The organism is Pseudoalteromonas sp. SG43-1, assembly GCF_014164415.1.
Taxonomy (GTDB): Bacteria; Pseudomonadota; Gammaproteobacteria; order Enterobacterales; family Alteromonadaceae; genus Pseudoalteromonas; species Pseudoalteromonas distincta.
The window spans coordinates 1-57,671 of record NZ_JACJFD010000030.1; the positions used below are offsets into that span (position 1 = coordinate 1).

Consider the following 57,671-nt stretch of genomic DNA (forward strand, 5'->3'; position numbering starts at 1 on the left):
GTTCAGGGAGTCGGACATCAAGAGAGCGGTAGCCTTTTTTAATATATCCTTTTCTAATTCGATGCGTTGGATTTGCTTTTTAAGTTCGCGGATTTCAATTTGTTCGGGCGTCATTGGCGAAGCAGATGGTGTCTGGCCACTCCGCTCTTGCTTTAATTGAGTAACCCACTTATTGACGGTTGATTTACCCACCCCCATCGCTTTGGCTGCTTCTTCTTGAGTATAACTTTGGTCAACTACAAGCTGAGCTGTTTCTAATTTGATTGCTGCAGAATACGTTGCACGTTTTAATTTCGTCATTTTTTTACCCAAATTTGTATGCTTATCAGCATAACATTTCTTTCTTAATGGGTGGCCAAATTAACTATGCCACTACACTGTGCCATCAATTTAGAATGTGTATATACTTTCCTATACAATCAGTGTCATTATCATTTATATAAAATCTTATTTTTTTACCAGCAACCAGGCTAGTCATTAACATTGAATAGACTATCTTATTGTTTTCAGTATTATTTTGCCAAGTAAGCCATCCTCCTTCTGGACATGAAGTACTTCCAACATCCAACTTAAACTTAATAATATCTGGCATATAGGTTGCCTCTAGTGTTACTACTTGACCTGTCAAAAATTCTAAAGAGAGCGCTTTGCTACTAAAAAATACAACTATAGTAAAAAATAATACTTTCATGAACCCTACCTTGGCTTATTAAAATTTTTAGTTATGGTGTATATTACTTCTCTCACAACTACCTGTTTATTAAATTATATTAACTTAAAACCTTATCAAACACAGGTAATAAATAGATAAACTTAGCTAAGATATTTAGCTGGTAACACAAAAAAAATTTAAAATACAGAGTGGGTGGCGTGGTTATCTTTTTATAACTAAAAACTAATACAGTTCGCTAGGACCAGACATATTTTCCCTTAATGATAATCATAATAGGCAAAAAGAAAGACCTGACCTTTCTTACTAATACAAAAATGGTTTTAAGTATTTTACTTGCAGCAAAAGTAGCTAAGAACAAAGTAAGGATAGTCCTCATAGATGAAAAATCTTATGATACGGCATATAGGGTTTACTTAGAGTAAACCCATTTTTAAAATGTTTAATGTAAAACTACGTAACCAATTTTACAGTACCCTTTTGAGTCCTTCGTTGTAAATATAGTCACATCATTTTTTGCCATTTTAGCCGCAAGTAAAAGTGAAACATAAGTGGAATAGTTACTGTCAGACTCATTAATATATGACCAAGTAACTGTTTGAGAACACGACTTTTTGGAAACACCGGAACTATCTTGCAGCGTTACCCTAAAGTCGTAATTATTGTTATCGGTAACATCTATTGACTTAACTATCCCTCTAATATTGCCATCCCATGCATATACAGAAAAGCTCATACTAAAAAGTGTCACAAATAGTATTTTATACATTGTTTAAGTTCCTTACTTAGTTTTAATGTATTGAATATATACATAATTAATCAGTTAATAAACTTAAGAAATAATCCAAACACTAACAATATGCGGATAAGAGTTATTTTGACCTTTACAACCACTGACCCAAAATTTAACTTTCTTACCAGCCATTTGAGCTGCCATCAACGTAGCATGAATTGTTGAGTAGTTTTGATCTGTAGGCATAATCGCAAAATAATAATTACTCGCACAATTATCAGGGTTATTTTTTGACCCCATTTCAGTACTGATCAAATCAGGAATATGAACCATAGTCCAGCCATTGTTAACATACATTGAAGTAATAACACCAGATCCAGTTCCGCCACTTGCATTAACAAAAGAAGAAAACAGCAGTGCACTTACAATTAAATATTTATTCATAATCATCCTTAAGTAAAAAACAAAAACGTATATTAAACTTTTTTTACTTTTGTAATATAAGTTTTAATTAATATTTGGGCTTATCTTCATATACGCCGTGAGTATCTAAATTTACTCTATTGCTAATTGTGCACCACCAACTTTGGTGGACACTGCACTACGGGGGTACAATCCCTTACCTACCAGATAAAAGGAAGGTAAAAAGAAAGACCTGACCCTACTTTTCCCTAGCTATGCTTAAACCTTTAATGAACCCAGATATTGTTTACTACAGGAACATCTTGCGTGCCTCCCCAAAATGGGGTGGTGCTATAACCTGAACCATGAAAACCAACGCGTTTTCCTGACGCATATGCAAATAAAGCCAGAGATAACATTTCATCTTTTGCCTTTGCTGTGGGTGGAATGTATACCCAGAAGGTAGACGTACATTGGTCAAGGTTGACTATGCCACCATTGATATAAATAGAGACCGCACCACTTTCATGCACAAACACTCTTTCTATGGATACTCCCCCATCGTTTAGTGCGGTAATGTATTTAGCATGAACTGAGTTTGCTACTAAAAACAGCATTAAACATATTAATATCTTTTTTATTAAAGTATCCTTATCAAAAATAAATTATCACCTAACACTTCTTTAGAGTAAAAATAGTACTAGATTATTGCGGTACCTCTTACCTTTATTTTTAAAAAGCAAAAAGAAAGACCTGACCCTAATCGTTTTTCTTTCTCCCTGAGGGCGAGGCTTTGGATTCAAATTATTGAATTACAGACTTAACAATCATTCAAAACCAATTTGTTCCTAATTGACTTTAACGAATTAGCAAGTGATTTAGCTGTCATCCTTGACGATTCAAAGTTACCCGCTGCTTTACTCTTTTCGCCGTCATGCTCCTGACCAAGAACAGATTCATGCCAAACTCTACTAGCAACAGAGAATGTGCCGTTGAGTTCATGAGCATAATCACTAATATTCTTGTTAAAGGTCAGCTCCGGTTTAGAGCAATCATTAATCAGTGCTTCTAAGCCGCCCTTCAGAACACTCACTTTTTCGTCGTATTTTTCGATACCGAAACCACTTAGCCCATATTTAGTGTATTCATCCCAGCTACAAAACCTCTCTATCGCAAGGATATTCATGATGTGTTTGTCAATTTGTTCTAGCGTAGTTTTTGCACTAAGCTTTTCTTCTTCTTTGCGCTTTATATCCGAATCCAGTTTTTGTTTGAATTTAAGTTCATCTTTTTTAAAAAAGTGTTTTAGCAACGTGTTCGCTATCTTCATTACCATAATATTCTTCCTCCCTGATATTACTTAAGTAACATATCACAATTGCGTTAGCATCGACCAAAAAAAGCCTCGCGAGTGCGAGGCTTTGGATTCAAAATGTACTCTACTCTAAAATTTGTATTTCTGGCTCAAACTCAGACAATATATCAATACAATCTGCATCAGTTATTACCGAATAGTGAATAATATCCTCACCCTGATAATAACCTTGGCTCTCTGCATGCATCCATTCTAACCAAGAAGAGCTGGTAACTGTATTTAAACTATTTTCAAAACCGCCATGTTCTGAGAAAGTCCTAGCGCGATAGCTTTCATCCATATTTCTATAAGCAACATATGAGTCGAATAATATCTTGAACTTTTTCTCAGTCTTACTTTGACGGATATAAATAGCTAAACCTTCATCAGTATCTTCAACTTTATCGACGATAACTCTTCCAGTAAGGTCTGATGTCGGTTGCCATGTAGAATAAATGTTTGAACTCATATACTAGCTTTTCTCTTCGTCGTATCTAATTTTAGTTTTGTTTTTACCATCTTGAACTTCAACGGTAGGTCTTCCATCAGTACTATTAGGTCTAACATTAACTTTGCGACCGCTACCATCATTTACAGTACCCCTTCTTCCTTCTCCACCTTTGCCGTCTGTTATGGTTTCAACACTATCAGGATCAACAACATCATCAAAGTCGCTATTTGCTTGATCCATGCCTCCCTGTTTATCAAAGTTCTTCGTTCTTCCCTTAGTTTTTTCACCCTCAGTAGCACCATCTAGAATCCCTTCTACAGGATCTGCGGACTCATTGTAGGCATTAATTGCTTCTGAACCAGCCCAAGCGGCTGCGGCAGCACTACCCACAAATGCAGCAGCTTTCCCCATAGCCGCGAGTGCGGGTGGAGTAAAAAGTAATGGTATCGCAAACTTGCCATCAGGGTCTGTATATTTATACGGATTATTGTTTGCATACGCATATCGATTAAACCCGTGAATATTGCCTTGACTGAAATGACCAATCGTATTTACAGGATCATTAGAATAGAAACGCCCGATAACTGGATCATAGTATCGTGCCTGCATATAACTCAACCCTAAGTCGGTGTCGAATTTATGCCCTGTGTACCCTACATCATCTTTGGGGGCTTCTATCGATTCACCAAATGGACGAGCATGCTGACGGCTTTCATTCACTGTTTGCGGTGTTACATCACCATATTTGGCAATCAGTTTTTTACCTAAGTAAATATAGTTAGTGCCGCTGCCGGTTATGGTGTCGCCTTTTTCTCTGTACAGCAATGTACCATCTTGGCTGTACATTGAATAACTTATACCGTTAGCATCTGTCTGTTTTACGCGGCGGTTATGCCCATCGTATAAATAGCTGTTGCCTTTGGCTGAAGTAAGCTGATTAGCGCGGTTAAAGCTCAGTGAGTATGCGCCATTATTAGTGATGTTACCTCGGGTATCGTAACCTATTGAGCCATATCGACCACTTACGCCGGTTACTTTAGATAAACGATTTTTAGCGTAATCATAGGTATAATTGAGAGTTTTACCCTTATTTTTATAGTACGTAATGTTACCGAGCCCATCGTAGTGCATTTCACTCGACCCAATACCTGCTGCCCCAGTGGTACTGGTTAAGCGGTCAAGGTCGTCATACTGTAAATTAGTTAAACTATAGGCGCTGTTTTGGCTATCAATAATCGACGTTACATTTGCATTATTGTCGTAATCATAGGTTAAAGCCATAACAGTACTAGGTATATTACTGCCAGCTGGGCCTGTGTCTTTAAGTTGTTTTGGTAGTAGGCTGTCTGCATATAGTGTTGTTTGATGCTTAACACCATTACCATACGTAAACGAACTCAGTGTACCATTAGCATAGTAGCTTGCACTTTTCGCAAAACTTAAATCAACACTTCCACTTTTATACACCTGTGCTTCTGTTGGCTCACCAAAGCCATTGGGTTTGAAGTTTACAATAGTTCCATCTGGGTAACCTAACTGTTCATGCTGTTGCAACGCATTGTATTCATAATTAAGGATTAGAGGTAACTCATTACCCACAAATAGCTGTTCTTCTTCGAGTAGATTTTGGTTATTGTACTCATAACGATGAATCACATTACCAGCCGTAAGTGTTTTAACATTCCCGTTATTATCGCGCTCGTAGCTAACATCGCCTGAAGCATCTGGGTAGTTAACATGTTTAAGACTGCCTAAGTTATCATATGTATAAAAATTACTGCCACTCGGGGCTGTACTTGTACACTGCGTATTAGCAACGCCACTTTGACTCCAGATGAGTTCACCTAGTGCGTTATACTTATAAAAGGTATTACCTACATCAGGTCGTGTAGTTAAACATAACTGTTTACTATTGTCGTAATAACGACGTTCAGTAACACTCGTTGAATTTCCATACTGGTTGGCACCAGATTGTGTTATAGCATGTGTTAAACCAAATATATCAATATCTAATGTGGTGGTTACATTCTCAGGCGATTCTATTTTTATTGCGCGCGAGTAATTTGGTGAACCAAAGGCTTGATAGGTTGTGGTTGTTACGTGACCTTTTGCATTTGTTAATTCTATGCGGTTACCTGATAAATAGGCGTAATTAACGGTACCTAATCCACTTGTCGTAATACTTTGCTGTCGACCTAGTGAATCATAGACGGTTGTAGTTCCTTTATTCTCACTTATATTTGCGCTTGCATAAGATTGAAACGTTCGCTGATTCAAATAATTATATTCGAAACGCTGATAACGGGTACTATTTGCTGCTGAGCTATTGGCTAAATCTTGGCTTTTTGTTTTCGTCAGTCGCAATAAATTGTCATAGTACTCTGTAGTTTTAAATACAGCGTTACCTGTACATGCAGTCCGTGAACTATCTAACGTACACGTTGATACAGTACGGGTATTAGTATCGTTGTCCCAAGTATATAACGTGTCGTACCAGTTGCCATTAACTGCATCATTTGTTAAATCTACGGATTTAAGACGACCCAGTACACCATAGGTGTAATTAGTTGATACGCCATTATAATCGGTTATACGGGTTACCCGACCTTTATTGTCGACAACACGATTAATAGTTACAGAACCAATAGCATCGTAACGGTTTGATGTAGATATAACTTGAGGTTGACCTCGGTGGTAATCTGCAAACTCTTGGAAACGATAGTTTTTGTTATCAGTCAATTTTGTATTAAAATTAATTCTAGAAATTTTTCCTTCATCTGTATAAGCGGTATTCCTTATAACCCAGTTTCCAAATGATTTTTTACTGTAGGGATAAAAAGGATAGCTACTATGTGTTTTATTGTAATAGGTTTGTTCATGTAAAACTTCCCAAATACCGTCGTCATTTTTTACTTCGATTGTTGTCGGTTGATTTAGAACCCATTGCGTTAAATCATGATCATATGACTTCCGAACTTCTTTTCTTCTAGCTGAAAAAGAATTGAATTCAGTAGTTAGCTTAGCGGCATCATAAATATTAAAGTCATCATATTGAGTAGTGTAAGTACTTGCTAAATTTGCTGAAAATAAAGTTGTTTTTGTTTCTGTTAAATTTTGCTGCTGAGATGATGAATGATCAAGTTTGACATCATCTAAAGTCCAACTATTAAGAGCAGCACTGATATGTGTATACTGCTTAGAAGTACCGTGGTAAATACCGTCTTCATAATGCATTTCATCGCGTTGCAACAAAGTACCATCAACGTCATAAACCTCTTTAAAAAGTAAATTATTTAATCCATTACCTACTTTTCGACTGTAATAGTAACGGAGCTTAGAATTATCTGGGTTGACTATTTCTGTATAGTTCATATTACCGGTTTCAACGCCATCCAAATCAAAGCTAAAACGATTAGTAGAAGAGAATTCATCGCCTCTGTATTGACCAACTCTAGAAGTGTAATTATATTCCCATAGATAGTCTTCTCCACTAGGAAGAGATAAATTTTTACTCTTAAGCGTCCAGAGATTTGAACCTAACGGAATCCAATAGCGCTCTCCAGGCCAACGATTCGGGTTAGGTCTTACAATTTTTGGCACATTAGATTTATTTAAGCAACGCTCGTGTAATTTAAAGCTGCCAGTAGCCCCCTCAGGATGAGTAATGGATAAAAATTCAACTTCAAAACCATTTGCTACACACTGATCAATACCCCCTGTATTTAGCTGGCTATGATGAGCGATATTCATATAACGCCAAAGGCTATTGTATGAATCCTCATCATATTCAAATAACCAAAATAGGTTGTCTGGCCTAGTTACTTTTTCCAGTGTAGCAATTATACCTCCTGATGCATTATTATAGGTATAGAGCCATGTTTCCCCGTCTGCAGAAATACTTGAAATTCGGTTATTAGTATAAGATATGTTTATTTCTCTTCCATCACTAGAAATTATAGAGCTTAAGCTGCCGTTACTTTCATAATTATACTTTACCCAATTACCAAAGCGATCTTTAACCTCTGTTGCAAGCATAAAAATAAAATACTGGGGATATTGAACAGGTGAATCCTCAGGGTACCCAATAGTCAGAGGAGCACAAGGAATATAAACACCATCACACACTTGTGTATTTGCTGCTGGAGACAAATTGAAAGGCTTGATGCCTTCAAGGATTTTTTGCTGTTTAAAATAATACTCAGTTCCATCGCCTGTAGTAACTTTGAAACCTTCATACCCATTATCAGTACTAATACAATCTACTTTCCAATTCCTATTGTTGTAACGAGTAGAAGTATCATCATTCTCTTTCTCTGTTAATTTTACGCTCCCCTTTTCTGGAATATAAACTGTATCTCCATTCCAATAACTTATTGAATGGGCATAGTAAGTTGTACCTCCAAAGTTTTTTCTTAGCGTAGGATTAGAATTTAAAGGGGCGCTACATGCATTACCACTTGGCCAATAAGAAGAATAAAAGTTACCTTCATCATCAGTTAAATAGGTAGAACGAACATGTGGAATGTCTAAACTCCAATTTTCAAACTCTCTTGTTTCTCTGTACCAAGAATCAGGTCCTGATAGTTTCCGCTTAATGCGAACGGGGATTTTAAAATTACCTGGGATATCTATATCTACTTGCTCAATAGCAACCGTACCGGTATTAGGGTCTATTTTATCTCCAAGCAAATCTGTAGTGTGTGAAGAAACATTTTGTGAAACCGAATTCTCTTCTAAGTAGTTATATCCATAATTCTTGATTTCAGGTTGAGCAGGCTCCCCTGAACCAAAATCAATTGCGACACTAAGTGCCGGATAACATACAAGCACAGGGATAAATAGTAGGTTAGAAAATATATTTAATTTCATTATAATACATTGCTTAATTTAAATAAAAAGGTTTATAAAAGACAACTCAATTAACTAATCATATATCAGTAATTTATACTTTTACAAAGCATTTGTATTTCCTCCTTGATTATAGCTAACATAGTAATATTTGTATTACTATGATTTGAGTCCATTCAATTTAGTAGCTAGAACTCTCAAAAATATAGTTTTAAACTTTAGTTAGCTAGTGTGATTATTAGATTTTATTAAAAAGCTATAGTTTATGTTTTTAAATTAAAATTAGCGACAATGAATTATAAGCTATGAACTAATAAAAGGCTTTTATAGTCTCAATTAATAAACAACATAGGCTTTAGCTTTGGACTAAGCATTTTTGAGTATCCTTGTCCTTGGATAGAGGTGCTATAAACTGAGCACCAACTCTAATAAACAATTGCAACTTTAAAATGGCCAACGGAGTGAATAAAAATTGATAAGCGATAAATAAAGTTTTCCATTATTGCTCTCCCTGAGATTCAGCCACTGGGCTACCAAGTATATCCGTATGTATAAATATTATTCGCTTCCCTAAAGCCACACTTAAGCTCCAAGTCCCCGTGTTACTGCACGTGGTATAAGTACATGCCATAATTCTTATGTTTGAAATATTGCTAGGGAGTGGTGAAAACACTGTTTTATTAGCACTTATTTCTCTGAGTAAAATCCAATTACCGTGGTCGTCATAACCTTCAATACGATATTTACTTGCATGTAAAATATCATCCCAACTTACGATTACATCTGAGCCAGACTTTAATAAACTGACATTATTCGGTCGACTAAATTTATCGGAAGGTATATACGGAATTATTATAAAATTGGCCCCATTGCCAATTGGTATCCAAGTTGTTTCTGCTTTTAATGTGCCTGAAATAAGTAACATTAATATTATTAGTTTTTTCATAAAAACTCGCTATTGTATTTTGGGGAATTCTTTATATTATCAAAAGGGTATACGCGTTATTTTTCTATACACATTAGGGCTAGAGCCCCAAGCATCACAATTACCGACATCATTATATAAAAGTGTAATTTCTTGCATTGAAATCTTTGCAGTTAGCATTGTGCTATACATTCTATTTCTAGATTCTGCTGCATACGAAGTAGGGACAATGAAGTATTCTTTGTTACTACAAGAAGTGACTGAGGCACCATTATTATTTTTTAGTTTTACTAAAACTTGGTTATGAGAATATAAAGTTAAGGTCTCTACCTGCCCGCCTGAACTTACCCAAGCGGCATTTGCTTTATATGTAGTAGTCAACAAAAGAAGGGAACTAAGAATTAGTATGCGCATTATTTACTTACTATCACCCAGTTGAAATTCGTGGCCCAGCTCCAAGACTTAATTTGCGAGCAAAATGAATCAGCGAAGCTTTTAAACGATAGTATAATTAAAAAAATATATACTGTTGTACTATTAATAACATTCTCCTTTTTCAAAATATTCCCTTCACTAATATTATATATTTAATGGAAAACTTTATATTTGACACATTCGCCTACTTTTAATAATTGCAGTCACTTTATTGATTACAATTTCATTAGCATAATTTTTTTTGTTTTTTAGCTTTGTAAACTCGTAATTTTCATCACTTTTAGCATTAATAATGCATTGTTTACCTGTAGAAAAAGTGATAACACCATTTATAAGTAAAATAACAAACTCGTCGCTACCTTTTTGTTTAAATTTAATTTCCTCCAAGTCAATATTTTTAATAATATTAACTTCTGAGGAATTATAAACGTTAACAGCTTTTTTTATTTCGGCTCGCAATATGTGTTTATCATTTTTAGATTGAATACCTTTTCCAATACCTATATCAATTGCAGCACCAATAGCAATACCTGATGGCCCTATAGCCCCCATTAAAGCAGCACTCGCAGCTAACCCTTTACCAGAATAAATTATATTTTCTGGTAACTTTACAGTTACATTACTATTTAAATCAGTATTGGCACAACCAAAAAGGTTAATGATGATAAGTAAAAATATTATAAGCCTATATTTCATAAAATTCCCATTTTATATACGAAAAATATCACTTTATTCATGCATGGTATAATGAATTCTACAGCGATTTTCAATCTTAGAATTAACATCATATACTTGAAAACAAATACGCTGATTAGATGCTTTGGCTGCAAGAATTAAACTGTAGATAAACTGTTTATTAGTGGCATTATGATTTAAATAAAACCCCCCAGGGCATTGGCTTGGGTTGTTTTTGAGTTCAGCCCAAACACCGTAAGTATCTGATCCATTAGCCCATACACGTATTCGCTTTACCTCATCACAAAAATTTTTCGCCGCAGCAAAAGAATCAGCTGAAAGCAAAGCTAAAATAAAAAGTAATGTTTTCATAGTTATCCTGCAATTTTTATTGTTACGATCCTAGCCTAAAATGATATAGCCCATGATCTTTATATAAATCTACCCAAGATCCCTTCGAACAGGATGGGTTTGTGTCTATGTTGAACCATAAAGTAACTGTATTGTCGCTTGCTTTAGCAACTAATAAAGAACTATAAAGTGCTTTACAAAACTCAGCGTCATTAGCTCCTTCTGCCGGAGATAAATCACACAACTTTGCACTTGAAGCTAAACCTGAAAAAGTTGAATATAAAACCCCATGCTTATTAATTTGTATATCCTTTACCTTTCCGCTGCAAGAATGATTAGCCTTTGCATTAAAGACCATAAAGACTGTGAGTAAAAAAACTAATTTTTTTAACATTTCGATTCCAGGATAAAAACCACATCTTAATTACTTATAAATATTAACATATGTTACCAGTTAAATAAATTACCTTTATAAAAATATACATTTAAAAAATCACTCTATCAGAGTTCAATACTAGGGTAGTAAATCGATTCTCGTTATTTTGGTTTTAGACTTACTCCAAACATCAATACAACCATTAACATAACCATTTACTGGTGATTCTGAATGCATTGCAGCTAACAAGCCAGAGTATATTTGTGAAAAAAATTGATGCTCTTTTGGTAGTATGTATTCCGCTTTACTATCACAATTCTCAGAGTGAGATGGCACACCTGAAAAATAAACATACAAATTACCAGAGTCATGAAAAATCATTTTAACTACTTTTCTTTCTCCAATTGAGGAGTTACATAAAGCAGCTGATGTATAAAAAAAACAAATTAATAGAAAAAATTTTAACATTAAAAAACCTTAAAAATATTTATTTTGATTAGACTATCAACTAATAGTTAATCAATTATATATAAATGCTTAAAAATACGAGTTGAATTATAGGTCCGCCATCATAAGCACCTTGCACAGATTTACCGGCGACATAAGCCATCAACTGTAGAGAATAAGTTTTCTCATAATTAACATCGCTTGACTTAAGGACAATTTAATCGGTGCGAAAACAGTCATTAGCATTATTTTTCAGCCCCTCTGAATAAAGATAAGACCCAGCAGTTTCAGATAAAACACCAGTGAGTTTTTTATTTACAAGCCAATCACCAGCAAGAAATGCTGCTAAAGCGGTACTATAAACAGATGCGTTTTTATCATTAACAGCATCAATCCAAAAACCACCAGGGCAATGCTCTATCGTTTTTTGACTAGGTGTTTTCAAAGATATTTTAATTACACCTCCCGCATAGTCTCCCCAAACAAATATTTGAGATATTTGGTGATAACTACCAGTGTCCATAGCTTTTGCATAAAAACTACTAAATAAGAGAAATACTAATGAAAGCATTAGCTTCATTATTTTCACTTCCTATTTTTATAATAAATTTAGCCAACCCTATGAACACGAATATAGCTATGTGCGCAATCACCTTTAGAGTCATATCCGATATTAATATTTTCTTTAGACGCTTTAGCTAACAATAAGCGAGAGAGCAATTGATTGCGACGGTTTTCAGGAATATTTGAACTTATTACAAAATAAGTAGGTTTACAGCTTTCATGTGTTGTGGGGTGATTTTTAAACCTAAAATAAATTGCATCATGGTCTGCATAAACATAAACACTTTCTATCTCACCTCTAATATTATTATTATAAGCTGCAATTGTTTTAAAAGAGCATAATATTAATAGTATAATTATTATTTTTAACTTCATTTTTAATACCTTTTATTTTTGTTATCTTGACACTTCTTGCAAACCGCTAATAATGCAGGTTGAATGAGTCCTATCTATTACGTATCTTAGTTTTTTATCTCTAGCCTTAGCCGATAAAACATAGGCATACATAGCTTTATTAAACTCTGTACCATCCATGTTTATTTGCGCACGAGAGTAAGTGCAGTGCTTAGGAAACTGTTTCGACGTTATATATGCTTTATTATTATTTAAAGAAAGTTGCCAGCTGATTAGCTCTTCTGGCCAATACCTCTCAGCATTTACGAATGGAGTTACAATTAGCAAAATAAGACACAACTTAACTTTCATTTATCTTCCCTTTTTAAACTAAATTTCATATGAGTTAAAACTTAAAACTCAACTTTAAGTATAAGCTTTAAATAATAAATGTCTTATTCAAAACTCATAGTTTATTTATTAACTTTTAAATTCAAAGCCAATAAATTAATATTTTCTAATAGATAGATTACTGATTAGCACTAAAATTCATTAAATTTACCTAAAGAACTAACTTTCTTCATGAAAATTAAATATCATAACAAACGGAATAGTTAATATAATTTAAAATTTTTATGACTATCTAGATAGCCGGAACTTTATTTATTGCTTCACCTCAACCCTGCACTTTCATTTCGTAAACTCTGCATTCCTCAGAAAAATCTACAACACGCCCTCTTATTTTCTTACCCTGTGCCTTTGACATAAATAGCATGGTAAGTTGTATTTGCTTATCTTCTTTAATCCAGCACTTTTCACTACCCTGCCTACCAGGATCTATAGGACAAGATTTACATAAATTAACCTCTTGGGAATTTACTACTTGAAACATGACCCAACCACTTTTGTAAGTAAGAGATTTTATTTCCCCCTATCCTGATGCTTCTGTTGCTTCTGTTGCTTCTGTTGTAGTGGTCAACTAATTTTGGCCACAGTTTTAGAATCTTGGTATCTAACCTCAGATTCATTTGGTGCTAAACCTGCATTATAATGATGTGGTCTAACATTGTTGTAATATCCGTTGATATAATCACTCACACTATATTTAGCTTCTTCAAAGTTTTCATATCCAACTTTTGGCATCCACCCCGTTTTAAAGCTTCTAAAAAATCGTTCCATTGGCGCATTATCCCAACAATTTCCGCGCCGACTCATGCTTTGTGTGATTTTATAGCGCCATAAACGTTGGCGATACTTCAAGCTTGTATAGTGGCTTCCTTGGTCTGAGTGAAACATCAGTCCTGTCGGTTTTCCTCTGCTTTCATACGCGAGTTCAAGCGCTTTTAGCGTTAAGTTAGTATCTGGCGACAATGACATTGCCCAACCAACGACTTTGCGTGCAAATAAATCAACAACGACCGCTAAATAAGCCCAGCGATTACCTGTCCAAATATATGTCACATCACCGCACCACACCGTATCCGGCTCAACAACATCAAACTGCCTATCTAGAAAATTCGGGATTTCAAGGTGCTCATTACCACCGCGTTTATATTGATGTTGTGGTACTTGGCAGCTCTCTAGTTTTAGTTTAACCATCAGCTTAGCGGCGCGATAACGGCTTAATTCAAAACCGTTATTCGTTGCAATTGCTGCGATTGTCCGTGCCCCAGCCGAACCGCCACTCATTGCATGTATAACTTTAACTTCCGCTTCTAACCTTACTTGCTCTGGTGTCGATGTTGTATCCCGTATGGCCCAATATTTATAGCTGCTGCGATGCACATTGAATACGCTACACAACACGCTGATTGGGTAACGCTCTCGTTGATTTAATTTCTCAATTAACGAGAATTGCTCAGGGAGTCGGACATCAAGAGAGCGGTAGCCTTTTTTAATATATCCTTTTCTAATTCAATGCGTTGGATTTGCTTTTTAAGTTCGCGGATTTCAATTTGTTCAGGCGTCATTGGTGAAGCCAATGGGGACTGGCCATTCCGTTCTTGCTTTAATTGAGTTACCCACTTACTTACAGTTGATTTACCAACCCCCATAGCTTTAGCTGCATCTTCTTGCGTATAGCCTTGATCAACTACAAGCTGAGCTGTTTCTAATTTGATTGCAGTAGAATACGTGGCCCGTTTTAATTTCGTCATTTTTTCACCCAAATTTGTATGCTTATTAGCATAACATTTCTTTCTTAATGGGTGGCCAAATTAACTATGCCACTACACTGCGTAACTTCTACATAGGGCGAACTTTTCCAAGCTGCAAATAAATTAAATGAACATATTAATGCACCTAAAATAAAAACTTTTTTCAAAACTATACCTCTAGTTTAATACAAACAAATTTTCTTTTTTTAGCTCTCGTTGGAGTAATTTGGTAGCCATGATTTAGTAATTATCACTAGTAAGCAAAGTATCTAACATTTGCCTTCTTCCAACTACTCCAGCCGCTGCAGCTACTTGGTACATCAGAGCCATCAAACCAGACATTACCCATATCTGCTTGAGTAGACTTTGCATGCATTAACATTGAGATCATTACCTTACAAGTTTCAGCACTGGTTGTATAACTAGTACCAGGCACGGTCCATTTATACTCAGGGCTACATATAAATACAGGTTGATTCATTGAAGTAAGCTTTAGCATTAATTTATCGGGGGCATGTAAAGCAACTTTTTCGACTTTGCCTGCACAAGTTAACGTGCCGGCAACACTGATAGTTGATAGAAATAATAGAGGGAGCAATGCTGTGAGTAGTGAAACGTATTTCAATTCAATGTCCTTATAAAGTTTGTACCTAATTAATTTTTTAATTTTACAATAAAAAACCAGTTAATGAAATGTAAAAAATAGATTTGTATACTTTTAAGTAACTAATTGCATATAAGTTAATTATATTTTTAACACGATGCCTGAGAGAATAAATCATTAAGTAAGGTGTTTTTCTGATTTGAAGGCATGTACAGTTGTGATGTGGTCGTTCGTCTTGACACCACTCTACATATGCTATAATAGTTACACTAAAAAAAGTCACTTATGTGTCTAAAGGAACAGCTAGCCGATGTATACGCGGATTTAATTACACTATTGCAGTTGTTGCACTGTACAGCATAATTATTTAATGTAAGAGCTAAAGTCCCTCTTTTTTATGGCTCTTCTAATAAATTACCTTCCATAAATATAAATGCTGAGTCTCTTTATAATGCCACCTCCCCTAAAGCACTGGAGTCGACATATTCCCCTAAGGGTTAATCTTTTTACTACATACCAAATTGTGAGATCTTACGCCTAACAATGGTTTTATATTTACTAGATTCATAACGTTTTTAATTGCTAATAAAGGTGCGCTTATATTTATTCCATTACAATAAACAGCAGCTACAATAGCATTCAGAAAAATTATCAACCATGTACTCTCTATTTGGATTTAAGATAATAAATAACATGTTTTATTTTAATCCTTCCAATTAATCGATTATAAAACCCCAATTCCAACTCTCAACAACACCATATATATCACAGTTGTTTGTTCCATAAGCTTGTATTTTTTTGCCTGTTGTATATGCAGTAAGAACTATGCTGAAAATTGCTTTACCACCTTCAGTATTTGTATTGAATGCTAAATCGCTATTATGCGAAGACCCACAAGATGAAGGGGTACCTGCTAACGGTTGTAGAAATTTGACAATGCCTTTACCGTTTTTATCAACCCTTACATATTTAACTTTAAAATGATTAGCCTTGCCTTCAGCTAGTACGTTACAGCTTAATATTATTATCAAAAAATATAGTATTTTCACTTTTAAAACCTAAACTAAAGTTATATTTTGGAGTAAACATGATTAATTATTAGCTCCGCGTATAGCACCTTCTATCTTTATAAAACCTTTCAACACGGTACTTTTGCTGTAAAGGCTAAGCTCAATATCTTTGTCTCTTTTATAAATGCAAATTGCAGTAGAAACTAGAGAAAAATAGGGTCAGCCCTTTCTTTTTGACACTATTTTACTTACACGAGAATAGTGCAACTGAAAATAGTAACCAATCTCTTTCAAAGTATAGCCGCCTGTTGCATATGCAGTTCTTATTGCGTCATCGCGGTTATTACTCTGCTTCTCATATTCTTCTAAAGGTAAAGCTCGCGCCCTTCTTTGTTTTTTCGGAACCTCGGATAAGTCACCTTCCTGCAACTTCAATAACTCTAGGTGCTCTTTTACAAAATCATCACTCCCTAAAAACACCTGGTTTGATATATTCTTCCAAGGGTTAACTCCCTTTCCCTGCTCTACAAAATGCGCAAATTTACGTCTTGCAATGGCTCTATACTTACTAAATTGAAGCAACATTGTATCTATGGCTAACCAAGCTGGGGCTTCTGTTTCTCCCATTACAATGGGCCAACTACTCCATGGCCATTCCGATAAATTATCAACCATGTGTGCTCTAATTGGGTTTAATATAATATATCGGCTTAACTCTAATAGGTAGGCGTCTTTATCGACCAAAATCGCTTTATAGCGTCCTTGAAATAAGTGCCCCACACGTCTATGCTTTCTATTAAACCATTGCGTGTATACCCCATTTAATTGTCGCATTCCTTTACTTAAATTAGCATCTGGCGTTTCAACCAATAAGTGATAATGATTGGTCATTAAGCAATATGAATGAATTACCCAGTTATACCGTTCGCATACTTCACTTAATATTTGTAAAAAACCGTCAAAGTCTGCCTCATCTAAAAAAATAGACTTTCGTTCATTTCCTCGCGAGGTGACATGATACAAAGCACCAGCAAACTCCAACCTTAACGGCCTAGCCATTTTTAGCCCAGTCAAAAAATAATTGATGACTTAAAGCTTAGTCCTACTAAGTGAAAAGGCAAAAAGAAAGACCTAACCCGATTGTGGATTGTGTGGATTGTGAGCCCATTGTTTTATTTTTTTTAATAACTTCTAACCCATCCATGGCTCCATCGCTCTACAACACCATAACCCCTACAATTACCAGTTCCCCTAGCGATTACTTTTTTCCAGATGCTTGGGCCGCTAAAGCTAAACTCATAATACTCTTCCCAGCCTCGGTGTTAACATCAAAAGACAAATGATGTGTATGACCACCACTTATGCATGCAGCTGGAGACCCTGCAAGTGGTTTATCAAACCGAATAAATCCAAGGCCACTATCATCAACTCTAACATCAACAACATTAAAACCCTCAACGATTCCATTCGAATATCCATTAAAAGACGAAAATAAAAGAGTAGTAATCAAGATTGGCTTAAACATAGCCTTTGGTATAACTTTCATATCTAGTTTCCTTTCCATAATTCTAAATAAACTGAGGGCATTGACATAACCCCGAACTCAGTTAATTAACTTTCCACTCGCGTTTCAAACAAAGGGTTTGAACAAACCAATTCCTTACTTAAAGCTTAGTCCTACTAAGTAAAAAGGCATGACCCCGTTTTGTTATATGCATTGTTTTATTGTGACCCTGCAAATAATAAATTGATACCTCAACTTAATTCAACAAAGTAAGGCAAAAAGAAAGACCTGACCCCATTAATTCTAATTCTAATTCCGAAAATAATTGATGACTTAAAGCTTAGTCCTACTAAGTAAAAAAGCAAAAAGAAAGACCTGACCCCGTTTTGTTCTGGTGACCCCTTAGTTCTCTTTTTGTTCTGGTCAAAAAATAATTGATGACTTAAAGCTTAGTCCTACTAAGTAAAAAGGCAAAAAGAAAGACCTGACCCCCTTTAATTTAGACCCCCTTTAATTTCATAATTTCATGGGATTAATCTTTTCCCACGTTGGCCTAGCCAAATTCCAGCATAAAAAAACAATCCCCAAAATAGGCTTTGCCATAAGCTACTTGCAAGAAAAGCTGTTACCAAAACAGTTATTGTAACTATTAGAGTACTCCCTATCATTAAGAGAGTTTTACTTAAGAAAAAACTAAGTAAAAACAAAATAATCATTCCAAAAAGCAATGTTCCGTAAAATTTATTTTGTCGTTCCGCTCTAGCCTTTGAATCATTAATATAGGCTTGTTCAAGTCCTTTCAATTCTCCAACTTCTTTTTCTGTCAAATACCCTTTTTCGAATTTGGATTCATAGACTTGTTTATACTCGCTATTCGAGTTCATATATTCCAACGTAACGAAGTTAACTCCCTTAACGAAGACGAAAGTTGTTAGAGCCAAAAGCAATAGTAAAATTGATTGACTCCTAATTTTCATATTATCCACCATTTCCGAATACTCCTGCTCCATATCCTTCACATGAGAATATACACCCTCTTATGTCAATAGGTGAAAAGCCTGTTGATTGTCCTGTAAACATCCAGCTCGTTTCTCCTGTTGGTATTTCTGGGCCAATATGCAGTATTTCACTACTGTAGTCATATGTACCATCACGCGAAACCTTATAGGTGTATTCGACTTCAAATACTTCTACTAATTCATACATACCATATTCTTGCTCTAAAATCTCTAAATTCACGGCAAGTGTTAAATAGTTTGGCAATTTAGCTAGTTTATCAACTAAAGGACCAACAGCCTGAATCCCAACCCATTTAGGTTTGCCTAACTCTCGTTCTGACGTAACCCCTTTACCATCCCTAAATGCTCGTCTGGTAATTCTCTCTTTTGTCTTTCCAAATGTACTTTTAGCAGCTTGGTTAAACAAATACTGCATCGCTGCTGTATTAGCACCATTTGCAAACTTACCACCAGAGATGACTGACGCAGTTCCACCAATAACAGCAGAAACAACAGTTCCGTATGCAACTTCACTCGCACTCAAATCCGAACCTCCCGGTAGGTACGCACCACCTAGCCCTTTTGTTATACCCGCACTAAAGAAACCATGTCCAAATTTACCACCATTTAGCTCAGCAGAAATACCACCGACCAGAGCATGGGCTGCTATTTGCTGAGCAACTTGGCTCCCTGTCAACATATTACCACCAAAACTAATGTTGGCTCCCGGACCTCCGCTCACACTCTTGAAATGCCCCCCTATTTGTTGAAAAGCATAAACTGTCGCAGCAGCAGTAAATGCTCCTCTCAATGCACCACTAGATGAAACGCCCATTGCTCTGCTAAATTCATAATTCCATGCCCCAGCACACGCTGGTGCATAAGGGCCGCAAAATAATGATGCTATATTTCCTACTATACCAACAACCTTTGCACCAAATATTTTGGCGGCTCCTCGAATAATATTTCTTCCAATTTTTTTGAGAGGATTCAAAAAATAACCACTCGGATCGGTATAACTTAACGGATTATTCAACACATAACTATAACGATTATAACTTTGACTATTAGTAGGCGCTTGAATAAAAGGATCAGCCTGCAAAAACCTGCCCAATGTAGCATCATAAATACGGCCACCCATATGAATAATACCTAAATCACTCAGCTCTTTATGCCCAGTATACCCTTTACTTTCAGCAGGGCTTTGTTGCGATAGTAGCGTTTGTAAACTGCTTGAAGTGCTAAAACGGTTTTGTTTGCCCCATGCATCGTAATTTATATGCTGCACTACCGCGCCACTGGCATTGGTAATTGACGTGGTTGAACCTAAATGGTCTTTATGTAAGTAAAAAGTATCGTTATTACCGTTAGAGCGGTCTGTTACAACAACATTACCAACGTAATATTTATGCTCAGTTATACCATTACTGCCTTTAATACGTTCGTATAGCCCTTTTACATAAAGTGTATGAGTTGTACCATTGCTGCGTTTATCTGTGCGGCTGTATAAATTACGATTATGGTCGTATGCCATGTCGGTATAAATACCGCCTTTAGTAATACGCGTTGGTTTATCGTACGCGCTATAGGTAAAGGTACGCGAGCCATCTGAAAGTACATTGCCTCGGTTATCGTAGCTGTTGGAATTGCTAAAGTCGTATATCACTGTTCCTGTGCCATTAGCGCCGCTTGTTACTTTTAATACACGGTTTTTAATGCTGCTGTGATATGTGTAATGCCCTGCACCTTGTTTATATTCAAAATTACCCAATGCATCGTAATCATAATTTTTATATATACCGCCACTACTTTCGTTACACGTAGTGGTACTTGCTTGGGTACGACTCCAATCAAGTCTATTTAAGCTATCGTATCCGAAGCTTTCGCAGTAATCATGCGCTGAGCCACCTAAAGCGAAGTTATGTTTACGCTCTGTTAGGTTACCAACTTCATCAAACTTAAAACTTTGGTTGTGTAGCATGCTACTGCCTTTGGTAAGCGACATGCTATCAATATAACCACTGGTTGCTTTATAGCCTTTAGTTTGCTTTACACCATTGGCATAACGCACGTCAGTTATATTACCGCGTGCATCCATTGCTTTTACTTCTTGGTATACTTTTCCAAAATCGCGATGGTTGGGGGTTACATTAGTCAGCTTTGTTGCCATGCCATAGTCGTTATAACCATGTTCAACAGTAAAGCCATTTGCTGGGTATTGCGTGTATTTAACGCGATTATATTCGTCGTACATTAATTGGCTGTAAAAAATTTCACCGTCAATAAGGGTTTCTGTTTCAGCTAATTTATTATTATCACCGTAGGTGTATGTTTCTTGGTAATTAGGTTGCGTTGGCCAATTACTGCTACACATGTTGGTGTTTTGATTCGCACCTTTTTTATAGGCAACGCGACTTAATGCGCCTTTTAATTGCGAGTCATATTCCCAACAGGTTAAACCGTCTACGTCAAGTCTCGCAATTTTTCGGCCTAATTCATCATAGCGCATAGCAAGCGTTTGGTTACTGCTGTTAGTTTGCGTAATTAGCTCGCCAAAGCCGTTATATGTATAGCGCCATGTACCTTTATCAAGGTCGGTCATACTTGTTTTGCGACCATATTTATCTACTACTAGCGTTACTTGTGTATGGCTAAACGTATTACCTTTGTATACTTTAGTTGTAAGTAAATCGTTGTTAGCACTATAGGTATAGGCTAATTTAGTGAGCGTTTCGCCCTCTGCGCTTAAGCTTTGCACTAATACTTTTTGGCCTACAAAGTTAGTTGTTACTTTTTGTTTGTTGCCTTTTTCGTCGGTAGTTGTGGTTGTTAGTCCATCGTATTCACGGGTAACGGTGTCACCCGTTGGCTTTAACTCGTTATCAACTCGGCCTAGTTTATCGTAGCTAAACGTCGTTTTATAAGTTGATGCACTGCCGCTACCAGGCTCCGAGACCCATTTAGCTCGGCCTTGTTCATCGTAATCTTTTTCTACAACCTGCCAATTGCCGCTCAGTAAACGTTTTTTAGTTACAAGCTCACGCCCCCATGCATCAAGGTATGTGTGCGTTTCTGGCATGCCAGATGCCGCACTAATTATTCGTTGAAATGCCCCTGCAACACCACAAGAGACATTACTACACAAACGTGTGTATGTTGCCGACTGCAATGTAGGTGATTGACTACCCGTACTTGATAGTGTTTTAGTTGGCGTACCAAAGTAATTATACTCTTTTGTAACTTTACCGCCGTTCTCGCCCTCAACCTGAGTGGCTAATATTATACCTTTAGGTAATTGGGTGAAACTTGTGCCTGAAGTAGTCGTTTTATATCTACTTGTTGTTGTAAACCCTTTTGAATTAGTCGAGCTAACCACAAAACGGCCTCGACTATCGTATTGCATTGATGTTGAGCGAGAACTAGACACATTCCCTGTTGAATTATTTGTAACAAACGTACTACTGTTTTTATTACCCCATTCATCGTAGCCATGCGTTGTTGTTCCAAAGGCCGTAGTTTCTGTTTTTAATAGTTTATCGCTATTATAGGTAAAACTCGCATTGTTAACTATGCTTCCAGCAGTACCGTTAACCGGAGCCGTGACCCCACCTATTTTCAGTATTTTACTTACTCGAGAGGTTGCCAATCGGCCCATTTTTTTATCAACACTCGAACTGCCGTATGTGTTTTCTGTAATAACAGACAATACATTTGATGTTGATACTGCGCCAGACGCTTTGTTATCTGTTGTGTTTGTAATTGTTTCTACGTTACCGTAAAAATCATATTCGTTTTCGGTAATACTTCTTGTGGCTACGCTACTGGCAGTTAGCTCTTTGTTTAGTGCATAGCTAACTTCAGTCGATTTTTCAATGTAAGCTTGGATACCGCCATTTACTGTTGCTTTATTACCTACACTATTAATTGCTTCACTTACTATTACTGCGTCAGAGCCAACCCCAAATGTTTGAACAGTTGACTTAGGAATACCTGTATAAGGCGCAAGTTGGTTATACACCGTTGTTGTAGCCATACAGGTATCATAATTTGTATAGGAATAGGGACGTTTACCCCAAAACGGTGTACCGTCATCATCGTAACCTATTACTTCATTTTTATATGCAGTTTCGGTTGTACACGTTTGCAAATCTAAAGTACGGAGCAATTCAAACCCAAGGTTTCCATAGCCTTTTTTGTGCATTAATAGACCACCGTATTGGTATATTACCGATTGAGTAGTACCATAGTTACTTAAAGAGTCAACTCGCGACACCATAAACATGCCTGTTTTAGGTGATATATAATCAGGGTCTAACGACCCATCTTCTGTTAGCCCATTTGAGGAATGATTTTGTATATAGGTCGCAGTATTGTGCTCAGCAAAGTTATTAAAGGTATTAGTAATACTTGAATAAGTAATATTGTTTGTAATACCGTGGCCATTATCGACATTTGATATTACATTCATTAATTTCCCAGCATCTTTATTAAGGTATACTTTCCACTCAGAATTAGTTCCTTGCAGCCAGTCTAACTTACCGTCACCGTCTATATCGGCAAACTGGGTCATTTTGTTTTCGTCGAATGTCCAACTACCCCGTTGCTGAAAATATATTTTATCTGGGTGACCCTTAACTGGCATTGAAAAGTATGTACTACGCCCTGTTTTTGCGGTGTTAGAAATAAGAAGGTCGGTTCTACCATCACCAGAAACGTCCATGAAGTAGCTTAAATCTTCCTGTTCTTTAGTAACTTGTAAGATTCGGCTTCCTGTAGTTGTAGCAACTTTAACAGTGTCAGTATCAAGTAACTTAGTCCCATCACTTAGGCGATACCTTAATTCTTCGCTTGTTCTCCATAATATGTCAGTTAAACCATCTCCATTAAGATCGACTGCTTTCGGCGATGAAAATCCATTGCCGCTAGTAAATATTTGAGCTGGTTTGGTCCAATCACTGCCTGAATATAAATACCAAACGGTTGTAAGGTATTGATTACAAATATATTCTCTATCCTCTTGCTCGCACTCTGTTTCATAGGTGTATCTGCCAAGTAAAATATCTGTTATGCCATCGCCATCAAAATCTAAAATTGTTGCATTTTTTCTACCGGCTGTTTTTGAATATATACTATTACCAAATACAATAGAGTTAGTAACACTATTACCTGGTGTATTAGCTTGACCTGCAGGCACAGTTAATAAGGGTTTAGCTGAAGAAAATAAACCTAAGCCCTGATTATGGTAATACTTTAAGTTCAGGCCATCAGAAATGACTATATCCTGAAGACTGTCTCCATCAACATCTACAATTTGAGTTAATGTTTTAAGGCCTGATGCTAGTATACCTGTATCTCTTACATTCAAATTTCTGTTTACTTTATAGCAATTGCCTCCCGCATATCTGGCACATTGTGTTGTGGTTACAACAGTCTGTTTATTAGAAATTACCTTCCAATTAGAAGTATTGTTTTGAGCAACTATAAAATCTAGAACGCCGTCACCATCAAAATCAATAATGCGAGCTCGTTCTGCATTCGATGTAAGGCTGTCAGTCCCTACTAAAGTCGTGGCTGATGATAAACTTGGTCCATATTTAACTTTCCAAGCACCATCGGGATAGATGATATCTGAGTAGCCGTCACCGTTAAAATCGAATATCAATGCTTTATTATTGTTTTTTGTTGTTACAGTTTTAGATGACGATGACGAAAACGGTTTGAATGAATCAGATACAGGTACCTGCCTGCAGATACGTGATAAGGGCGTTGTATCTTCTGTGTGGCACTCCTCTCGTGTTTGTGTAGTAATTGGTGCCGGTTTTTGCCAATTGAAGATCATTGTTTCATTACATACACTATTCCCTGCACATTCTTTTAATGATTCTAAATAGTTTTTTTCATCTTGAAAGTCTGATTCATAGTACGAGAGTGTATAAGACCTAAATAGTTTTTTATCTATTTGTACTTGAACGCTTTCTAATAGTTGACTTTGGTAAATTGGTGAACCCGCAGAGTAACCTGATTTCTGTTTTTTACTTTCTTTATAAGTAAAAATAATTGAAGCGTATGGCACTTTATTTAAAACTGCATTACCAGAGTAATCAATACTCTTTAAATAGCTTTCACCATGATGGGTAGAATACTTACCGTAAAAATCATTATAGTTATATACAAAGTAATTACTTTTAACATCTTGCACAGCCTTAACGAGCCACATTCTTGCTAAATCAGTGTTATTTTCACTGTGAATATAGGCATCATTTTTGCCCTGAGTTTCTGAGCCACCAACCGTTTTAAATGTTCTTGTTAAGCTTTTACCTAATAATGATTTTTTATTTGAATCTATTGCGCTCACATCACCAAAATAGTGAATTTCACCTGCTTTATTCTCTACTGTAAATGCTCTTAATGTGCCTGCAACATAATGAGGCTTAATAATGTTAAAGCTATCTACCGCTGTATGGTAAACGCTCGATTCGCTCCAATAAGATGTGTCTGTAATCCCAATATCAGAGGTGTGCTTTGTATTTGCAGTTCTATTTTTTAGTAATCGTTGACCGTTAAAACAAAGTCTGTCACTTTTTGTTAAACTAACTCCCCCTTGTTTACCGTCGTAAACAGGGGTTTTACCACAACGAGTCACTGCAGAAGAAGCGCTTAAAGACCAACCTTGCCCAACTATTCCATCGCCAGCTTGAGAGCTATAATTAAGCGAAACCTGCGGTGCAACACCAGCAGTTCCCTTCGGGATTGAAATTGGAACGTTATAAGTTGCGGCCCCACTTTCAGATACCCTAAACTGCGCGGCTATGGTACCAACATGTTCTGTTGCACTATCAGATACACTGATTGCTCTTGTTCCTGCTACGCTTTTATATTCAAACTGATTTGTAGCGCCAGGTATTGAACAAGCTAGACTTCCTGATTCAAACGCATTTATGTCGCAGCCACTACCGGTCATACAGGCTGAAACTTGATACGTATATTTGCCTGTGTTTATGCCTGGATCGGCTAATATGCTATTTCCATCATTTTTGACTTGCTCGGCAGTTTTACATTGCAGTGGCCCTAAAGCACCGCTGTTGACATCTTTAGTACGGAAGTAATAAGCTGTTGATGCGCCTATATCGCCTATGGATATACGAGTACTGTCACCAGTGGTGTAAACACCAACTCCATTGACTGTAACTTGCGGAACAGGAATAAAAGTGGTGATCCCATCATTAGCAATTGGCACCCAACTGGATGAGGCATTTGATTCAAATGATAAAATAGTTAGAAAAGACAAACCTATTAGTTTTGAGCAAGATGCGAACACTATTTAATATCCCTATTCTTTATTGATTTAATTATTATATTTTTATCAGATCAATAATAATAAACAAAACGTAAAAAATAAACATTTTTTTTACATCTTTGCCTTTTTTGGGTTCAAAAAGTATTCTTAAGAGGATGTTCGCTGCAGAGACAAGCTTTCAATAACATTATGCATACATTTGTTAATTGGATTAATTTAGAAATATCAACAGAATCAAAATTAGAGTGTATACAGAAATAAAAGACTGCATTGTGCAGCCTTTTGCGTAATTGTTAACGGATCTATTAAGTACGATAAAGTACTTTAATCACATGCCAGCCGAATTTTGTTTTAACTAGGTGTGGCTCTAAAATTGCGCCTTTAAATGCAATTTTGTCAAACTGTGGAACCATTTGTCCGCGTCTAAATTCACCTAAGTCACCGCCTTTTTTACCCGATGGGCATGACGAATACTTTTTAGCTAAGGTCTGAAACTTTGCACCTTTACCTAATTGCTTAATAATATCTTCTGCAATTTCTTTGTGCTTAACCAAAATGTGAAGTGCATGTGCTGTGTTTGCCATGAAAAAAGCCTTTTATACCGTTAGCTAAAATTAAACGCGGCGATTTTAGCACAACCTCATAAACCTATCATCTACTTATACTGCAGTGTATTAACGCCTAATTTATAAATAATGTTTAGCATCCTCTGGGTTGGGTACTCTGCAATACTGATATTTTCCAAATAACGAATACCTATTTAAAGCAACCCTATCGTATAACCAATTATTAAACCTATTTGGCAAAATACTAAATACGTTTGCTAGTTTGTATGGGTAACCTAGCTGCTTAACAACATTAAAAAAAGCATGGCTTTGTGTAAATGCTTTACCATTTTCAACAAGCACCATTGAAGCGTATTCACTGGTTGAAAAACCAAAGTGTGTTAACAACAGTTCTCCTTTTGGAGATTGCACGCTGCATAATTTAAAAATAGTAGTTTTATCGTGAGCAATAATAAAGTTACACCACGCGCTGCAAAGCTTACATTGCGCATCAAATAAAATAATTTTTTGGTTTTGCATTAATATAGCTGCATCATCGCTCATAACACTTTCCTTAAATTAAGTAATAAATTACTGCTGCACCGGCTTTTTTTGTAACTTGCGCTGCAAAGTACGTCTATGCATATTAAGTTGCCGCGCGGTAACCGACACATTGCCATTATTACTGTGTAATACTTGTTGAATATGCTCCCACTCTAAGCGCTCCGGCGACATAACCGCATCATCAATAACATTCGATGCCGATGACACAGGCTCGGTGTTAAGCGCTTTTAATAATGTTGCCATATCAACCGGCTTAGTAAGGTAATCGTTTGCGCCTAAACGCATTGCCTCTACTGCGGTTGCTATACTTGCAAAACCGGTTAGTAAAACAATATGAGCTTGGGGGAGCAAACTACGCAGCGGCTTTATGAGTGTAAGTCCGTTATCGTCGCCTAGTTTCATGTCTAATAAAACAAAGTCGGGCAATAATTTACGCGCAGCAAGTAACGCATCACTTTGGTTATGCGCCACCTCGCAGGCAAAGCTTTGTTTAGTTAAGCGCCTTGCCAGTGTGCTGGCTAAATTAATGTCGTCTTCAATTATAAGTAACTTCATGAGGCTGTTTTCTCAATGTTTACAATAGCGAGTTTAACTTTGGCGACAGCGCCGCCATCTGCATGGTTAAACAAGGTAAGTGAGCCATTTAAACGCTCAAAAGTAACATTTGATAAAAGCACAGCAAGCCCCATTCCCTGATCGCTTGGCATAAGTTGCCCGCCAAGCTCTACTAATTGCGATGATGAAAAGCCACGGCCAAAATCACGAATTAACAAGTAAACGCATTCGCTATGTAAGTTATCTTGCTGCCAACTCAGCTCTAATTGAGTTTTACCTTGTTTTTGATTAGCGAGCGCGGCGTTTTGCAATAAATTTAAAATAGCAGGCAATAACATCGCATCACTCAATAGCGTTGCCGCAATAGGTGGCGTAATCCATTTAATGTACTGATCAGGGTATTGCAGTAAAAGCGTATCTGTAATTTGCGTTTGCAGTTGCTTTACGGTGGTATGCTCTTGTGAATTTTTAAGGCGTAACTGCTCTGAGAGTTTTCTAAAGTCGTTAAGCTGCGTACTACACTGAGTAAGCGGCGCTTGCATGTGCTTAACAATTGGGTTGTTTGGTTGCTCTTCTAATAACTCTTCAAACAGTAACTGTAAGTTTGCAATTGGGGTCGCTAGTTGATGGGTGATTTGTGCAGCAGCCCCATCAAGGGTAACAAGCTGTTCATTACGCAATTGTTTTTCACGCACGTTTGCAATAATTCGCTCTCGCTCTTTAAGTGCCCTGCTCATTGCGCCAATAACAAGTGCAATTACGCTGGCACTTAAAACAAAATTAACCCACATGCCAATAAAATGACCACTCATATTCATTTGATGCATACTGTGATCGGGCATCTTTATAAGTAGCAAACTGTATGCGGCAATGGCTAATACCGCAATATAAGCTAATCCTTTTTCTCGCAGCGTAACAGCAGCTATCATTATCGGGAGCAATAACAGCGAAACAAATGCATTAGTTGCACCGCCGCTTAGCGATAGTAAAACCGTTAAAAATAATACGTCTGCAGTTAACTGCATCAACATACCCAAAGGTTTAGCACGGCTTACATTTCGATAAGCAAATAGGCTAATAAGCTGAAACACAGCCTCAACGGCAATAACAATAAGTAAAGGCAGTAATGCAATTTGATGTTCTAGTAAAAAATAAACGCTAAGTACCGCAATTAATTGCACGGCAATAGCGCCGCTTCGCAGCATTAATAATCGACTAATGGTGGGGTCGGTACGCATTAACAACAGGTTATTGCCCAATCAAATGTTTAATAAGGTTATTTTAACGGTTATATGATTTTTAATCATCATCCATCGAAATTGAAAACGGCGCACAAGGCGTTCCTTGGTGAAACACCATTTTCCATTGTTCATTACTTTTACGCCAAAGCGACATACGCAATGAATAATTAAACTCAGCGCGAGCAGAGCGCCTAAAAGCAGCTTGGTAACTAAGTTGCACTACATCATCGCTCAGCATTCGGCCCTTAAAATGCTGATTATAAAACTGTGGCACAACCTCGGTAGGTAAGCGGGTAAGTACTTGGTATTTATTAAATGTAGTGCCATTGGCAGCAATTTCGATAAATTCATCATCGAGTAAAGCATCTAATGCGCGCTCAGATTGGCGAACTTCTGGGTCTAGTAACTGGCGCTCAGCGTCAATCAAATGATTAAACAACGACACTTTTATTTTGCTGCTCATAACCTTCCCTATTGTTTATAAACTTGCCCAGCTTTCATAACAAATTGCACGTTTTTAAGTACGTCAATATTTTTAAGCGGTGAGCCATTCACACTGATAATATCTGCTTGTTTACCAACACTCAAGTCGCCAATGAGTGCGCTTTGCCCCAGCAGTTTAGCTGCATGTATGGTTGCTGATTTAATAGCTTGGGCTTCGCTCATTCCATTGTTTACCATTAAACTAAATTCGTTAGCATTAAGCCCATGACGCGATACCCCAGAGTCTGTTCCAAAGGCTATATTAACCTTATTTTTCAGTGCAAGTTTAAACGAAGCCTGCATTTTTGGAGTTACTTCACGCACTTTGTCGGCTATTGCCGGTGGCATATTTGGATTTGTAAGCACCTCTTCACTTACCGTTGCCCCCGCTAAAAGCGTCGGTACTAAATAAGCTCCCGTTTTTTTAAATAACTTTATTGCCTCTTTATCTAAATAAGAGCCATGCTCAATAGAATCTACACCGGCTTTTAAGGCCGCTTTTATACCTTGTGTACCGTGTGCATGCGCTGTAACTTTACGCCCTAAGTGGTGAGCCGTATCAACAATTGCAATCAGCTCTGCATCTGTAAGTTGTTGGTTAACCCCAGCAGCGGTATTACTTAGTACTCCACCCGTGGCAGTAATTTTAATTACATCAGCACCACTTTTAATTACCTCGCGTACCGCACGGCTACAATCATCCGCGCCATTACATATACCAATCCCGCCTGTAACCGCATCTGTAATATCTTTTCGATAACCGTGCATATCTGCGTGTCCACCGGTAGGCGATATCGTATTGCCCGCTGCAAAAATGCGAGGGCCGTTAATATCATTTCGCTCAATAGCGCGTTTTAGCGGAAATATTACTTTGTGATCGCTACCTAAATCTCGCACTGATGTAAAACCCGCATCGAGCGTACGTTGTAAATATTTAATTGAACGCAAAGCATAATCGGCATCATATTCTGTAGCCCAGCGATGAGGGTTTGCTTTAGCATCTCGTTCAAACGTAACGTGAACATGCATATCGATAAGACCTGGCATTACAAATTGATTTTTAAGATTGATAATATCGGCATCAGGTAGGTTGAGTTCTGCTTTTGTGAGGTAGCCGTTTTTAATGGCTGTTATTGTATTATCTGTGATGACTAACGTTTGCTCTGTTTTTACTTTTTGATCTTCGGATGCAAGTAAACTGCCCGCATAAATAATTTTATGCTGCTGAGCAAAAGCCCCATTTGTTATTAATGCCAGCGTTATTGAAGTGAATGTTGTTATTAGTGTTGTTTTCATACTTGCTCCTTTTTTATACTAGCATTACCTTAAATAATCTGTAATTGCGAATATTTACGATACAAAGCATGCTATAAACTAGTCTTGAAAGCCGTTTTTTGGTATAACTCCCCCATTAGTAACACATGTCAGACCACCTTAAGAGAACATACTATGCCTTACGCACATATCACTGGTTGGGGTAAATGCATTCCACCAGCAAGCATTAGCAACGATGAAATTAGTGAAATAGTTGATACCACCGACGAGTGGATAACCACGCGTACTGGCATTAAATCTCGCCGAGTGAGTCATGTAAGTACCGCTGAGCTGGCAACCGTTGCAGCTAAGCATGCTATTGCGTGCGCAGGCATTGATCCTAAAGATATTGATTTAGTGATATTAGCAACCTGTACACCTTCTACTGTTGTGGCAAATACCGCCTCACAAGTGCAAAAAAATATTGGTGCAACAGGCGCTGCCGCAATGGATACAAACGCGGCATGTTCGGGCTTTTTATATGCGTTGCAAGCTGCTACAGCACAAATTCAAGCGGGTATGATTAAAAAAGCAGTCGTTATTGCCGCTGAACGTATGACCTGGTATGTAAACTGGGCACGTCGCGACAGCGCTGTTTTATTTGGTGATGGTGCAGGTGCAGTAATACTTGAAGCTGCCGATACCCCAGCGGGTTTACTTGGTACCAAAACCGGTTGTGACAGCGAAGACCGCGATATTTTACACATCACCAACTTTGGTAGCGATTTAAATAAGTATGAGCCAATTGGTCCTTCTGATTTATTATTTGAAGGCCGTGAAATTTTTAAACGTGCTGTAAAAGGTATGAGTGAAGCCTGCGACGACGTACTACAACAGGCCAACTTAAGCCTTGACGACATTAATGTACTCGTTCCACACCAAGCTAACTTACGTATTATTCAGGCTATTCAGCATCGCTTAAAAGTACCTGACGAAAAAGTAATGGTTAACATTGGTGACTATGGTAATACCTCTGCTGCGACTATTGCTATTGCGTTATGTGAAGCGGTTGAGCAAGGGTTAATTAAACCGCATTCAAACATTATGTCTGCAGCATTTGGTGCAGGCCTTACGTGGGCTGCAAGTTACATAAAATGGGGCGAACGTGTAACGCCTATTAGTGTAAGCGATGCTGCTTTACCACCATGTGATAAAACTGGTTTAGAGCTTGTAGCACCGGCCGTTAAAGCATGTAAAGAAGCCGAGCAAAGCTAGCACAACATGTAATAAGCCACATTTAAAACGCACTTATTTAAGTGCGTTTTTGCTTTTTAAGGAATTAAATTTGAAACTTTTAGGTATTCATCACGCTGCGATTATTTGTAGTGACTATGCACGTTCTAAACACTTTTATAGCAATGTACTTAAACTTAACGTTATTAATGAGCACTTTAGAGCTGATCGTAATTCATATAAATTAGATTTAGCCATGCCCGATGGTAGCCAAATAGAGCTATTTTCGTTTGATGGTTCGCCCGAAAGACCCAGCTATCCCGAAGCACAAGGCTTAAGACATTTAGCTTTTAAGGTAGCGGATGTACAGATTGCAAAAACGTATTTAGAGTCGTGCGATGTAAACGTTGAGGATATTAGAGTGGATGAAATAACCGGCAAAAAGTTTACCTTTTTTGCCGATCCAGATAACTTGCCACTTGAGCTTTATGAGGTTTAAAGCTCATAAAGCTCAAGTTCTTACTATTGAATCAAAAACTTACTTATTAAAACGATTTTGTAAGTAGTTAAATACAGCACGAATACCTAATGCTTCACCACCCGTTGGACGACCTGGTAATGCACGTAAGTTCCATGCCATTACATCAAAGTGTACCCACGGTGTTGTTGGTTCAACAAATTCTTTTAAGTAAAGCGCTGCAGTAATAGCACCACCAAACGGTGTACTTGCGCAGTTTGCCATATCGGCTACATCACTTTTTAGTAAGCTTTTATATTGCTCAAACAACGGAAGTTGCCAAACAGGGTCATGTACACTTAAACCGGCATCAATAATCCCATTTGCTACATCGCGCTCTGTTGAGAAAAAGCCCGGAAGCTCCGTGCCCAGTGCAACACGGCATGCACCCGTGAGAGTAGCAAAATCAATAATTAGCTCAGGATTATCGTTTTGCGCTTCGCTTAATGCATCACATAATACTAAGCGACCTTCAGCGTCGGTATTATCAATTTCGACCATAATACCTTTGCGCGTTTTAATAACATCGCCTGGGCGAAATGCATTGCGCGATACTGCATTTTCAACCGCTGGTACAAGTACACGTAATCTAATTGGTAAGTTAGCTGCCATAATAAGCTGCGCTAGTGCAATTACGTGCGCCGCGCCGCCCATGTCTTTTTTCATGTTACGCATGCCAGAGCTTGGTTTTAAATCAAGTCCGCCTGAGTCAAAACATACGCCCTTACCGACTAGTGTAATTAATGGAGCATCTGTCGCGCCCCATTTTAAATCAAGTAAACGCGGTTTATTTTCGCTTGCACGACCCACCATATGAATAGTCGGGTAGTTTTGCTCTAGTAACTCATCGCCAACCCACTGTGAAAATTCGCCATTGTAAGTTGCAGCTAAATCTTCCATAACTTGCGATAAATGTTGCGGCATCATATCTACCGCTGGAGTATTAACTAAATCACGTGCAAGTGTAATGGCATCAGCTTGTTGGCTAATGCGTTCATATAACGCTTTATCGCTAATGGCTAATTGCGCCTTTGCTGTTGGTTTTTCTTTGTATTCACTAAATTCGTAACCACCAAGTACAAACCCTAAAGCAACCTGCTCTACAAAAGCGCTGTCGCCTTGAATTTGATAAGTACCTGTAGGAAGTGTATTTGCTAAATTACCCGCAGCCCAAAAATCATCGCTGCTTTGCATTAAACAAAATACCTGGCTTAACTCGCCCGTTTTAGCATCAGGAATTAAAGCAACACCTTGCTTTTCAAAACCTGTATTAGTTAACCAATTTTGTATAAATGCAGGCTGCTGTGCTTGCCAGTCAGATAATTCGTTTTTAAGAATAAAAGATAAAGGAATACCAGAAGATGTATGACGTAGTAATGCACTCATTAAAAAGCTCATATAATATAAAAATGGTACTTAAGAGCATATCAATAAGCGCACCTAAAAGGTATCGCTAATTTGAAGGGATTTTAGCTACTTTTTTAAGCTATTTTTAGATTCTTGCTTTTGATTTTCTTGATCTATTTTAGCATCTAGTTCTTTAATAGATTTGTTCATATTAAACGAACTTGGCAGTACATCAACTCCCACCAAACTCCCTAATTTAACAACTAAAGGAATTGTAAGCGGAGCAAAAGGTAATACAGCAAATACACCGAGCCCTAACCCTTTTAAAATATCAACAAATTGCTCATTTGCGCGTTTTAACTCTTCTTTACTTGTGTGGCCTTGAGTGTAACGCCTATAAATAGAGAGCATTTCTTTAGTTTCTTGTTTTTCTTGGGCGAGTGCGATTTTAAGCGCCACCATAGCACGGCGAAAACGCAGCTGTTGGCGTTTTTTACTAATTTTAACTACCCGCCAAGGTGCACGGTGAATAACTTTATATAATCGCATAACTTTTATTTTCACACAGCAGCACAGGTTCACAAAGAATAATTTACTTTCAACACCCTTTAACTTACCCTTTGCACCAAATTAGTATTAAATACATACAACAATGCAGAATATAACAAATCAATTACCGCAAAAACCTGAAAAACCAAAATCGGATGAATGTTGCGGTGGTGGCAGTTGCTGTCCCTGCGTATGGGATGAATACAAAGAAAAATTAGCAGCTTGGCGGTACGCACAAAACATTGAAAACCCCACAAAAAAAGATACAAATAAATAACATTTAAATGCAGTTAGCGCATTAATATTCCCCTCAACAGCCTTATTTGCACTTATTTAGTTCATTTTAGTTTTACTTTGCACCACTGTTGCATTTTTTCTTAAATTGAATCTTTTTGTTATCAAACGGTTAATTAGTAATTGCCCTTCCTGTTTTTTATCTATAGTCTGTAGATAGGACTTCACAAAAAGTAAGCTTAATTGATTAGGCTTTTGAGCTAAAACCTCAAACTTATGTGAAACAAAAAATTAAGTTAAAAACAAATGATGTGAAATTCACATCAAAAATAAGAATTATTCTAACTGGGGAAAATTAGAATGAAATTAAAAAGTAATGCGCTAAACCAAGCAATCAAATTTGCTTTAGCTACAACCACTGCAGGGTTATTTATTTCTGGATCTGCTATTGCGGCAGACGAGCAGGAACAAACTAAAGTAAATAAAAACGTTGAGAAAATTGCCGTAGTAGGTACGCGTTCAGCTCCTCGTTCAATAGGTGACTCACCGGTTCCAATCGACATTATTGGCGGCGAAGAGCTTGAAAAGTCAGGTAACACTGACATGCTTGAACTTTTAAAAGGTGCAGTACCATCGTTTAACGTACACCAAAACCCTATCAGTGATGCGGCTTCTCTTGTTCGTCCAGCTAACTTACGTGGTTTACCGTCAGACAGCACATTGGTTCTTTTAAACGGCAAACGTCGTCACCGTGCTTCTGTAATCGCATTTTTAGGCGGTGGTATTAACGATGGCGCGCAAGGCGCAGATATTTCAGTTATTCCAAGCATTGCGATTAAACAAGTAGAAGTACTTCGCGATGGCGCGGCTGCGCAGTATGGTTCTGATGCAATCGCCGGTGTAATGAATTTCCAACTAAAAGACGCTTCAGAAGGTGGTAAATTAGAAATCCGCCATGGTCAATTTTATGAAGGTGATGGCGATACAACACAAGTGTCGGGTAACGTAGGTTTACCGTTTACCGACAATGGTTTTGCTAATTTAAGCTTTCAATATAAAACAGCTGATGCAACAAGCCGTTCAGTTCAACGTGCCGATGCTGCAGCACTTTCAGCTGCCGGTGTGCCTGATGTATCCTCTCTTGCACAAGTATGGGGTGCACCAGAAGTAGATGACGATATTACTATTTTTGGTAATGTGGGTTTAGAGCTAACAAACGACTCTGAATTTTACATGTTTGGTAACTACTCTGAACGTGATGTACGTGGCGGTTTTTATTACCGTAATCCGCAAACTCGTTCTGGTGTTTACTCAAATGATGGTGGCGAAACATTACTTGTTGCCGACACAACACCTGATATGAGTGCTAACTGTCCAACTATCACAATAACAGACGGCAATGTACTAGATGATCCTGCTTACATAAATGGTGTAGCAAACAACCCAGATTGTTTTGCCTTTAATGAGATGCTTCCAGGTGGCTTTACACCTAACTTTGGCGGCAACATTACTGATACTTCTTTAACTATTGGTACTAAAGGTCGATTCACTGGTGGCTTCTTAAAAGATACTTACTATGACTTAAGCGGTACTGTTGGCTTAAATGAATCACGTTACTTTATTTACGACACGGTTAATGCCTCTTTAGGTGCAGATACACCACGAGACTTCAGCCCGGGTAAATACGAACAGCTAGAGAAAAACTTTAACTTTGATTTATCAAAAGGTATCGACTTTGGTTTAGCTTATGATGTAAACATTGCCGGTGGTTTTGAGTGGCATGAAGAAACATTTACTATCGTCTCTGGTGATGAAGCATCTTACACAGCAGGCCCTTTAACAGAACAAGGCTTTGGTATTGGCTCTAACGGCTTTCCTGGTTTTAAACCATCACAAGCGGGTGAATTTTCTCGCCGTAACTATGCAGCATATGTTGATGTTGAAGCACCGTTTACTGAAGACTTTTTAATGGGCGTAGCACTTCGATTTGAAGACTACGACAGCTTTGGCACTACCACTAACTACAAAGTAATGGCTCAATACCATTTAACTGAAGACTTAAACGTGCGTGGTTCTGTAAGCAGTGGTTTCCGTGCACCAACGGTTGGTCAAGCTAACGTAAGTAATGTACAAACAAGTTTAGATGGCGGTGTATTACAAGATTCAGCGCTTCTTCCACCAACAAACCCAATTGCAGTGCAATTAGGTGGTACAGAGCTTGAGCCGGAAGAATCACAAAGTTATACGCTTGGTGCTGTATACACAATTGGCGAATTATTTTTAACGCTTGATTACTACAACATCCAAGTAGATGACCGTATTAGCCAATCAGATAAAATCAACTTAAGCCAAGCAGACAAAGATACCCTTGCAGCAGCAGGAGTACCTAATGTACAAGGTCTTGCTCAAGTAAGCTTTTTTACAAACGACTTTGACACAACAACACAAGGTATCGATTTAGTTGCAAACTATACAGCCGAATTAATGGGCGGTAGCTCTACATTTAGCCTTGCATATAACTGGAATGATACTGAAGTAACTAAATTTAGTGAAATTACAGGTGCGTTTAAAGTTAAGCGTTTAGAAGAAGATTTACCTAATCATCGTGCAACGTTCACATTGTCTCAACAATGGGAATCAGTTTCTGCATTTGCTCGTGCAAACTACTACGGCGAATACCAAGGTGTTCACGTTGATTATGATGCAACAGCTAAAACAGCAGATGCTGCAGTCACTATTGATGCTGAAGTAACTTACTTCTTAAATGAATCAGTTAGCTTCTCAGTAGGTGCTCAAAACTTATTCGACCAAGATGCTGAAAAACTTGATTTTGCAGATGCAACGGGCATCCCTAATAACAACTGGGGTGGTCAGTTCTACGAAACATCTCCGTTTGGTATTAACGGTGGCTTTTACTACGCTAAAGCAACATATACTTTTTAAACTATTTTCATGAAGAACCAAAGGCGAAATGTTAAAGACATTTCGCCTTTTTAATTTTATAGTTAATAAAAATAATAATGAACAATACCAATTGCATTGAATAAGTGTTCTATTATAGCGCTCAGAAAATAGCGTAATAACAAGGCGAAAACTATGATATATAGTTGCTCTATATGAATAATTTTTAACGCAGTGAGTACGCTATTTAATGCGATAGAATGATTATTTTTTAATAAAATTGGTATAACTATGCTACTTGAAAAAGCCAACCAACTACTGCAACAAAATAAACTCAAAGAAGCCGAGTTCCATTTTAAAGCAATTTTAAATAGTAACCCTGAAAATGGTGAGGCTTTATTTGGCTTAGGCAGAATTGCCTTACGACTAGAACGTTACGACGCTGCTGTATACCTACTCCAAAAAGCCTGTGAGCGCTTGCCTCATATGCTTGAACCATTACATGCCCTTGCTGATGCTTTTAACGGTGTTCATTCGCCAAACGATGCGCTAACGGTGCTTGAATACGCAAAAAAATTAGCAAGTCATAATCCAGAACCTCATTATTACTTAGCACAGCACTATTTAACACATGGCGAGTTAGATAAAGCTCATACAACTTTTGCTCATGCACTCAGCATTGGTGTATACCCTGTAACAGCCTATATTTTATTTGAACTTGTACAATTAGGTCGCTTTGATAAAGAACATAATTATGTAAGTAATTTGCACCACTTATTAACTCAAACTAGTAATTTACGTTTAAAAATGGTGTGTTACTACGCATTAGCAAACAGTTACGATGCACTTGAGGATACCGAGCAAGCATTTAATTATTTTATATTGGCGAATAAATTACAAAAAAAATTAAGTGAATTTAACACTAGAGATTTAATCCCTTTTTACGATGAAATAATAAAATACAACACCGAGGAGTTTATAGCCTCTGCCGATAAAAAATTTACGGGTAATATCACGCCTGTATTTATTATTGGCATGCCTCGTAGTGGCTCTACCCTTGTGGAGCAAATGTTGGCAAGCCATAGTCAGTTTTCGAGCCTAGGAGAGAGCACGAGTATTAGTAATAACGCAGTTGCTTTTATCGAACAAAAAACGGGAGTGACTTACCCGCAATGTTTAGCACATTTAACGCCGGATTTAATCAAAAAAGCCCGCGAGCTGTATATCACAACATTAAAAACAGCATCGCCCATCAGACCTTTTATAATAAATAAACTACCGAGTAACTATCAGTCGCTCGGACTTATATATATTCTATTTCCAAATGCTAAATTTATAAATTTAAGTCGTGATTTTAATGCCACTGCATTTTCTATCTTCACTAATTACTTTGCTGAAAACGAGCCTTACTTTTGCTCACTACCTGAGTTTAAGCTTTATCATAAGTTGTATAAAAAACTGATGAGCCATTGGCACTCTTTTAAAGAGATGCCAATTTATGATGTCAGTTACGAAGATTTAGTGAGTAACCCAAAAGAGCAGCTAACGCAGTTACTTGGTTTTTTAAACTGTAGTTTTGAAGAGCGCTGCTTAGCGTTTTATAAACAAAAAACACCGGTAACGACCTTGAGTAAACATGCTATTCGCCAACCTATTAATAACGCCGCAATCGCTAAGTGGGAGCGTTACAAAACACCTCTTCTAAAGTTACTTGATGAGAATTAATTAGGGCCTGTTTATCTTTCGAGGTTAAATTTGCAGTAGGCTGTTTGGTATTTAGGCAAGGCAGAGCCTATGTAGTGTGGTTGTTCCCCATAAATAGGCGATAACGCAGCATAAAGACCAAACATCCACTGCCCTTTGGGTTCTCTCTAGGGACGATTAACTCTTTGTTGCTCGGTTTTTACTTATTTTTACATGGATGTAAGCCAGTAGGGTAACGCAGGAGCAGTTACCGAGCCCACTAGGTTACAAACTTCGCGCCGTGATTAAATCTTCCTTGGATTGAACAAGTTTTAATCCTGAAAGGTCAACAGGCCCTTACGGATGTGCTTTAAACCAATTAAGTAAATCTTTAAATTGATCATCACGCGCACTTGGGTGGGTAAGCATATTAATATGATCGTAATCAAAATTATGCCCGTGTTTACGACCGTAAATTTGCATTTGTTGAATGCCTAGCCCCGATTCGTCCATAAATTTTTGAATATCGATTGGTTGCGCTAATGCTTTATCTTTTACCGCAGCAATATGAAGCGTTGGCGGTAAATGCAGGTTGTTTAGCGCTTTTGCATAATCAAAATTATCATCAGAATCTATCCATGGCTTCTTTTTAGCCCATTGCATACTTTGATAATGCGACTTTTGAGTTTCGTTATCGCTGCCCCACTTATAACCTTTAGCATTTAAATAGCCATGTTTTTTAGCAAGTAAAGGCGCCATAAAATACCAAATTAAATTGGCTTGTAATAATTTTTGAGGATGATTATTAAATAAAGAACGCTTAGAGCCAAAATACACACATGCTTTAACGTCGTTAATATATTCTGGAAAACGTGCAAACGCGCTGTTCATCAACACCCCGCCCCAAGAGTGAGCAACCCAGTAGTCTGGCTTTTTGCCTTCAATCAACTCTATTTGCTTAATAAAGGCAGGGATGTCTTCTAGGATAGACTCAGTTTGTCCATATTCGGACTCGCTCGAAATGATTGGCTTGCTATCACCTCGGCCACGTAAATCAGCCACATAACATCTATACCCATGCTCAGCTAAAAAAGGGGCAAGTCCTTTATTAGAGTGCGTGTAAAAAATCTTACCGTTTTCTATTGCTCCATGCATAAAAAATACGATAGGCCCTTGCTGATCTTCATCGCTAATACGGCGTAAATGAAGTGTTTGCTGATCAGCTACATTAATAATTATTGATTGCTGAGAAATTGCCACAGTTATTCCTTTTTATTATTTTCAACTCATCCTACCAGTAATATTAAATATACCAAAGGAAATGTGTGCACTTTACTCATCAGCATTTGTTACAATCACCACATCATATCTGTTGTTAAAATGAAGCCATGAAAGAAAATAAAGCACGTTCAAAATTACACCCTCGTAACCTACATAAAAATGGGTACAACTTCGATTTATTAACAACAGAGCATCCTGCTCTACTGCCCTTTGTTATAACCACACCTGCAGGGACTAAAAGCATTGATTTTAGTGATAACAAAGCTGTTAAAACACTTAATCAAGCTCTTTTAAAAGCACATTATAATATTGATTTTTGGGATATTCCCGAGCACAACTTATGCCCACCTATACCTGGGCGTGTTGACTACATTCATTACTTAGCCGACCTATTAAGTGATGATAATCAACAACAAATACCTTTAGGTAAGCAAATTAAAGTGCTTGATATTGGCACTGGCGCTAACTTAGTTTATCCGCTTACTGGTACAAGTGAATATAAGTGGCATTTTACTGGAACTGATATTGATACAGCCTCAGTAAAAATAGCAAAGCAAATTGCTCAGTTTAATCGTTTAAAAATCACCCTAAAACATCAAAAAAACGCATCACATATTTTTAAAGGCGTTATAAATCAAAAAGATCTATACCATTTAACGCTCTGTAACCCTCCGTTTCATGCAAGTGAAGAAGAGGCAAGTAAAGGCAGTGAACGTAAATGGAAAAACTTAGGAAAAACACCCAGTAGCACGCTTAATTTTGGTGGTCATAATAATGAATTGTGGTGTGAAGGCGGTGAAGTACAGTTTATCTCTAATATGATTAAAGAAAGCGAAGACTTTGCAGAGCAAGTACTCTGGTTTACATCGTTAGTCTCTAAAAAGGATAATATTGCAGCCCTTGAAGAAGTATTAAAAGCTCACCCAATAGCACAGTATAAAATTGTTGATATGGCACAAGGTCAAAAAATTAGCCGCTTTATTGCATGGACCTACTTTGATAAAGACACTCGTGAGCAAATTTGTAGCGAGCTTGATTAATACCAATTTTATTAAAAATAATAAAAAGGATAAGGCAATCATGATAGATTTTCGCTCTGATACAGTTACAAAACCAACAAAAGAAATGCGCGATATTATGTACAACGCACCGGTTGGTGACGATGTATATGGTGATGATGAAAGCGTTAACCAACTAGAAGCCTATGCGTGTAAGCGTTTTAATTTTGAAGCCGCACTTTATTGTAGCTCAGGCACACAAGCCAACTTACTTGCGTTAATGGCGCACTGTGAGCGAGGTGACGAATACATTTGTGGCCAAAATGCTCACAATTATAAGTTTGAAGGTGGTGGCGCAGCTGTTTTAGGGTCTGTGCAACCACAGCCTATTGAAAACGATGCTGATGGCAGTATACCTTTTAGTAAAATAGCGACGGCTATAAAACCAGACGATTGCCATTTTGCAAAAACGCGATTGCTCAGCTTAGAAAATACCATTGGCGGAAAAGTACTCCCGATTGAGTACTTAGCCCAAGCACGTGACTTTGTTAATACGCATAGTTTAGCGCTGCACTTAGACGGCGCACGTGCTTTTAATGCCGCTGTTGAGCTAAAAGTTGATATCACTGAAATTACAAAGCACTTTGACTCAGTTTCTATTTGTTTATCTAAAGGTTTGGGGGCGCCCGTAGGCTCTTTATTATTAGGCTCACCAGCACTTATTAATAAAGCAAGACGATGGAGAAAAGTACTTGGTGGCGGTATGCGCCAAGCAGGAATGCTTGCAGCCGCTGGACAATTTGCACTTGAGCACAATGTAGAGCGCTTAAAAGACGATCATGAAAATGCACGTTATTTGGCTCAACAATTAAGTGAAATCAGTGGCTTTACTGTCGATATGACTAACACCACTAATATGGTTTACGCAACATACAGTAGCAGTATAAATATTAAAGATATTGCTGAAGCGCTTAAACAACAAGGCATATTATTTAGCCCAAGCAAGCAGCTTAGGCTAGTTACGCATTTAGATATAACCCGCGAAGATATTGATACATTTTTAAATGCTTTGTCGGCCCATATTTAACGCGGCTTTATAATGTTTGCGGCATACCGAAACATATCGGTCATTGCCGCCAATTTCTACTTGGTTACCATCGGCTATTGCATCACCATTTTCATCGGTACGCAGTACATGGTTTGCTTTACGTCCACAGTGGCAAACAGTTTTAAGCTCAACTAACTTATCAGCCCACGCAAGCAAATATTGCGACCCTATAAATAGCTCGCCTCTAAAGTCGTTACGCAAGCCATAACACAATACCGGTATACCTAATTCATCAACCACATCGGTTAATTGCATTACTTGTTCTTTTGATAAAAATTGGCACTCATCAACTAACACACAATGGCGTTTTTTTTCATTATTGAGTGATTGAATAAGATCAAAAACATCTTTACTAGCATCAAATACATGCGCATCAGCTTGCAACCCAATACGAGACGATACTTTACCCACGCCTTGTCTATCATCAATGGCAGCAGTCAGGATCACAGGTTCCATGCCACGTTCTTTATAATTAAATGCAGATTGTAATAACGTGGTTGATTTACCTGCATTCATTGCAGAGTAGTAAAAGTATAATTGAGCCATTGTGGTGCCATTTTATAAAAAGTGCGCTTATGCTACCTTAATATTAAATTAATACCAATTTACAAACGCGAATTTTATTTTGTCAGGGCCTGTTTATTTAAGTGTTTGTAAGTATTTAATATACACAGGTGCACTTTCAAATTTTGATAACCACTGCCACATTTGCAAGCTCAGAGCATTATTTTCTTCATAGAATTTTTTTGAAAATACAAGGTAACCATGGCTAGTTTCGTAAGGGGGATAAATAGGTTGAACATTATTACCCTCATACGGATAACTCGACACTTTTAAGCCATCTACTTGGCATAGATCAACGCTCGCTTGCACTACCCCCTTCTTTAGCAACTCAAAAGCTTTGCTTTTAGAAAACGTATTATGAATAAAAAATGGTTCTTCTTTTAACGCGCTATTTAGCCCATAACCATTAGGAATAGCTATAGTAAATGCTTTATTTTGAAATACTTCACGAGTCTCCCATTCCTTATGAAATTTATAACGCCCTATAAGGCAGCTGCCAAATTCACTTACTGCGTAGTCATCTTGTAACTTACCTTGCTCATCAACAGGGTAAACAGCAACGTTTTCTCGCCCTTTGCGGTAACTTGCAATAACAGCATTAACTCGATTAAATTCTAAATCGTTTAAGCATCTACGCCATGGCTTTCTAACAAATGATATTGCTACATTGGGCAATGCTAAATCAAGTTGTTGAAGTATTTCGATTGATGCACCAGGTTTATCTGTTGGTATATTTTGGCCATCACCTAAAAACATAGGAGCTATATTTTTGTCTTCGTAACAAAACACGAGACTTTGCGGCTTGCTAAACGCAGTAGCGGTAAACATTAAACTGGCAATAAAAAAGTAAACTAAGCTATTAATACGCATAATAATTTTTATTAGTTGATTATTTAAATTATAGGTTGAGTTAAGCAGACTGGCTATATTTTATCAATTAATTTACATTAATCCTTCGTGTTTCAGCAACCACAGTTTCCTTTCAAGCCCACCAGCATAGCCCGTTAACTTTGCATTTGCGCCAATAATGCGGTGGCACGGTACAATAATACTAATCGGATTTTTACCATTAGCAGCGCCTACTGCCCTCACTGCTTTTGGGTTATTGAGTTGGTTAGCAATATAGCCGTATGTTTGCGATTGTCCAAAAGGCACCGTTAATAGTGCTTGCCATACACTTTGCTGAAATACTGTACCGGTTGTATCAAGTGGTACATCAAACATAGTGCGTTTTTTTGTAAAGTACTCATTTAACTGCGCAACGCAAATAAGCACCGCCTTGTTAGTAACTTGCTCAAATGGCGTATAAGAGTATTCAACTGGTGGATAAAAACCAACGTAACTCACACCTTTATCAGTCGCTTGAATAATTATGTCGTCTATAGGGCTCGAAATTGATGTTTGAATGATCATTATAATTGCTGCCAAAGTTGAAACGTTAAGTAAGAGCGAAAAGGAGCGCAATTAGCAGGCTCAAAAGGGTTTGCCGCCGCTTGAGCTTTTTTAACACCTAAGTCGCCATCAAGTAATATATCGGGTTGGCTTTGTCCTCGCAGCTTTGCATAATTTACTGTCCAAGGACCAATTCCCTTTAAGCTAAGCCATTCGTCTAAATCGTCATTTTCAGGATTTAGTGCACAAAATTGGGCTAAGTTGTGTAGCGCATTTTTGCGTGCTTGTGGCATTTTAAAAAATGCAAAATCACTATTAGCAACAATTTTAGCCGTAGGAAAATAAACGGCATCGCCCTCTTTTTCGCCTAATTCATCAACTAACTTTGTTACTAAATTATGCGCTGCAGTAACACTCACTTGTTGCCCAAGTACCGCTCTTATACCGGCTTCAAAACTTGACCAAATCCCGGGAAGTCTGAGCCCTTCGCACACTGTAAACGCATTGTTTATATTGGCGCTTAAATGCGTTTCAATTAAATTAATATCGGCATCTAAATCAAGCACACGGCGTATATTATTTATAACTGTTTGTAAGTACGCCGTATTGTCTATATTGATAGACACACTAAAGTGGTTTTTACTCGCTATAAATTCAGCGGTAAAGCTTCCTTTATATTTCTCAGTTGCAAAAGTACGCCCGTAGCTCGTTTGTGTTATCCACTCCATTGGTTTTATTAAGCGCCTTTGTAAAAAGCCCTGCAAAGCAGGCCAATTATAAGGCGGCCTAAATGGCAGGGTTAAAGTGAGTGTTGACGTTGGTTTTTTATCGCCACTGCGCAGCTTCGAGGGAGCTATATTTAACTGCTGTAAAAATGCATCATTAAAGCGCCTAATGCTTTTAAAGCCTGCGGCAAACGCTATTTCGGTAAGGGGTAAATGTGTTTCTTGAATCAGCTTTTTAGCAAAGTGACATTGTTTAAATAATCGATATTGCGTAATCGACATGCCAAAATACTGCTTAAACAACTGCCTTAAATAACGACTACTTATACCTAAACGAGCTGCTAATTTTTCGCAGTCGTGCTCGTCATTTTGATCTATTAACTGTTTTGCTCTAAGTGCAGTCGTTTTTGTACCCTGCCATGCTGCGCTGCCAGGGGCACTATCGGGCCTGCAACGAATACAGGGCCTAAAACCATCTTGCGCCGCGTTATGGGCAAACTGATAATAAGCAACGTTTTTTTCGTGAGCCGTTGGTGCAGGGCAAATTGGTCTGCAATAAATACCGGTACTTCTTACCGCTACGTAAAAAAGCCCGTCAAAACGAGGATCGCGACTCTGACGTGCTTTTTGCCAATGTGAAGTGTCCATAAACGGCTCTATAAATTAACCTAATAGAGCCTAGCTTATACAAAAAAACTCACATTACTAGCCATATTCGGCACTCAACTTACTGCGGCTAGGTAGCGTTTTTCAACTTCAGTCCAATTAATTACATTATAAAAAGCAGCAATATAGTCAGGACGCTTATTTTGATACTTCAAATAATAGGCATGCTCCCATACATCAAGTCCCAAAATAGGGGTATTTCCCTGCATTAAAGGGCAATCTTGATTAGCACTATTTTCTACAATCAACTTTTTATCTGGGGTCACACATAGCCACGCCCAACCACTGCCAAATTGACTAATTGCAGCAGCAGTAAATTGGTCTTTAAACTTATCAAAACTGCCAAACTGTTCATTTATTGCCTGAGATACACTACCTTCAGGTTCCCCTCCTCCTTGCGAGCTCATTACTTGCCAAAATAAGCTGTGATTAAAATGCCCTCCTACATGCTCTTGTACTGCTTTTTGTAAATCACTAGGCAGGCTATTTATTTCCTTAAGTAATTTTTTAGCATTTGCGTTTGCATATACAGTATCTGCTAAAGCAGCATTGGCTTTATTGATATACGTTTGATGATGCAATGTGTGGTGAAGATGCATTGTTTTACCATCAATATGAGGCTCAAGCGCATCATATTCATAATCAAGTGCAGGCAAAGTAAAAGCCATAAATACTCCTTTTTCTTTTAAATTAGTGCAGTTGATTGTTTGTAGTGCTCTCTGAGCATAAGCAAAAATTCACTTGCTCTATTAGCTCAGGTAAAAAATGATAGCGTCTTGCAAATGATACAAGTTCAGAGGACGTTTTAGTGTAATGATGCTTACTCACTTTTTGTATATCGTAATGAGTATGCTTAATTAGCGAACAGAGTGTTAAGTGTACTTCGCATAGCCATTTGCATGCATTTTCAGGCTGTTGCATAGCTATATAGGTATCAGCTAAATTATGCGACGCAACAACAAGTGCGGGTATGCAATGCTCAATAGCATGGATGACATTGTTATTAATCTGAGCATATAAAAACTGCTGAAGAAGATGATCTGCAAGTGTTTTAGCTAATAAGTATTTATCGCGGGCTTCGAGAAGTGCACCTTGTTCAAATGCATAATTACCTTGCATTATATTCGACTGCCAAGGGCTTAATGCTTGATCAAGACAAAGTAAATCTGAGTGGGATTGTTTTTGGTTTGAGATCATATAATCATCTGCACGTTTATTTATGGGCGTGTAGTTAACTTACACACCCATAAACCTAAATGCAAATGATTTTCATTAACTATTTAGCAAAGTCTAGTAATTCCTGCCCTGTTAAGCGATATATAATCCATTCGTTTTGAGGCTTTGCACCAATGCTATTGTAAAAATCGATAGCGGGTTTATTCCAATCAAGCACTACCCATTCAAAACGACCACAGTCATTACTAATCGCCTTATTAGCTAAGTGCTTCATAATGGCTTTACCTGCACCATTGCCACGGCTATCTGGGCTTACGTATAAATCTTCAAGGTATAGGCCATTTTTACCTAACCATGTAGAGTAATTATAAAAATAGACCGCAAAACCAATTGGCTCATCACCTTCTAAACAAATTATGCTGTGCGCAGTAGCACCGTCGCTAAACAGCGTATCTAAAATAGCCTGTTCGTCTGTTTTAACTGCATCCGGTTCTTTTTCATATATGGCAAGTTCGGTAATAAAGTGCAAAATTGTTTTTGCGTCACTTGGTTTTGCATCACGTATTATAACGGGTTGGCTCATTGTATTTTTACCTTAAATATACTGCTCTAATTTATCTTTTAAAATATCTAATTGAATAGGTTTACTCAAGTAATCATCCATTCCAGCTGTTATACAACGCTCTTTATCTGAGTTCATTGCATTTGCGGTGATAGCGATTATTTTAATGTTTTTATGCTGTATGCCCGCCACGCCTTTACGAATAGCAGCGGTTGCAGCAAAACCATCCATAACTGGCATTTGGCAATCCATAAGTACGAGCTTAAAGAAACCAGAATCGTGAGACTCTAATATATCTATCGCTAATTGACCATTTTCGGCAATTGTAACGTCACAATTAAGCTTTTTGAGCATTAATGTAGCCACTTGTCGATTAATTGGATTATCTTCTACAAGTAATATTTGGGTAGGTTCCTGCACCTTTTCTTTTTTAAGAGAGGAAATATAGCCTGAAGTAACAAGTGGGAGTGTCTCATCTGAATCATTACTTGTTATGACTGACAGTGCAGAAATTAAATCGGCAGTGGTTACAGGTTTGGGGAAATATGCCTGAAAGCCTGCATTAGAATAGCGCTGCGCACCTTCCATACCAGCAATACTGGTCATCATTACAAGTGGCATTGATTTATAATGTTCATGTGCTTTTAGTGCTTTACACAGCTCTATACCATCCATTCCTGGCATTTGCATATCAAGCACTGCAATGTCATACATGCAATTGTTACTTTTATACTGCTGCGCGCACATATCAAGAGCTTCGCGTGCGTCACATGCAAGCGCAACCTTAGCTCCCCAGTGCTCAAGCTGCTGTGAAATTACAATTCGATTTGTCTCGTTATCATCAACAACCAAAACGGTTAGCTCTTCCATATTAATATTAGGAATATAACGTTCTTTTTGATCTCCCGGAGTCAGCATTATAGTGGCAGTAAAAGTACTCCCTTTACCGGCTTCGCTAGTGAGAGAGATAGCCCCCCCCATTAGTTCACAAAGCTGCTTACAAATAGCCAGCCCTAAGCCACTGCCTCCATATTCACGCGTTGTTGATGCATCGACTTGAGAGAAAGGGGTAAATAATTGCTCTTGTTTTTCTAAACTTATTCCTATGCCTGAGTCCTTTATACTTACAACAAACTCTAAACCTTGAGCTACTTTATTAATTTTCGCGCTTACAACAACCTCGCCTTGACTCGTAAACTTAACGGCGTTGCTCAATAAATTAGTAATAACTTGGCGAATGCGCCCTGGATCGCCGCATAACTGCGAAGGCTCTAGCGCTACCAGATCCAAAATAATTTCAATACCTTTGTCTTGAGCTGTAAATGCTTGTGCGGCAGCAACTTCACCAATTAAATCACGTCCATTAAAGTTAATTTCTTCAAGCTCGATTTTACCTGCTTCAGCTTTAGAGAAATCTAAAATATCATTAATTACACCCAATAAAGAATGTGCACTTTTTTTGGCTATATCTACTTTTGTTTCTATTGGTTTAGATAACGACTCTAATTGAACAAGCTCTAGCATGCCGAGTACGCCATTCATTGGCGTTCTAATTTCATGGCTCATGGTTGCTAAAAATTGGCTCTTAGCAATGGCTGCATCTTCAGCTTTTACAAGTGCTACTTTTAGCTCCTCACTAATTACTTTTCGTTTTTGAGAAACTAAAGTGCTTCCCACTAAAGTAGCTAATGAGCGAAGATACGTTTCTTCACTTTGCGTCCAGTTGTGATGCTCGCCTACTGTTTCAGCGCACAAAATACCTAAATTACCATCGCCTGTTGCAATTACAGCATCAAGCATCGATTTAATATTTAGTGGTGTTACATATGCTTCAATAAAATCAACAGTTGCTGAGTGAGTATAAACATCATCAATAGCCACTAAATTATGTTTATAAATAGCATTAAAATAAGCTGGGTAGTCTTTAGCAGTTAAAATAGCGTCGGTATCTACAAACCCTTGACCATTTATATATAAGCAATGACACGTCATCACATCTCGTTTTTCGTTAAAGATCCATATCGAAGCTCGTGTAACATTTAGCACTTCACACATAGATTTAACGGCTAGCTTTTTAACCTGTTCTACATCACTATTTTGCACCTCAGGTGCGACTGTAAGCGCGGCTAAATTTTTGTTATAACGATTTGCTTTTTCGCTCTCAAGTTCAAGTCGTTTATGTGCATCAATACTTTGAAATGAACCAAACACACGTACACATTTACCGTCTTTAAGCTCAGCTTGGCCCATCGATTTAACCCAACGCTCTTGCCCAGAATAGGTCAAAATAATAAGCTCTACACTCCAGCTTTCACCTAAAGTCACTGCGCACTCAAATAAGGTACTTATAGTATCTCGGTGTATGCCTGGTTTATAAAAGTTAATAGCGGTATCTATGCTCGGTTCAAAGTCCTCTGGTACTTCGTGAATAACTTTAACTTCATCAGACCAATAAAGTGTATGCGCATCTAAGTCCATCTCCCATGCGCCAATCTGCCCTTGCTTACTCATTGATTCAAGTAGGCTTTGCTGACGATTTATTTTTAACTGTGTATTGTAACGCTCTGTAATATCAAAAATAAATCCATCTAAATACAATATGCTGCCATCATCTGCGTAAATGGCTTGGCCTTTTTCATTTACCCAATGTAAGGAGCCATCGCGGGCTGTAATCCTATACTCAACAGACCATGACTGCTTAGCGCTAACACAACGTAGAATTTCATCTTTTATTTTTTTAGAATCGTCTTCGCATATCAAATCAAAAAAGCTGGGGGGTTCATCATGTATCAACTCATCAGGTGAATAACCTGTTATTCCACTCGCTTGCTCGCTCATATAAAGCATGCTTAATTTATTATCAAACTTACATCGATAAATAATGCCAGGGATATTTGATACCAAAGATGCAAACCTATCGCGGCTTCCTTGTAGCTCAAGCTCTGTAGATTTTCGTTCTGATATATCTAAATGCGTACCTATCATACGTTTTGGAGAGCCATCGGTATTCCACTCAACTACTTTTGCAGTATCGAGTACCCAAATCCAATGTCCATTTTTATGCTTCATGCGGGCTTCACTAACAAAATAGTCAGTCTCACCGGCAAAGTGCTCTTGGAGTTTTTTATTTGATATCACTAAGTCGTCTGGGTGAGCATATGTATACCAAGTATCTATAGTACAAGGCTCAATCTCACTGAGTTTGTAACCTATTATCTCGGCCCAGCGGTTATTAAACGTCACTTTATTCGTATCAATATACCAATCCCAAATACCCACGGCTGTTGAGTCTATCACTAACTGTAACTGTGTTTTGTGTTGCTCAAGCTCTAGCTCTTGTACTTTCAGGGCTGTAATGTCATTACGAATAGCAATATAGTTTTGCGGTTTTCCATTTTCATCTAAAAATGGTGCAATCGTCGTATCTACCCAATATATGCCACCATGCTTAGCTTTATTGCATATTTGCCCGTTCCATATATCACCACGTTTAAGCGTTTTATACATATTTTTAAAAAATGCTTGTTCGTGTTTTCCTGAATTTAAAAGGCGATGGTTTTGACCTATTAATTCGTGTTCATCGTAGCCACTAATCTCACAAAATTTCTTATTTACAAAAGTGATGGTGCCATGCAAATCAGTTACAGCAACAATAGCGTGTTCATCTAATGCACTTTTTTGCTCGGCTAATTGTTTTAATGCAATTTGAAGTGCAGAGCGTTGCTTTTGTAATATACTGTGTTGCTCTTCTTTTACGGCTACTAAATTACGTAAACCCAATGAAAGCTGGTTAAACTCAATACTGTCGTTTATTACAGGGACTTTTACCTTATCTCCTTTTGTAATACTTTCAACAATTTTAGCTAAGTTAATTAAAGGTCTAGAAAGTCGACGCCCAAACCACCACGATGACGTTAATATAAGCAGCAATGCCCCCGCATTTGTTAATAAAGCAAGCTGTTTATAAAAATTAGCACCTTGTAGTGCAACTTCTTTTGGTTTTGTTACAAGTAATTGCCATCCAGATTCATTTAAAAACTCTAGAGAATCAATATACCCGTATAAAGTCTCTTCATTTTTATTACTGTAAGAAAAAACACGTTGCGTTGGGGAGCCGTTTTGAGAGAAAAATAGTGGTTGAGAATCTTCTGAATTATTATTTTTTTGAATTTTATTATTATGCATAACATAAAATGTTATGTCTTTATTTGCAGCGTGTATTTTACTTAGATTATTTAATAAGCCGTTTAAATTTATATCTGCGAGCAATATGGCTTGTAGCTTATTTTCGGTATTTACTAACGGTAAGCCAATAATATGATACTCACGCCCTGAGACTGTCATTGACTGAAATTGGATTTTACCTGTATTTTTAATACCAGAGAGTATGTTATTAAAACGTTGATCTTTAATAATATTAAAAAAGGGTGATGAAGGTAGTGATTTAACGAGGTTTACATCAATAAGTTCTACATTATTAACAAAGTCGTACTGCTCAACAAATTGCGCTATTAATTGTTGTTTTTTAGTCGGGCTAATATCAAACTGCGCCCTAAGCAAATATAGATCCTTAACATGCTCTGCAAACCAAATATCAGCAAATTGCTTACCTATATTATTAAGCTCGTTTAGTTCAGCGTCTGCATTTTGCTTAAGCGTGCTATTTACATGTCCAAGGCTAAACCAAGTAAGTATACATAGTGGCCCTAAGGCTATAATTATAAAGGTTATAATTAACTTACTTCGAACAGACTGTCCTTTACCTGTTAATTCATCAAAGTTTAAACCTTTGTGCATGCTTAATATCCAGCAACTTATAATCATTTAATATTACTTACATTAATGCACTAAATATATAAAGACGCAAGTTTTGAGCGGTAAACTCCTTAAAAAATGGGTGTTTAGCGTTACAATATTAAATTCACACTTTTTAAAATATACGCCTTTATTACTAACTTATAATTAGATTTATTGACGCTACCACATCTGTAGCGGTTTTAAACCAGCCATGATATAAGCAATATTCAATTAATACATTTGAGGTCATTATGGCGCACGATCACTCACATAGTCATGTAGACGAAAACCAGAGCGATAAACAGCTAACCGTCGCTGTGGTTATTAATGTATTGCTAACCGTAGCCCAAGTTATTGGCGGGGTATTTTCGGGCAGTTTGTCACTTATAGCCGATGCACTTCATAATTTAAGTGATGCTGCCGCTATATTTATCGCGCTCGTTGCACGTAAAATTGGTAATAAACCTGCTGACACCACTCATCATTTTGGCTATAAACGCGCTGAAATACTTGCCACACTTTTTAATAGCAGTACATTGATATTAATTGGTGTGTATTTAATTTTTGAAGCCATTTCGAGCTATTTAAACCCTCAACCAATTAATGGTTGGATAGTTGTGTGGGTGGCAGCAATAGCATTGATTATTGATTTAGCAACCGCATATTTAACCTACCGAGCTGGCGCAAATCACAGTATAAATATAAAAGCGGCCTTTATTCATAACGTATCAGATGCATTGGCATCTATTGTTGTTATTATTGCGGGCACCTTAATTATTTTATACCAGTGGTATATCGTTGACTTAATTGCCACTGTGCTTATTTCTCTTTATGTAATTTATCATGGCATTTTACTATTAAAGCAAAGCTGCAAAATTTTAATGCAAGCAGCGCCTAGCAATATTGATATACACGCAATATCACATGCTATTAGTAATGAATTTAATATCGAATCGGTAGTTAGCATTAAGCTTTGGCAACTAGATGATAAAGAAAATTATTGTGAGCTTATTATTGGCACTCAGCACTTAATCAATTTGCCAGCAGTAAAAAGCTTTTTACATGACAATTTTAATATTGAAAATTGCATAATAGAAATCCGACCAATCGCAAATTAAAGCCCAATTTAATGCTCTTAATAACAAGCTAAACCAAATACATAACTATTTAATTGAAAACAGCTCGTATTATCATTTACAATATTGTCATTAACTCATAATGAGATACCGTTTTTGAAACTTTGGTTACGTAGAATTCATTTAGGCCTTGCCCTAATTAGCGGACTATTTTTATTAATAGTGAGCCTAACCGGTGCTGTTATGATTTATGCAAAAGACATACAGCACCTAATAGAGCCTGAGAAATGGCAAGTAACACCCCAAAAAAACTTAATGCATTACGATGAACTTATACAAAATGTACAAGCTCAAACTAAGCAAAAAATCACCTTTTTTATGCCCGAACAAGCGCCAAACGCAGCATGGCAATTTCGGTTAGCCAATAAACACTACGCCAGTGTTAACCCCTACTCAGGGAGTGTACTAAACATCTATGAATCAACCGATACGATTTATGGGTTTGCTATGGGATTACATCGTTGGCTGTTGTTTGAAAACAGTAAAGGTGAAAAAACCTTTCGAAATTGGATGTCGGTGTGTGCATTGCTACTTTTAATAAATGTATTACTGGGCTTTTATTTATGGGTAAAGCCCAAAAACAGAGTTAAACGTTTAGCTATAAAACCAAAAGCCAAATTTAGAGTGCTCATGTATCAATTACATACAGTGCTTGGTGTTTACTTTTTTATACCGCTTATGCTGATTGCCTTTACTGGTATGGCATTTAACTGGAAAACACAAACTCAATCGGTATTAGAATTTGTGACCTTAAACAAGGTAGAACAAAGACCTAAAGCACCAAAAGTAATAACCCCTTCTCAAGCTACTTTAAACTACAATGAAGCAATTAAAAATGCAGAGAACGTATTTCCAGACGGTAAATTATATAGAGTTTACTTACCTAAAAAGGATGACGAAGCAATTGCACTGAGAATGCAAAACCCTGGCGAAAGCCACGCTTACAGCTGGGTTTGGACTAACCCATTTACTGGTAAAGTATTAAACTCATTTGACGCCAGTAAAACTAACTTCGCAACACAAGCATGGAACTTCAAATATAAGTTTCACATTGGTGATTTTGCAGGTCCTATCGTGCAGTTTTTATGGTTATTAATAGCCCTTTCACTCGCATTTTTTATTGTAAGCGGTGTGTATTTCTGGTTAAAACGCCATAAATGGAAATAAATCTCATTAACACTTGTGTCATTAATTGATAATAATTACCATTACGTAAATTATTATCAACTAAGACACCCCATGTTAAAAACTTCGCTTTGCCTTATTGCTGTTGCAATAAGTACTAACACGTTAGCAAATGAAAATAATAAAAATGAATACAATTCTGATCAATTTGAGCATGTCATTGTTTCAGGCAGCCGTATATCAGAAAGCATTGACGAAGTACCAGCCTCGATCACCGTTATTAATCAGCAACAAATACAACAGCATTTAAAAGTAAGCTCAGAATTGGGAAGTTTACTCGCGCAAATGGTTCCTGGCCTTGCCCCAGATACAGGCAGTTCAAGTAATTCAGGACAAACACTACGCGGCCGTGCGCCTCTAATAATGATTGATGGTGTACCGCAATCAACACCTCTTCGTAATGGTTCTTTAGGCGTAAAAACACTTGATGCAAGTGCAATAGCGCGCATTGAAGTCATAAAAGGCGCAACGTCTATTTATGGTAATGGTGCCTCAGGTGGCATTATTAACTACATAACAAAACAAGCGCGTAGTGATGGTAAACCGGAAGGCGAAATAAGTATTTCAAGCCGCTCTAGCGCTGTTAAATTAGCAGAAAGTGGTGGCGGTAGAGTATCAGCCGCAGTAAACGGTAAGCTCGACCAACTAAGCTACCTGTTAACGGCAAGCTATGAAGAAAACGGCGTACAACGCGATGCACAGGGCGATATTTTAGGCTTGCAATATGGTTTATCAGACTCTGAAACTCAAAACTATTTTACCAAACTAACTTATGATTTTGACGACGAAAAGCAACTGCAGTTCAGCTATAACTTTTACAGCTCACAGCAAAAAACTGATTTAGGCGATGTTACTGGCGATGGCAATATAGGGGAAAAAACATACGCTATACACGTCCCATTAGCGCTTCAAAAACAAGGTAAACCGCAAGGCCCAGAAGGCAACGAAAATATAACCCTAAAATATGTTGATTACGCGTTGTTTGAAAACACACAAATGACCCTCGATCTGTATAAACAAAATATAGAAAACGTATTCTTTTTCTCAACCGCTTTAGCCAATCTTGATGAAGGTTATAGCGGTGGTCAATCGGTTATTAAATCAGACAAGCAAGGTGCAAGAGCTACATTTAATAGCCAGTTTGATTTTGAAAACCTAACAGCCACTCTAATCTACGGTATTGATGCCTTAAATGATAAAACATCGCAACCTTTAGTAGATGGCCGTGTGTGGGTGCCAGAAATGGACATGAAAAGTGTGGCTGGCTTTTTACAAACCAAATGGGTAATAAACGACGATATTATTGTAAAAGCGGGTGTAAGAAACGAAAGCATTGATTTGAGTGTAAGTGACTACCAAACGCTAAAACTTTGCAAAACCGTATCTCAATGTTCAGTACCATTAAATGTGCGTGGTGATACCATAAACTATGACGCTACAACGTATAATGCAGGCATAAAATACAATTTAACAGATGCATTCAGCCCATTTTTTAGTTATTCACAGGGCTCTGATATTTCTGATATTGGTCGCCTACTTCGCGCTGCAACTGTTGACGATATTGCACTTGTTCAAACACAAGCCTCAATAATCGACAATTACGAAATTGGTTTTACCTCACAGTTTGAAAACGTACGTTTTGAATTTGCTCTTTACAGAAGTACCTCAGAGCTTGGTACAAGTAATGAGTATAATGAAGTAACGGGTGTTTACGAACCCGTACGTGCACCACAAGAAATATGGGGTTACGAAGGGTTAGTTAATTATACTATTAACCAAGACCTTAAATTAAGCGCCACATACAGTTACGTAGAAGGTAAAAACACCGAAGCTGATGACTACCTAGGCGCAAGCCAAATTAGCCCACCCAAAGCAACGGCGAATGTAACGTGGCAAACAAATGACGAGCTATCGCTTGCAATGAGCTTTTTATATGTAGGCGACAGAAAGCGCTTTGATAAAAATGCACAGGGCCAATACTCTGGCGATCAGGGCCCTGTTAGTAGCTACAACACATTCAACTTAAGTGGCCAATACAATGTTAACGCCAGGTGGAGTGGGTATTTTGGAATAGAAAATCTATTTAATAGCGATTACTACCCTGCCCGCGCACAGGCTTACACCTACGGTGGATATAATATTAAAGGATTAGGCACAACCGCAACGCTGGGTGCTAAATACCAGTTTTAATTAGTGATAGACTCAATAAATAGGCATCAGCATGCCTATTTATTTAAAAAGATAATATGAAAAGCAGTATCTCTACTTATTGTTTATAAATACCTCTAGTAATCATTCTCAGATACTAATACAAATAAAAAACTGTCCATAAACCAAGCAGTAACGCAAACTTAAATAAGAATCAAAACCAATAGTAACGCAATGATTTTTATAGAGAAAACTTGCAATATAGGCTATATGTACTACACTGCATACAATTGAAATAGTTGAGGCGATTTATCATGAAAGGTAATCAAAAAGTAATCGATGCGTTTAATACATTGTTAGCTAACGAATTAGCAGCAATCGATCAGTATTTTATACACTCGCGCATGTATGACGACTGGGGTTTAAACAAACTATACGAGCGCCTTAACCACGAAATGGAAGAAGAAAAAGATCACGCAGACTGGCTTATTAAGCGCATCTTGTTTTTAGAAGGTGTACCAAATATGACTAAGCGCCGTGATTTACTTATCGGTAACGATGTAAAAAGCATGATGCAAAACGATTTAACACTAGAGCTTGAAGTAGTTGCGTGTGTTAAAGACGTAATCGCAATATGTGAAGAACAACAAGATTATCAATCTCGTAGCATTTTAGAAAAGCTGTTATTTGATAC

Annotated in this window: 50 protein-coding genes and 1 pseudogene (1 of these 51 running past the window's edge); 11 read left to right on the forward strand and 40 right to left on the reverse strand. The window is 37.5% G+C overall.

All coding sequences use genetic code 11. From position 1 onward, the window contains the following. The 29 genes and pseudogenes from H5159_RS17555 to H5159_RS17695 form a co-directional block, all read right to left on the reverse strand. Positions 1-300: pseudogene (locus H5159_RS17555) on the reverse strand (transposase); the annotation flags it as partial. Between the two features lie 85 nt (positions 301-385). After that, entirely contained in the window at positions 386-691 is a 306-nt protein-coding gene (locus tag H5159_RS17560) for a hypothetical protein (RefSeq protein WP_182780750.1), read from the reverse strand. A gap of 421 nt (positions 692-1,112) precedes the next feature. Continuing rightward, positions 1,113-1,406, reverse strand: a complete 294-nt coding sequence (locus H5159_RS17565) for a hypothetical protein (protein WP_182780751.1) — start codon at positions 1,404-1,406, stop codon at positions 1,113-1,115. Positions 1,407-1,502: 96 nt separating this feature from the next. Continuing rightward, positions 1,503-1,847 carry a hypothetical protein gene (locus H5159_RS17570; RefSeq protein ID WP_182780752.1) on the reverse strand — a complete coding sequence of 115 codons (345 nt, stop codon included), beginning with the start codon at positions 1,845-1,847 and terminating at the stop codon, positions 1,503-1,505. Positions 1,848-2,092: 245 nt separating this feature from the next. Continuing rightward, positions 2,093-2,422, reverse strand: a complete 330-nt coding sequence (locus tag H5159_RS17575; RefSeq protein WP_182780753.1) for a hypothetical protein — start codon at positions 2,420-2,422, stop codon at positions 2,093-2,095. A gap of 203 nt (positions 2,423-2,625) precedes the next feature. Continuing rightward, on the reverse strand, positions 2,626-3,141 hold the full coding sequence (locus H5159_RS17580; protein WP_182780754.1) for a hypothetical protein: 516 nt from the start codon (positions 3,139-3,141) through the stop codon (positions 2,626-2,628). Positions 3,142-3,244: 103 nt separating this feature from the next. Next, positions 3,245-3,628, reverse strand: a complete 384-nt coding sequence (locus tag H5159_RS17585; protein WP_182780755.1) for a hypothetical protein — start codon at positions 3,626-3,628, stop codon at positions 3,245-3,247. Positions 3,629-3,631: 3 nt separating this feature from the next. Then, positions 3,632-8,440, reverse strand: a complete 4,809-nt coding sequence (locus H5159_RS21195) for an RHS repeat domain-containing protein (RefSeq protein WP_182780756.1) — start codon at positions 8,438-8,440, stop codon at positions 3,632-3,634. 517 nt (positions 8,441-8,957) lie between these two features. Beyond that, positions 8,958-9,404, reverse strand: coding sequence for a hypothetical protein (locus H5159_RS17595; RefSeq protein WP_182780757.1), 447 nt, complete (start codon positions 9,402-9,404; stop codon positions 8,958-8,960). 579 nt (positions 9,405-9,983) lie between these two features. Then, positions 9,984-10,514 carry a hypothetical protein gene (locus tag H5159_RS17600; RefSeq protein ID WP_182780758.1) on the reverse strand — a complete coding sequence of 177 codons (531 nt, stop codon included), beginning with the start codon at positions 10,512-10,514 and terminating at the stop codon, positions 9,984-9,986. 33 nt (positions 10,515-10,547) lie between these two features. Further along, positions 10,548-10,865, reverse strand: a complete 318-nt coding sequence (locus H5159_RS17605; RefSeq protein WP_182780759.1) for a hypothetical protein — start codon at positions 10,863-10,865, stop codon at positions 10,548-10,550. A 22-nt stretch (positions 10,866-10,887) separates the two neighbouring features. Then, entirely contained in the window at positions 10,888-11,238 is a 351-nt protein-coding gene (locus H5159_RS17610; protein ID WP_182780760.1) for a hypothetical protein, read from the reverse strand. Between the two features lie 120 nt (positions 11,239-11,358). Further along, complete coding sequence (locus H5159_RS17615) at positions 11,359-11,688, reverse strand: hypothetical protein (protein WP_182780761.1); 330 nt, start codon at positions 11,686-11,688, stop codon at positions 11,359-11,361. A gap of 196 nt (positions 11,689-11,884) precedes the next feature. Next, a complete protein-coding gene (locus H5159_RS17620; protein WP_182780762.1) occupies positions 11,885-12,247 on the reverse strand; it encodes a hypothetical protein in 363 nt (120 codons plus the stop codon). Positions 12,248-12,276: 29 nt separating this feature from the next. Further along, positions 12,277-12,606 (reverse strand): hypothetical protein, encoded by a 330-nt coding sequence (locus tag H5159_RS17625; RefSeq protein WP_076925709.1) that lies wholly within the window; start codon positions 12,604-12,606, stop codon positions 12,277-12,279. A 21-nt stretch (positions 12,607-12,627) separates the two neighbouring features. After that, entirely contained in the window at positions 12,628-12,936 is a 309-nt protein-coding gene (locus tag H5159_RS17630; RefSeq protein ID WP_182780763.1) for a hypothetical protein, read from the reverse strand. Between the two features lie 603 nt (positions 12,937-13,539). Next, a protein-coding gene (locus H5159_RS17635; protein ID WP_182780764.1) for an IS3 family transposase occupies positions 13,540-14,720 on the reverse strand; the annotation gives its coding sequence in 2 pieces (ribosomal slippage) (positions 13,540-14,462 and positions 14,462-14,720; 1,182 coding nt in all). 253 nt (positions 14,721-14,973) lie between these two features. Further along, entirely contained in the window at positions 14,974-15,345 is a 372-nt protein-coding gene (locus H5159_RS17640; RefSeq protein ID WP_182780765.1) for a hypothetical protein, read from the reverse strand. Between the two features lie 695 nt (positions 15,346-16,040). Continuing rightward, a complete protein-coding gene (locus tag H5159_RS17645) occupies positions 16,041-16,373 on the reverse strand; it encodes a hypothetical protein (protein ID WP_076925718.1) in 333 nt (110 codons plus the stop codon). A 180-nt stretch (positions 16,374-16,553) separates the two neighbouring features. Further along, positions 16,554-17,393, reverse strand: a complete 840-nt coding sequence (locus H5159_RS17650) for an REP-associated tyrosine transposase (RefSeq protein ID WP_182780766.1) — start codon at positions 17,391-17,393, stop codon at positions 16,554-16,556. Between the two features lie 199 nt (positions 17,394-17,592). Continuing rightward, positions 17,593-17,880 carry a hypothetical protein gene (locus H5159_RS17655; protein WP_182780767.1) on the reverse strand — a complete coding sequence of 96 codons (288 nt, stop codon included), beginning with the start codon at positions 17,878-17,880 and terminating at the stop codon, positions 17,593-17,595. Positions 17,881-18,362: 482 nt separating this feature from the next. Next, positions 18,363-18,722, reverse strand: a complete 360-nt coding sequence (locus H5159_RS17660; protein WP_182780768.1) for a hypothetical protein — start codon at positions 18,720-18,722, stop codon at positions 18,363-18,365. 94 nt (positions 18,723-18,816) lie between these two features. Beyond that, positions 18,817-26,154, reverse strand: a complete 7,338-nt coding sequence (locus H5159_RS17665; RefSeq protein WP_182780769.1) for an FG-GAP-like repeat-containing protein — start codon at positions 26,152-26,154, stop codon at positions 18,817-18,819. Between the two features lie 284 nt (positions 26,155-26,438). After that, the gene (locus H5159_RS17670; protein ID WP_002959014.1) at positions 26,439-26,717 is read right to left on the reverse strand and encodes a peptidylprolyl isomerase; all 279 of its coding nucleotides are present in this window, start codon (positions 26,715-26,717) and stop codon (positions 26,439-26,441) included. 102 nt (positions 26,718-26,819) lie between these two features. Beyond that, a complete protein-coding gene (locus tag H5159_RS17675) occupies positions 26,820-27,242 on the reverse strand; it encodes a thiol-disulfide oxidoreductase DCC family protein (protein ID WP_182692720.1) in 423 nt (140 codons plus the stop codon). A gap of 27 nt (positions 27,243-27,269) precedes the next feature. After that, a complete protein-coding gene (locus H5159_RS17680) occupies positions 27,270-27,797 on the reverse strand; it encodes a response regulator transcription factor (protein ID WP_182780770.1) in 528 nt (175 codons plus the stop codon). Next, complete coding sequence (locus H5159_RS17685) at positions 27,794-29,035, reverse strand: ATP-binding protein (protein WP_182780771.1); 1,242 nt, start codon at positions 29,033-29,035, stop codon at positions 27,794-27,796. Before H5159_RS17685 ends, H5159_RS17680 begins: the two co-directional genes overlap by 4 nt. A 61-nt stretch (positions 29,036-29,096) precedes the next feature. Then, on the reverse strand, positions 29,097-29,501 hold the full coding sequence (locus H5159_RS17690) for a DUF4440 domain-containing protein (protein WP_024595765.1): 405 nt from the start codon (positions 29,499-29,501) through the stop codon (positions 29,097-29,099). An 8-nt stretch (positions 29,502-29,509) separates the two neighbouring features. Beyond that, on the reverse strand, positions 29,510-30,817 hold the full coding sequence (locus H5159_RS17695) for an amidohydrolase family protein (protein ID WP_182780772.1): 1,308 nt from the start codon (positions 30,815-30,817) through the stop codon (positions 29,510-29,512). Between the two features lie 153 nt (positions 30,818-30,970). Here H5159_RS17695 and H5159_RS17700 point away from each other — a divergent pair, with 153 nt between their 5' ends. After that, a complete protein-coding gene (locus H5159_RS17700; protein ID WP_182194756.1) occupies positions 30,971-32,050 on the forward strand; it encodes a ketoacyl-ACP synthase III in 1,080 nt (359 codons plus the stop codon). 70 nt (positions 32,051-32,120) lie between these two features. Then, on the forward strand, positions 32,121-32,507 hold the full coding sequence (locus H5159_RS17705) for a VOC family protein (protein WP_182681582.1): 387 nt from the start codon (positions 32,121-32,123) through the stop codon (positions 32,505-32,507). Between the two features lie 39 nt (positions 32,508-32,546). On the opposite strand, the gene H5159_RS17710 is transcribed toward H5159_RS17705, so the two are convergent. Together H5159_RS17710 and H5159_RS17715 are read right to left on the reverse strand one after the other, a co-directional pair. Further along, positions 32,547-33,911 (reverse strand): M17 family metallopeptidase, encoded by a 1,365-nt coding sequence (locus tag H5159_RS17710; protein ID WP_154902923.1) that lies wholly within the window; start codon positions 33,909-33,911, stop codon positions 32,547-32,549. Between the two features lie 87 nt (positions 33,912-33,998). Then, the gene (locus H5159_RS17715) at positions 33,999-34,421 is read right to left on the reverse strand and encodes a hypothetical protein (protein ID WP_002959004.1); all 423 of its coding nucleotides are present in this window, start codon (positions 34,419-34,421) and stop codon (positions 33,999-34,001) included. 103 nt (positions 34,422-34,524) lie between these two features. Here H5159_RS17715 and H5159_RS17720 point away from each other — a divergent pair, with 103 nt between their 5' ends. The 3 genes from H5159_RS17720 to H5159_RS17730 all read left to right on the forward strand — a co-directional run bounded on the left by H5159_RS17720 (position 34,525) and on the right by H5159_RS17730 (position 39,281). Beyond that, positions 34,525-34,698: an oxidoreductase-like domain-containing protein gene (locus tag H5159_RS17720; RefSeq protein ID WP_154902924.1), complete on the forward strand. Its 174-nt coding sequence runs from the start codon at positions 34,525-34,527 to the stop codon at positions 34,696-34,698. A gap of 317 nt (positions 34,699-35,015) precedes the next feature. Next, entirely contained in the window at positions 35,016-37,598 is a 2,583-nt protein-coding gene (locus tag H5159_RS17725) for a TonB-dependent siderophore receptor (RefSeq protein WP_039488458.1), read from the forward strand. Between the two features lie 249 nt (positions 37,599-37,847). Next, positions 37,848-39,281 carry a sulfotransferase gene (locus H5159_RS17730; protein ID WP_154902926.1) on the forward strand — a complete coding sequence of 478 codons (1,434 nt, stop codon included), beginning with the start codon at positions 37,848-37,850 and terminating at the stop codon, positions 39,279-39,281. A gap of 315 nt (positions 39,282-39,596) precedes the next feature. Here the strand turns inward: H5159_RS17730 and H5159_RS17735 are convergent, their stop codons facing one another. Continuing rightward, positions 39,597-40,499, reverse strand: coding sequence for an alpha/beta fold hydrolase (locus H5159_RS17735; protein WP_182712354.1), 903 nt, complete (start codon positions 40,497-40,499; stop codon positions 39,597-39,599). A gap of 128 nt (positions 40,500-40,627) precedes the next feature. On the opposite strand from H5159_RS17735, the gene rlmF reads away from it, so the two are divergent. Together rlmF and ltaE are read left to right on the forward strand one after the other, a co-directional pair. Next, positions 40,628-41,560, forward strand: a complete 933-nt coding sequence (gene rlmF, locus H5159_RS17740) for a 23S rRNA (adenine(1618)-N(6))-methyltransferase RlmF (protein WP_182780773.1) — start codon at positions 40,628-40,630, stop codon at positions 41,558-41,560. 40 nt (positions 41,561-41,600) lie between these two features. Further along, positions 41,601-42,605 carry a low-specificity L-threonine aldolase gene (ltaE, locus tag H5159_RS17745; RefSeq protein ID WP_154902929.1) on the forward strand — a complete coding sequence of 335 codons (1,005 nt, stop codon included), beginning with the start codon at positions 41,601-41,603 and terminating at the stop codon, positions 42,603-42,605. On the opposite strand, the gene H5159_RS17750 is transcribed toward ltaE, so the two are convergent. From H5159_RS17750 to H5159_RS17785, 8 genes are all read right to left on the reverse strand, one after another. Further along, positions 42,579-43,172 (reverse strand): thymidine kinase, encoded by a 594-nt coding sequence (locus H5159_RS17750; RefSeq protein WP_182780774.1) that lies wholly within the window; start codon positions 43,170-43,172, stop codon positions 42,579-42,581. The genes ltaE and H5159_RS17750 overlap by 27 nt on opposite strands. 93 nt (positions 43,173-43,265) lie before the next feature. Beyond that, the gene (locus H5159_RS17755) at positions 43,266-44,060 is read right to left on the reverse strand and encodes an amino acid ABC transporter substrate-binding protein (RefSeq protein ID WP_182780775.1); all 795 of its coding nucleotides are present in this window, start codon (positions 44,058-44,060) and stop codon (positions 43,266-43,268) included. A 72-nt stretch (positions 44,061-44,132) separates the two neighbouring features. Beyond that, a complete protein-coding gene (locus H5159_RS17760) occupies positions 44,133-44,603 on the reverse strand; it encodes a methylated-DNA--[protein]-cysteine S-methyltransferase (protein ID WP_182780776.1) in 471 nt (156 codons plus the stop codon). Further along, the gene (locus H5159_RS17765; protein WP_182780777.1) at positions 44,603-45,955 is read right to left on the reverse strand and encodes a DNA-3-methyladenine glycosylase 2 family protein; all 1,353 of its coding nucleotides are present in this window, start codon (positions 45,953-45,955) and stop codon (positions 44,603-44,605) included. The genes H5159_RS17760 and H5159_RS17765 overlap by 1 nt, the downstream gene beginning before the upstream one ends. 74 nt (positions 45,956-46,029) lie before the next feature. Further along, positions 46,030-46,641, reverse strand: a complete 612-nt coding sequence (locus H5159_RS17770; RefSeq protein WP_182780778.1) for a superoxide dismutase — start codon at positions 46,639-46,641, stop codon at positions 46,030-46,032. 22 nt (positions 46,642-46,663) lie between these two features. Then, the gene (locus tag H5159_RS17775) at positions 46,664-47,170 is read right to left on the reverse strand and encodes a hypothetical protein (protein WP_024597096.1); all 507 of its coding nucleotides are present in this window, start codon (positions 47,168-47,170) and stop codon (positions 46,664-46,666) included. 79 nt (positions 47,171-47,249) lie between these two features. Continuing rightward, positions 47,250-47,732: a GNAT family N-acetyltransferase gene (locus H5159_RS17780; protein WP_002958990.1), complete on the reverse strand. Its 483-nt coding sequence runs from the start codon at positions 47,730-47,732 to the stop codon at positions 47,250-47,252. 12 nt (positions 47,733-47,744) lie between these two features. Next, entirely contained in the window at positions 47,745-52,508 is a 4,764-nt protein-coding gene (locus tag H5159_RS17785; protein ID WP_182780779.1) for a PAS domain-containing protein, read from the reverse strand. A 251-nt stretch (positions 52,509-52,759) separates the two neighbouring features. On the opposite strand from H5159_RS17785, the gene H5159_RS17790 reads away from it, so the two are divergent. From H5159_RS17790 to bfr, 4 genes are all read left to right on the forward strand, one after another. Then, positions 52,760-53,626 carry a cation diffusion facilitator family transporter gene (locus H5159_RS17790; RefSeq protein WP_182780780.1) on the forward strand — a complete coding sequence of 289 codons (867 nt, stop codon included), beginning with the start codon at positions 52,760-52,762 and terminating at the stop codon, positions 53,624-53,626. A gap of 114 nt (positions 53,627-53,740) precedes the next feature. Continuing rightward, positions 53,741-54,811, forward strand: a complete 1,071-nt coding sequence (locus H5159_RS17795; RefSeq protein WP_182716308.1) for a PepSY domain-containing protein — start codon at positions 53,741-53,743, stop codon at positions 54,809-54,811. Between the two features lie 72 nt (positions 54,812-54,883). Beyond that, complete coding sequence (locus H5159_RS17800; protein WP_182780781.1) at positions 54,884-57,019, forward strand: TonB-dependent receptor; 2,136 nt, start codon at positions 54,884-54,886, stop codon at positions 57,017-57,019. 272 nt (positions 57,020-57,291) lie between these two features. Further along, a protein-coding gene (gene bfr / locus H5159_RS17805; RefSeq protein WP_002958985.1) for a bacterioferritin crosses the window boundary here: on the forward strand, positions 57,292-57,671 show its 5' portion. Its footprint extends 91 nt past the window's final position; 380 of the gene's 471 nt are visible here — the first part of the coding sequence; the start codon lies at positions 57,292-57,294; its stop codon lies beyond the right edge, outside the window.

What these genes read in the sequence shown, in the direction of transcription:
- H5159_RS17560 (WP_182780750.1), bottom strand. Translation starts at nt 691, where the DNA reads ATGAAAGTATTATTTTTTACTATAGTTGTATTTTTTAGTAGCAAAGCG.
- H5159_RS17565 (WP_182780751.1), bottom strand. Translation starts at nt 1,406, where the DNA reads ATGAGCTTTTCTGTATATGCATGGGATGGCAATATTAGAGGGATAGTT.
- H5159_RS17570 (WP_182780752.1), bottom strand. Translation starts at nt 1,847, where the DNA reads ATGAATAAATATTTAATTGTAAGTGCACTGCTGTTTTCTTCTTTTGTT.
- H5159_RS17575 (WP_182780753.1), bottom strand. Translation starts at nt 2,422, where the DNA reads ATGCTGTTTTTAGTAGCAAACTCAGTTCATGCTAAATACATTACCGCA.
- H5159_RS17580 (WP_182780754.1), bottom strand. Translation starts at nt 3,141, where the DNA reads ATGGTAATGAAGATAGCGAACACGTTGCTAAAACACTTTTTTAAAAAA.
- H5159_RS17585 (WP_182780755.1), bottom strand. Translation starts at nt 3,628, where the DNA reads ATGAGTTCAAACATTTATTCTACATGGCAACCGACATCAGACCTTACT.
- H5159_RS17595 (WP_182780757.1), bottom strand. Translation starts at nt 9,404, where the DNA reads ATGAAAAAACTAATAATATTAATGTTACTTATTTCAGGCACATTAAAA.
- H5159_RS17600 (WP_182780758.1), bottom strand. Translation starts at nt 10,514, where the DNA reads ATGAAATATAGGCTTATAATATTTTTACTTATCATCATTAACCTTTTT.
- H5159_RS17605 (WP_182780759.1), bottom strand. Translation starts at nt 10,865, where the DNA reads ATGAAAACATTACTTTTTATTTTAGCTTTGCTTTCAGCTGATTCTTTT.
- H5159_RS17610 (WP_182780760.1), bottom strand. Translation starts at nt 11,238, where the DNA reads ATGTTAAAAAAATTAGTTTTTTTACTCACAGTCTTTATGGTCTTTAAT.
- H5159_RS17615 (WP_182780761.1), bottom strand. Translation starts at nt 11,688, where the DNA reads ATGTTAAAATTTTTTCTATTAATTTGTTTTTTTTATACATCAGCTGCT.
- H5159_RS17620 (WP_182780762.1), bottom strand. Translation starts at nt 12,247, where the DNA reads ATGAAGCTAATGCTTTCATTAGTATTTCTCTTATTTAGTAGTTTTTAT.
- H5159_RS17625 (WP_076925709.1), bottom strand. Translation starts at nt 12,606, where the DNA reads ATGAAGTTAAAAATAATAATTATACTATTAATATTATGCTCTTTTAAA.
- H5159_RS17630 (WP_182780763.1), bottom strand. Translation starts at nt 12,936, where the DNA reads ATGAAAGTTAAGTTGTGTCTTATTTTGCTAATTGTAACTCCATTCGTA.
- H5159_RS17650 (WP_182780766.1), bottom strand. Translation starts at nt 17,393, where the DNA reads ATGGCTAGGCCGTTAAGGTTGGAGTTTGCTGGTGCTTTGTATCATGTC.
- H5159_RS17655 (WP_182780767.1), bottom strand. Translation starts at nt 17,880, where the DNA reads ATGAAAGTTATACCAAAGGCTATGTTTAAGCCAATCTTGATTACTACT.
- H5159_RS17660 (WP_182780768.1), bottom strand. Translation starts at nt 18,722, where the DNA reads ATGAACTCGAATAGCGAGTATAAACAAGTCTATGAATCCAAATTCGAA.
- H5159_RS17670 (WP_002959014.1), bottom strand. Translation starts at nt 26,717, where the DNA reads ATGGCAAACACAGCACATGCACTTCACATTTTGGTTAAGCACAAAGAA.
- H5159_RS17675 (WP_182692720.1), bottom strand. Translation starts at nt 27,242, where the DNA reads ATGAGCGATGATGCAGCTATATTAATGCAAAACCAAAAAATTATTTTA.
- H5159_RS17680 (WP_182780770.1), bottom strand. Translation starts at nt 27,797, where the DNA reads ATGAAGTTACTTATAATTGAAGACGACATTAATTTAGCCAGCACACTG.
- H5159_RS17685 (WP_182780771.1), bottom strand. Translation starts at nt 29,035, where the DNA reads ATGCGTACCGACCCCACCATTAGTCGATTATTAATGCTGCGAAGCGGC.
- H5159_RS17690 (WP_024595765.1), bottom strand. Translation starts at nt 29,501, where the DNA reads ATGAGCAGCAAAATAAAAGTGTCGTTGTTTAATCATTTGATTGACGCT.
- H5159_RS17695 (WP_182780772.1), bottom strand. Translation starts at nt 30,817, where the DNA reads ATGAAAACAACACTAATAACAACATTCACTTCAATAACGCTGGCATTA.
- H5159_RS17700 (WP_182194756.1), top strand. Translation starts at nt 30,971, where the DNA reads ATGCCTTACGCACATATCACTGGTTGGGGTAAATGCATTCCACCAGCA.
- H5159_RS17710 (WP_154902923.1), bottom strand. Translation starts at nt 33,911, where the DNA reads ATGAGTGCATTACTACGTCATACATCTTCTGGTATTCCTTTATCTTTT.
- H5159_RS17715 (WP_002959004.1), bottom strand. Translation starts at nt 34,421, where the DNA reads ATGCGATTATATAAAGTTATTCACCGTGCACCTTGGCGGGTAGTTAAA.
- H5159_RS17720 (WP_154902924.1), top strand. Translation starts at nt 34,525, where the DNA reads ATGCAGAATATAACAAATCAATTACCGCAAAAACCTGAAAAACCAAAA.
- H5159_RS17725 (WP_039488458.1), top strand. Translation starts at nt 35,016, where the DNA reads ATGAAATTAAAAAGTAATGCGCTAAACCAAGCAATCAAATTTGCTTTA.
- H5159_RS17730 (WP_154902926.1), top strand. Translation starts at nt 37,848, where the DNA reads ATGCTACTTGAAAAAGCCAACCAACTACTGCAACAAAATAAACTCAAA.
- rlmF (WP_182780773.1), top strand. Translation starts at nt 40,628, where the DNA reads ATGAAAGAAAATAAAGCACGTTCAAAATTACACCCTCGTAACCTACAT.
- ltaE (WP_154902929.1), top strand. Translation starts at nt 41,601, where the DNA reads ATGATAGATTTTCGCTCTGATACAGTTACAAAACCAACAAAAGAAATG.
- H5159_RS17750 (WP_182780774.1), bottom strand. Translation starts at nt 43,172, where the DNA reads ATGGCTCAATTATACTTTTACTACTCTGCAATGAATGCAGGTAAATCA.
- H5159_RS17755 (WP_182780775.1), bottom strand. Translation starts at nt 44,060, where the DNA reads ATGCGTATTAATAGCTTAGTTTACTTTTTTATTGCCAGTTTAATGTTT.
- H5159_RS17760 (WP_182780776.1), bottom strand. Translation starts at nt 44,603, where the DNA reads ATGATCATTCAAACATCAATTTCGAGCCCTATAGACGACATAATTATT.
- H5159_RS17765 (WP_182780777.1), bottom strand. Translation starts at nt 45,955, where the DNA reads ATGGACACTTCACATTGGCAAAAAGCACGTCAGAGTCGCGATCCTCGT.
- H5159_RS17770 (WP_182780778.1), bottom strand. Translation starts at nt 46,641, where the DNA reads ATGGCTTTTACTTTGCCTGCACTTGATTATGAATATGATGCGCTTGAG.
- H5159_RS17775 (WP_024597096.1), bottom strand. Translation starts at nt 47,170, where the DNA reads ATGATCTCAAACCAAAAACAATCCCACTCAGATTTACTTTGTCTTGAT.
- H5159_RS17780 (WP_002958990.1), bottom strand. Translation starts at nt 47,732, where the DNA reads ATGAGCCAACCCGTTATAATACGTGATGCAAAACCAAGTGACGCAAAA.
- H5159_RS17785 (WP_182780779.1), bottom strand. Translation starts at nt 52,508, where the DNA reads ATGCACAAAGGTTTAAACTTTGATGAATTAACAGGTAAAGGACAGTCT.
- H5159_RS17790 (WP_182780780.1), top strand. Translation starts at nt 52,760, where the DNA reads ATGGCGCACGATCACTCACATAGTCATGTAGACGAAAACCAGAGCGAT.
- H5159_RS17800 (WP_182780781.1), top strand. Translation starts at nt 54,884, where the DNA reads ATGTTAAAAACTTCGCTTTGCCTTATTGCTGTTGCAATAAGTACTAAC.